At 40.0% G+C, this 57,671-nt stretch carries 61 protein-coding genes and 2 other RNA genes (2 of these 63 only partly in view); 39 read left to right on the forward strand and 24 right to left on the reverse strand.

The genetic code is table 11. The features are described from left to right. On the forward strand, positions 1-1,290 hold the 3' portion of the coding sequence (locus KG708_RS10605) for an acyl-CoA dehydrogenase (RefSeq protein ID WP_213609639.1). The gene continues 966 nt to the left of window position 1, outside the view; the window shows 1,290 of its 2,256 coding nt (coding positions 967-2,256); its start codon lies beyond the left edge, outside the window; the stop codon is at positions 1,288-1,290. A gap of 176 nt (positions 1,291-1,466) precedes the next feature. Here the strand turns inward: KG708_RS10605 and KG708_RS10610 are convergent, their stop codons facing one another. Beyond that, positions 1,467-2,435: an integron integrase gene (locus KG708_RS10610; protein WP_213609641.1), complete on the reverse strand. Its 969-nt coding sequence runs from the start codon at positions 2,433-2,435 to the stop codon at positions 1,467-1,469. Positions 2,436-2,711: 276 nt separating this feature from the next. Here KG708_RS10610 and KG708_RS10615 point away from each other — a divergent pair. From KG708_RS10615 to KG708_RS10635, 5 genes are all read left to right on the forward strand, one after another. Beyond that, positions 2,712-2,772, forward strand: an RNA gene (locus KG708_RS10615) — hammerhead ribozyme type II. Between the two features lie 419 nt (positions 2,773-3,191). Continuing rightward, positions 3,192-4,367, forward strand: a complete 1,176-nt coding sequence (locus tag KG708_RS10620) for a hypothetical protein (protein ID WP_213609643.1) — start codon at positions 3,192-3,194, stop codon at positions 4,365-4,367. A 145-nt stretch (positions 4,368-4,512) separates the two neighbouring features. Further along, positions 4,513-4,573: hammerhead ribozyme type II (locus tag KG708_RS10625), an RNA gene on the forward strand. Between the two features lie 437 nt (positions 4,574-5,010). Further along, positions 5,011-5,433, forward strand: coding sequence for a VOC family protein (locus tag KG708_RS10630; RefSeq protein WP_186464033.1), 423 nt, complete (start codon positions 5,011-5,013; stop codon positions 5,431-5,433). Between the two features lie 147 nt (positions 5,434-5,580). Next, a complete protein-coding gene (locus tag KG708_RS10635) occupies positions 5,581-6,150 on the forward strand; it encodes a hypothetical protein (RefSeq protein ID WP_057556396.1) in 570 nt (189 codons plus the stop codon). A 110-nt stretch (positions 6,151-6,260) separates the two neighbouring features. Here the strand turns inward: KG708_RS10635 and KG708_RS10640 are convergent. Next, positions 6,261-7,441 (reverse strand): IS3 family transposase gene (locus KG708_RS10640; protein WP_213608108.1). Its coding sequence is split into 2 segments (ribosomal slippage): positions 6,261-7,183 and positions 7,183-7,441, totalling 1,182 coding nucleotides; the frame shifts between segments, so codons are not numbered across the junction. A gap of 192 nt (positions 7,442-7,633) precedes the next feature. Between KG708_RS10640 and KG708_RS10645 the strand changes: the two genes are divergently transcribed. Continuing rightward, the gene (locus tag KG708_RS10645; protein WP_213609645.1) at positions 7,634-8,029 is read left to right on the forward strand and encodes a hypothetical protein; all 396 of its coding nucleotides are present in this window, start codon (positions 7,634-7,636) and stop codon (positions 8,027-8,029) included. Between the two features lie 123 nt (positions 8,030-8,152). Next, positions 8,153-8,467 (forward strand): hypothetical protein, encoded by a 315-nt coding sequence (locus tag KG708_RS10650; RefSeq protein WP_213609647.1) that lies wholly within the window; start codon positions 8,153-8,155, stop codon positions 8,465-8,467. Positions 8,468-9,051: 584 nt separating this feature from the next. On the opposite strand, the gene KG708_RS17630 is transcribed toward KG708_RS10650, so the two are convergent. The 3 genes from KG708_RS17630 to KG708_RS17640 form a co-directional block, all read right to left on the reverse strand. Then, a complete protein-coding gene (locus KG708_RS17630; protein WP_301003380.1) occupies positions 9,052-9,381 on the reverse strand; it encodes a transposase in 330 nt (109 codons plus the stop codon). 47 nt (positions 9,382-9,428) lie between these two features. Further along, positions 9,429-9,887 (reverse strand): hypothetical protein, encoded by a 459-nt coding sequence (locus KG708_RS17635; protein ID WP_301003381.1) that lies wholly within the window; start codon positions 9,885-9,887, stop codon positions 9,429-9,431. 74 nt (positions 9,888-9,961) lie between these two features. Then, positions 9,962-10,087: a hypothetical protein gene (locus KG708_RS17640; protein ID WP_301003382.1), complete on the reverse strand. Its 126-nt coding sequence runs from the start codon at positions 10,085-10,087 to the stop codon at positions 9,962-9,964. Positions 10,088-10,502: 415 nt separating this feature from the next. Between KG708_RS17640 and KG708_RS10660 the strand changes: the two genes are divergently transcribed. The 19 genes from KG708_RS10660 (at position 10,503) to KG708_RS10750 (ending at position 27,140) form a co-directional block, all read left to right on the forward strand. After that, positions 10,503-10,724: a hypothetical protein gene (locus tag KG708_RS10660; RefSeq protein ID WP_213609649.1), complete on the forward strand. Its 222-nt coding sequence runs from the start codon at positions 10,503-10,505 to the stop codon at positions 10,722-10,724. Positions 10,725-11,051: 327 nt separating this feature from the next. Continuing rightward, positions 11,052-12,407 carry a hypothetical protein gene (locus KG708_RS10665; protein WP_213609651.1) on the forward strand — a complete coding sequence of 452 codons (1,356 nt, stop codon included), beginning with the start codon at positions 11,052-11,054 and terminating at the stop codon, positions 12,405-12,407. Between the two features lie 146 nt (positions 12,408-12,553). Beyond that, on the forward strand, positions 12,554-12,847 hold the full coding sequence (locus KG708_RS10670) for a MazG nucleotide pyrophosphohydrolase domain-containing protein (protein ID WP_213609653.1): 294 nt from the start codon (positions 12,554-12,556) through the stop codon (positions 12,845-12,847). Between the two features lie 317 nt (positions 12,848-13,164). Next, positions 13,165-13,668: a transposase gene (locus KG708_RS10675; protein WP_301003383.1), complete on the forward strand. Its 504-nt coding sequence runs from the start codon at positions 13,165-13,167 to the stop codon at positions 13,666-13,668. A gap of 204 nt (positions 13,669-13,872) precedes the next feature. Then, positions 13,873-14,703, forward strand: a complete 831-nt coding sequence (locus tag KG708_RS10680; RefSeq protein WP_213609655.1) for a transposase — start codon at positions 13,873-13,875, stop codon at positions 14,701-14,703. A 220-nt stretch (positions 14,704-14,923) separates the two neighbouring features. After that, positions 14,924-15,391, forward strand: a complete 468-nt coding sequence (locus tag KG708_RS10685) for a hypothetical protein (RefSeq protein WP_213609657.1) — start codon at positions 14,924-14,926, stop codon at positions 15,389-15,391. 24 nt (positions 15,392-15,415) lie between these two features. Then, positions 15,416-15,697 carry a hypothetical protein gene (locus tag KG708_RS10690; protein ID WP_213609659.1) on the forward strand — a complete coding sequence of 94 codons (282 nt, stop codon included), beginning with the start codon at positions 15,416-15,418 and terminating at the stop codon, positions 15,695-15,697. Positions 15,698-15,792: 95 nt separating this feature from the next. After that, complete coding sequence (locus KG708_RS10695; RefSeq protein WP_008983325.1) at positions 15,793-16,197, forward strand: hypothetical protein; 405 nt, start codon at positions 15,793-15,795, stop codon at positions 16,195-16,197. A gap of 105 nt (positions 16,198-16,302) precedes the next feature. After that, a complete protein-coding gene (locus tag KG708_RS10700) occupies positions 16,303-16,746 on the forward strand; it encodes a hypothetical protein (protein ID WP_213609661.1) in 444 nt (147 codons plus the stop codon). Between the two features lie 148 nt (positions 16,747-16,894). After that, a complete protein-coding gene (locus tag KG708_RS10705; protein ID WP_213609663.1) occupies positions 16,895-17,227 on the forward strand; it encodes a type II toxin-antitoxin system RelE/ParE family toxin in 333 nt (110 codons plus the stop codon). After that, a complete protein-coding gene (locus tag KG708_RS10710; RefSeq protein WP_213609665.1) occupies positions 17,214-17,528 on the forward strand; it encodes a DNA-binding transcriptional regulator in 315 nt (104 codons plus the stop codon). Before KG708_RS10705 ends, KG708_RS10710 begins: the two co-directional genes overlap by 14 nt. Positions 17,529-18,089: 561 nt before the next feature. Next, positions 18,090-18,416: a hypothetical protein gene (locus KG708_RS10715; RefSeq protein WP_213609667.1), complete on the forward strand. Its 327-nt coding sequence runs from the start codon at positions 18,090-18,092 to the stop codon at positions 18,414-18,416. 96 nt (positions 18,417-18,512) lie between these two features. After that, positions 18,513-18,761, forward strand: coding sequence for a hypothetical protein (locus tag KG708_RS10720; protein WP_033017643.1), 249 nt, complete (start codon positions 18,513-18,515; stop codon positions 18,759-18,761). A 516-nt stretch (positions 18,762-19,277) separates the two neighbouring features. Then, a complete protein-coding gene (locus KG708_RS10725) occupies positions 19,278-20,225 on the forward strand; it encodes an oxidoreductase family protein (RefSeq protein ID WP_213610206.1) in 948 nt (315 codons plus the stop codon). 133 nt (positions 20,226-20,358) lie between these two features. Continuing rightward, positions 20,359-20,991 carry a uracil phosphoribosyltransferase gene (upp, locus tag KG708_RS10730; protein ID WP_008115315.1) on the forward strand — a complete coding sequence of 211 codons (633 nt, stop codon included), beginning with the start codon at positions 20,359-20,361 and terminating at the stop codon, positions 20,989-20,991. Positions 20,992-21,000: 9 nt separating this feature from the next. Next, entirely contained in the window at positions 21,001-22,239 is a 1,239-nt protein-coding gene (locus KG708_RS10735; RefSeq protein WP_213609669.1) for a solute carrier family 23 protein, read from the forward strand. A gap of 146 nt (positions 22,240-22,385) precedes the next feature. Then, positions 22,386-24,128 carry an HAD-IIB family hydrolase gene (locus KG708_RS10740; protein ID WP_213610208.1) on the forward strand — a complete coding sequence of 581 codons (1,743 nt, stop codon included), beginning with the start codon at positions 22,386-22,388 and terminating at the stop codon, positions 24,126-24,128. Continuing rightward, entirely contained in the window at positions 24,121-25,341 is a 1,221-nt protein-coding gene (locus KG708_RS10745; RefSeq protein WP_213609671.1) for a glycosyl transferase, read from the forward strand. Before KG708_RS10740 ends, KG708_RS10745 begins: the two co-directional genes overlap by 8 nt. 20 nt (positions 25,342-25,361) lie before the next feature. Continuing rightward, a complete protein-coding gene (locus KG708_RS10750; RefSeq protein WP_213609673.1) occupies positions 25,362-27,140 on the forward strand; it encodes an alpha-amylase family glycosyl hydrolase in 1,779 nt (592 codons plus the stop codon). Positions 27,141-27,192: 52 nt separating this feature from the next. On the opposite strand, the gene KG708_RS10755 is transcribed toward KG708_RS10750, so the two are convergent. Further along, positions 27,193-28,266, reverse strand: a complete 1,074-nt coding sequence (locus tag KG708_RS10755; protein ID WP_213609675.1) for an ABC transporter substrate-binding protein — start codon at positions 28,264-28,266, stop codon at positions 27,193-27,195. Between the two features lie 137 nt (positions 28,267-28,403). Between KG708_RS10755 and KG708_RS10760 the strand changes: the two genes are divergently transcribed. Both KG708_RS10760 and KG708_RS10765 read left to right on the forward strand, forming a co-directional pair. Next, positions 28,404-28,793 (forward strand): cytochrome b562, encoded by a 390-nt coding sequence (locus KG708_RS10760; RefSeq protein ID WP_213609677.1) that lies wholly within the window; start codon positions 28,404-28,406, stop codon positions 28,791-28,793. A gap of 9 nt (positions 28,794-28,802) precedes the next feature. Further along, the gene (locus KG708_RS10765; protein ID WP_016899710.1) at positions 28,803-29,189 is read left to right on the forward strand and encodes an OsmC family protein; all 387 of its coding nucleotides are present in this window, start codon (positions 28,803-28,805) and stop codon (positions 29,187-29,189) included. 70 nt (positions 29,190-29,259) lie between these two features. Here KG708_RS10765 and ykgO read toward each other — a convergent pair whose 3' ends face one another. Together ykgO and KG708_RS10775 are read right to left on the reverse strand one after the other, a co-directional pair. Further along, entirely contained in the window at positions 29,260-29,394 is a 135-nt protein-coding gene (gene ykgO / locus KG708_RS10770) for a type B 50S ribosomal protein L36 (RefSeq protein ID WP_004586489.1), read from the reverse strand. Further along, positions 29,391-29,657 carry a type B 50S ribosomal protein L31 gene (locus KG708_RS10775; RefSeq protein WP_213609679.1) on the reverse strand — a complete coding sequence of 89 codons (267 nt, stop codon included), beginning with the start codon at positions 29,655-29,657 and terminating at the stop codon, positions 29,391-29,393. The genes ykgO and KG708_RS10775 overlap by 4 nt, the downstream gene beginning before the upstream one ends. A gap of 252 nt (positions 29,658-29,909) precedes the next feature. Between KG708_RS10775 and KG708_RS10780 the strand changes: the two genes are divergently transcribed. The 3 genes from KG708_RS10780 to KG708_RS10790 all read left to right on the forward strand — a co-directional run bounded on the left by KG708_RS10780 (position 29,910) and on the right by KG708_RS10790 (position 32,186). Then, positions 29,910-30,179, forward strand: coding sequence for a hypothetical protein (locus KG708_RS10780; protein ID WP_213609680.1), 270 nt, complete (start codon positions 29,910-29,912; stop codon positions 30,177-30,179). A gap of 280 nt (positions 30,180-30,459) precedes the next feature. Beyond that, positions 30,460-31,266: an alpha/beta fold hydrolase gene (locus KG708_RS10785; protein ID WP_213609682.1), complete on the forward strand. Its 807-nt coding sequence runs from the start codon at positions 30,460-30,462 to the stop codon at positions 31,264-31,266. 5 nt (positions 31,267-31,271) lie between these two features. Further along, positions 31,272-32,186 (forward strand): GGDEF domain-containing protein, encoded by a 915-nt coding sequence (locus tag KG708_RS10790; RefSeq protein WP_213609684.1) that lies wholly within the window; start codon positions 31,272-31,274, stop codon positions 32,184-32,186. Positions 32,187-32,257: 71 nt separating this feature from the next. On the opposite strand, the gene KG708_RS10795 is transcribed toward KG708_RS10790, so the two are convergent. Further along, entirely contained in the window at positions 32,258-33,295 is a 1,038-nt protein-coding gene (locus KG708_RS10795; protein ID WP_213609686.1) for a metal-dependent hydrolase, read from the reverse strand. Between the two features lie 377 nt (positions 33,296-33,672). On the opposite strand from KG708_RS10795, the gene dkgB reads away from it, so the two are divergent. Beyond that, the gene (dkgB, locus tag KG708_RS10800) at positions 33,673-34,488 is read left to right on the forward strand and encodes a 2,5-didehydrogluconate reductase DkgB (protein ID WP_213609688.1); all 816 of its coding nucleotides are present in this window, start codon (positions 33,673-33,675) and stop codon (positions 34,486-34,488) included. 66 nt (positions 34,489-34,554) lie between these two features. Continuing rightward, positions 34,555-34,842: a putative quinol monooxygenase gene (locus KG708_RS10805; protein ID WP_213609690.1), complete on the forward strand. Its 288-nt coding sequence runs from the start codon at positions 34,555-34,557 to the stop codon at positions 34,840-34,842. 37 nt (positions 34,843-34,879) lie between these two features. On the opposite strand, the gene KG708_RS10810 is transcribed toward KG708_RS10805, so the two are convergent. Beyond that, a complete protein-coding gene (locus tag KG708_RS10810; protein WP_213609692.1) occupies positions 34,880-35,533 on the reverse strand; it encodes a DUF6058 family natural product biosynthesis protein in 654 nt (217 codons plus the stop codon). 172 nt (positions 35,534-35,705) lie between these two features. Here KG708_RS10810 and dapA point away from each other — a divergent pair, with 172 nt between their 5' ends. Then, the gene (dapA, locus tag KG708_RS10815) at positions 35,706-36,623 is read left to right on the forward strand and encodes a 4-hydroxy-tetrahydrodipicolinate synthase (protein ID WP_213609693.1); all 918 of its coding nucleotides are present in this window, start codon (positions 35,706-35,708) and stop codon (positions 36,621-36,623) included. 68 nt (positions 36,624-36,691) lie between these two features. Here the strand turns inward: dapA and KG708_RS10820 are convergent, their stop codons facing one another. Together KG708_RS10820 and KG708_RS10825 are read right to left on the reverse strand one after the other, a co-directional pair. Next, positions 36,692-38,509 carry a DUF4105 domain-containing protein gene (locus tag KG708_RS10820; protein ID WP_213609695.1) on the reverse strand — a complete coding sequence of 606 codons (1,818 nt, stop codon included), beginning with the start codon at positions 38,507-38,509 and terminating at the stop codon, positions 36,692-36,694. Between the two features lie 38 nt (positions 38,510-38,547). Continuing rightward, positions 38,548-39,015, reverse strand: a complete 468-nt coding sequence (locus KG708_RS10825) for a DUF3015 family protein (protein WP_213609697.1) — start codon at positions 39,013-39,015, stop codon at positions 38,548-38,550. A 307-nt stretch (positions 39,016-39,322) separates the two neighbouring features. Between KG708_RS10825 and KG708_RS10830 the strand changes: the two genes are divergently transcribed. Continuing rightward, a complete protein-coding gene (locus KG708_RS10830; RefSeq protein ID WP_213609699.1) occupies positions 39,323-40,624 on the forward strand; it encodes a DEAD/DEAH box helicase in 1,302 nt (433 codons plus the stop codon). 30 nt (positions 40,625-40,654) lie between these two features. On the opposite strand, the gene KG708_RS10835 is transcribed toward KG708_RS10830, so the two are convergent. Both KG708_RS10835 and KG708_RS10840 read right to left on the reverse strand, forming a co-directional pair. Next, positions 40,655-42,160, reverse strand: coding sequence for an amidase family protein (locus KG708_RS10835; protein WP_213609701.1), 1,506 nt, complete (start codon positions 42,158-42,160; stop codon positions 40,655-40,657). Between the two features lie 92 nt (positions 42,161-42,252). Next, positions 42,253-43,860, reverse strand: coding sequence for an NAD(P)/FAD-dependent oxidoreductase (locus KG708_RS10840; RefSeq protein WP_213609703.1), 1,608 nt, complete (start codon positions 43,858-43,860; stop codon positions 42,253-42,255). A gap of 189 nt (positions 43,861-44,049) precedes the next feature. Here KG708_RS10840 and fdxA point away from each other — a divergent pair, with 189 nt between their 5' ends. Together fdxA and KG708_RS10850 are read left to right on the forward strand one after the other, a co-directional pair. Beyond that, positions 44,050-44,373 carry a ferredoxin FdxA gene (gene fdxA / locus KG708_RS10845; RefSeq protein WP_213609705.1) on the forward strand — a complete coding sequence of 108 codons (324 nt, stop codon included), beginning with the start codon at positions 44,050-44,052 and terminating at the stop codon, positions 44,371-44,373. Between the two features lie 142 nt (positions 44,374-44,515). Continuing rightward, positions 44,516-46,762, forward strand: coding sequence for a DUF5916 domain-containing protein (locus KG708_RS10850; protein ID WP_213609707.1), 2,247 nt, complete (start codon positions 44,516-44,518; stop codon positions 46,760-46,762). Between the two features lie 97 nt (positions 46,763-46,859). On the opposite strand, the gene KG708_RS10855 is transcribed toward KG708_RS10850, so the two are convergent. The 7 genes from KG708_RS10855 to KG708_RS10885 form a co-directional block, all read right to left on the reverse strand. After that, complete coding sequence (locus tag KG708_RS10855) at positions 46,860-47,564, reverse strand: TorF family putative porin (protein ID WP_213609709.1); 705 nt, start codon at positions 47,562-47,564, stop codon at positions 46,860-46,862. A gap of 8 nt (positions 47,565-47,572) precedes the next feature. Continuing rightward, positions 47,573-48,790 carry a BCCT family transporter gene (locus KG708_RS10860; RefSeq protein ID WP_213609711.1) on the reverse strand — a complete coding sequence of 406 codons (1,218 nt, stop codon included), beginning with the start codon at positions 48,788-48,790 and terminating at the stop codon, positions 47,573-47,575. A gap of 169 nt (positions 48,791-48,959) precedes the next feature. After that, positions 48,960-50,627 (reverse strand): choline dehydrogenase, encoded by a 1,668-nt coding sequence (gene betA, locus KG708_RS10865; protein ID WP_213609713.1) that lies wholly within the window; start codon positions 50,625-50,627, stop codon positions 48,960-48,962. 9 nt (positions 50,628-50,636) lie between these two features. After that, complete coding sequence (betB, locus tag KG708_RS10870; RefSeq protein ID WP_213609715.1) at positions 50,637-52,100, reverse strand: betaine-aldehyde dehydrogenase; 1,464 nt, start codon at positions 52,098-52,100, stop codon at positions 50,637-50,639. 1 nt (position 52,101) lies between these two features. Further along, positions 52,102-52,677 carry a transcriptional regulator BetI gene (betI, locus tag KG708_RS10875; RefSeq protein ID WP_008111458.1) on the reverse strand — a complete coding sequence of 192 codons (576 nt, stop codon included), beginning with the start codon at positions 52,675-52,677 and terminating at the stop codon, positions 52,102-52,104. Between the two features lie 438 nt (positions 52,678-53,115). Further along, positions 53,116-53,418, reverse strand: a complete 303-nt coding sequence (locus KG708_RS10880) for a hypothetical protein (protein ID WP_213609717.1) — start codon at positions 53,416-53,418, stop codon at positions 53,116-53,118. Then, positions 53,418-53,675, reverse strand: coding sequence for a DUF3081 domain-containing protein (locus KG708_RS10885; RefSeq protein WP_013463225.1), 258 nt, complete (start codon positions 53,673-53,675; stop codon positions 53,418-53,420). The genes KG708_RS10880 and KG708_RS10885 overlap by 1 nt, the downstream gene beginning before the upstream one ends. Positions 53,676-53,821: 146 nt before the next feature. Here KG708_RS10885 and KG708_RS10890 point away from each other — a divergent pair, with 146 nt between their 5' ends. Beyond that, entirely contained in the window at positions 53,822-55,102 is a 1,281-nt protein-coding gene (locus KG708_RS10890; RefSeq protein WP_064663025.1) for a flavohemoglobin expression-modulating QEGLA motif protein, read from the forward strand. A gap of 216 nt (positions 55,103-55,318) precedes the next feature. On the opposite strand, the gene KG708_RS10895 is transcribed toward KG708_RS10890, so the two are convergent. The 3 genes in view from KG708_RS10895 to astA are tightly spaced (at most 27 nt apart) and all read right to left on the reverse strand, a layout consistent with a single transcriptional unit that may run on beyond the window. Then, the gene (locus tag KG708_RS10895) at positions 55,319-56,122 is read right to left on the reverse strand and encodes a DUF1338 domain-containing protein (RefSeq protein ID WP_213609719.1); all 804 of its coding nucleotides are present in this window, start codon (positions 56,120-56,122) and stop codon (positions 55,319-55,321) included. 27 nt (positions 56,123-56,149) lie between these two features. Further along, positions 56,150-57,616, reverse strand: coding sequence for a succinylglutamate-semialdehyde dehydrogenase (gene astD / locus KG708_RS10900; protein ID WP_213609721.1), 1,467 nt, complete (start codon positions 57,614-57,616; stop codon positions 56,150-56,152). 8 nt (positions 57,617-57,624) lie between these two features. After that, positions 57,625-57,671: the final stretch of an arginine N-succinyltransferase gene (gene astA, locus KG708_RS10905; RefSeq protein WP_213609723.1), read on the reverse strand. 988 nt of this gene lie beyond the right edge of the window; 47 of the gene's 1,035 nt are visible here — the last part of the coding sequence; the start codon falls outside the window, past its right edge — the gene reads right to left on this strand; it ends in the stop codon at positions 57,625-57,627.

Consider the following 57,671-nt stretch of genomic DNA (forward strand, 5'->3'; position numbering starts at 1 on the left):
GCTTCTGAGTACGCAGCAGTGCGTGAACAGTTTGGTTTAGCAATTGGTCAATTTGAAGGTATTCAAGAAAAGCTAGCTGACATTGCAGGTAAAACATACCTACAAGAAGCGATGCGAGTACTTACAACTGAAGGTTTAGGCATGGGCTTAAAACCATCGGTAGTTACTGCAATTGCAAAATACCATATGACTGAGCTTGGTCGTGATGTGCTTGATTCAGCAATGGATATCCAAGCAGGTAAAGCGATTCAGAATGGTCCGCAAAATACATTAGCAAGTGGTTATGTAGCGCAGCCAATTGCGATTACGGTAGAAGGTGCAAACATTCTGACTCGTAACCTGATGATATTTGGCCAAGGTGTTATGCGTTGTCACCCATACTTACAATCTATGGTTGAGTCTATCCACAGCGATGACAAAAACGCAGATGCAGAATTTAATGGTATTTTACGTAAAACGATTGGCTACAGCACAGCAAATAGCTTACGTGCATTCCGTTTAGGTGTACTACCGTTTACTGCTGGTGCAAACTCAGCACTACCAGAAGTACGTGACTACGAAAAAGCAGTACATAAACTATCAGCTAAATTAGCTGTGTATGCTGACTTTTCGTTACTAGTACTTGGCGGTAAATTAAAGCAAGCTGAAATGCTTTCAGCACGCTTAGGCGATGTAATGAGCTTCTTGTATGCAGCTATGGCATCAATTAAATACTACGAGCAAAAAGTAGCAAGCAGCGAGCGTGAGCAAGCGGCTCCTTACTTCCATTATGCGACTCGTTTTGCACTACAAAGTGCAGAAGAAGCATTGCACAAGTTCTTAGATAACTTCCCTGCAAGTGGTACACGTAAGTTCATTCGTTTCATTACTATGAACTACTCAACTAAAATGCCAAAAATCAGCGATGATTTAATTCGTGAATTAGCGAAACAAGCACAGCTTGATACGGCATTTAAAGCGCAAATTACCCATTTAGTTAAGCCAATTGAAGGTGATGGTCATCACATTAACGAGCAAGCTTACAAAGCTAAAATGGCATCACTAGAGCTATTAGCAAAAGTGAAAAAAGCGCTACGTGCTAAAACGTTTAAGCCGGGTACACGTTTTTCAATCACACTTGAAAATGCACTTGCTGCAAAAGTAATTAACGACGCTGAATTTGTTCAGTTAAGTGATTACAACAAAAAGCGTGAAAAAGCGATTCGTGTTGATGAGTTCGATTTCGATATGAACATCCTAGACGACAACGCACAGCCAGTTAATCCGCTTAAAAGCGTGGTTAACCAGTAAAATTCAATAATGCAAAGCGCCTGCAGTTTAGGCGCTTTTATTGAATAAATACATTAGCGTGGAGCCCCGCTTGAGTGATATCAAGCGGGGCTTTTTTATGGGTTTTCAAAGTAGAAATAGATAGCGGTATTGGTCTTAAAGCGAATATGTATGCGTAGAGGATTAAAAAGAGACGCTTATAATCTTGAAAAAGGGCTAACAACCCCGTTGGCACCTTGTTGCAGTACATGGGTATATATTTGTGTGGTTTTAATATCAGAATGGCCAAGCTGAGCTTGAACAGTTCTTATATCGGCGCCATTTTGCAGTAGATGAGTAGCAAAAGAGTGTCTTAATGTATGAGGTGTTATTATTTTTGTTAATCCTGATTTTTGGACGGCTTTTTTCACCTCTTTTCTAATACAAGAGTGATGAAAATGATGTCGTCTTATTTCACCACTTTGAGGATCTGAACTTAATATATGAGAAGGAAATAAATACTGCCACGCAAGCGATTTTGCGGCACTTGGATATTTTTTTGTTAAAGCATATGGCATCCATACGCCAGAATATTCCGTATTATTTAAATCAAGTTTTAAATAGTCATCAACGTTCAAAATTTGATTTCTCAGCATAGGTATTAGCTCTGTGGCCAGCGTAACAATGCGGTGTTTATTACCTTTTCCATTCCATACTTGAATGCATTTATAATCAAAATCAATATCTTTCACCCTTAACTGCACCGCTTCCATTACTCTTAAGCCACTTCCATACATAAGCGCTACAATTAAATAATAGCGCTTATTTAAATGAGCCATCAACATTTTAACTTCCTCTGGGGTCATCACGACAGGGAGCTTTGCTTGTTTTTTACTGCGGGCAAAATTTAAGTTTAACGATAGTTCATTTTTTATTATGTGCTTGTATAAAAATGACAATGAATTAAGTGCTGTGGCTTGCGTTCGTGGTGCAACGTTTTGTTTTAACACTAAGTGTTCTAAATAGCGTTCGACCTCGTTGTCTCCCATTGAGGCAGGGTGGCGCTTATTATGAAAATGAATATAAGATGCAATCCATCTTAGGTAGGTATCTACGGTACGTAATGAATACTGACGCACTAACATATATTCAGCGATATAATTTAAAAATGGGGAACGCGTTTTCATATTTTCACCAATAAGAACACTGTATTTATATACAGCTTAGTTGTTTTGCTCCCATATTCAAGAAAATGCGCGCCGAGCGCACTTTCTTCTTTCTTATTATATTTAGTACCAAGAAAAAATTATAGCTGGTAATGAGTTAAGTTATTTGTTAAAAAGTAATTAATAAATATATTAGCGTAACGTTGGTAGAAATATACGCGACGAGCGCACTATAAAATTGTTATATTTTTTTTAGTTCAGTACGTTATAATGTTAAAACTCAAGTCGAAAGTCGAAAGCCGAAACGTGAATACGTCTCTCAGTGGTGGTCTCCTGAGACTGATGATGGCAGCCTCGATTTACTTTGCGTCAAATCCACCTGTTTTTGTGGTGCAGTTTCTCTTAGCGGAAATTGTGGGGTTTTTAACTAGTCAGACTAAGGAGGGAGAGCTTATGGGTATGAAAATTATCAACAAAATTAGTAGTCAATTTAAGCAACTTTCAAAATGTGTTGCCATGTTTTGGGAGAACCACCGCTCTTTTAAGTTTAACTTACTGATGATCTGGTGTAACTCCAGTGAAAAGAGCAAATTAGTAGGTGCGCATAGCCCAAATTACCTATAGCGCACTGAAATATAACAAGCAATTTAAGAGGGATTCACAACGCTCGGCATTTTTGCTTCTACTTCAAATTTAGTGTTTATGGCACAATGCTTTAGGTTTGGGTGGAGGCGTTGTTCACCCCTTAATTGGGCGTTAGATTTTCGGGGAGACAAGGTGCCTAGATCAGAGACAGTTCTACAAGTATTTGTTGCATCGCCGGGTGATGTCACCGAAGAACGAGAGGTGTTCGAATCCGTCGTGGACGAACTCAATCGCACTTGGTCAAAATCGCTAGGTGTACGTCTTGAGTTGTTGCGATGGGAGACTACTACGCGCCCCGGCATTGGCCGCGAGCCTCAAGCTGTCATCAATTCGCAAATTGGAGACGAGTACGACGTATTCATCGGGATCTTGTGGGGGCGAATTGGTACTCCAACTTCTAAAGCTGAATCAGGCACCTTAGAAGAGTTTGAAAGGGCGCGTGCTCGATGGAAAGCTGATCCTAGTTCCGTTGAAATCATGATTTATTTCAAAGACAAGGCAATTAAGCCCTCAGAAATCGATGGAGATCAAAATAATCGTGTTCAACGTTTCAAAAGCTCATTGGGAGACGAAGGTGTTCTTCATCGCACATTTGAGGGAATTGAGAATTTTGAATCATTAATACGAGCACATCTGAGTGCCGTTGCTCAAAAATGGAGCAAAGGGCAGTCTTCTTCCGTACATAGCTCGTCGACTCCACCCGTCGTGCCGTCAGGCACAGATGCAGTTAATTCTGTCGACTCGGAAGGTGACGATGACTTCGGCTTTTTAGATCATCTTGATCGCTACGAAATGTCTATGGAGCAGATGAATGCTGGCTTTCATGCAATTGCAGATGCAACTGTTTCGATAGGAGAACAAATGAACCGCCGAGCGGCGGAGATTCAAGAAATTGGCGAAATAAATGACCCTCAGCGAATGAAGGATGCTCGAAGGACAGTCAAGGCTTCGGCTGAAGATATGAACAGATATGCGGATATCTTGGATGGCCAGCTGCCTCTCCTAACTCGGTCGCGAAGAGAAGCCTTTGAGGCCATAAGTAAGGCACTGTCTCTGTACGATGATTTTGATAGTGAAGATACGTCACAAATTGATCAGCTTGGGCAGTCTCTTCGGTCAATGGTCGAAGCTGCTAGCGGCTCACTAGATAGCATGCGCGGGTTCAAGTCCACGGTCGGTGGTTTGCCCCGGTTGACGACGGATTTGAATAGGGCCAAGCGTCGCGTTGTGAAGTCTCTGGACGAGGTTGTCGCTGAGATTGAGGCGACCATAAATACTGCGGATAGCCTAGTGGGTTCGCTGCCTTGAGCGCCGTGCGCCGAAAATCTAACAATCGGCTGCACAAGGACGCCAAACTCTCCGCTTCGCTCCGAGTTTGCCGCCTGTGAGCAGTGGCGTTATATTTTTTTTAGTTCAGTACGTTATAATGTTAAAACTCAAGTCGAAAGTCGAAAGCCGAAACGTGAATACGTCTCTCAGTGGTGGTCTCCTGAGACTGATGATGGCAGCCTCGATTTACTTTGCGTCAAATCCACCTGTTTTTGTGGTGCAGTTTCTCTTAGCGGAAATTGTGGGGTTTTTAACTAGTCAGACTAAGGAGGGAGAGCTTATGGGTATGAAAATTATCAACAAAATTAGTAGTCAATTTAAGCAACTTTCAAAATGTGTTGCCATGTTTTGGGAGAACCACCGCTCTTTTAAGTTTAACTTACTGATGATCTGGTGTAACTCCAGTGAAAAGAGCAAATTAGTAGGTGCGCATAGCCCAAATTACCTATAGCGCACTGAAATATAACAAGCAATTTAAGAGGGATTCACAACGCTCGGCATTTTTGCTTCTACTTCAAATTTAGTGTTTATGGCACAATGCTTTAGGTTTGGGTGGAGGCGTTGTTCACCCCTTAATTGGGCGTTATAACGCATTTGAGTTCATCGTATATCAAGGAATGAAATGGACGAATATTGGAATCCGATGGTACCTGAATTGTCGGTATCAAACTTCACTACATCACTGAGATTTTATTGTGAAATTCTCGGTTTTAAGATTAGAAATCAACGAGATAATCCCGATTTTGCTTACTTGGAACTTGAAAAAGTCCAGATCATGTTGGAGCAAATTCATGATGAAGCTTGGGTCACGGATAGCTTAGTCGCGCCATTTGGTAGAGGCGTTAACTTTCAAATTGAGCTGTCAGATATATCTTCGATTTATGAGCGCATTCAAGCGGCAGACATCAAGTTGTTTAAAGAACTCAAAGAAACATGGTATGACATCGGCGAAATACTATCGGGTCAGAAAGAGTTTCTGATACAAGATCCGGATGGTTATCTTTTGCGCTTTACCGAGTATTTAGGTGAAAAATCCAAGTCATAGAATTGCGTTATAACAAACAATTCAAGCAGACCCTCAACGCGTGGCATTTTCGTTTTGCGTTGAGTTTGGTGATTACGGTGTTATGCGGGAAGTTGGTAGTCGCGTTTCGGGCTACTTAATTGGGCGTTATGAGTTTCTGGAGTTCATATGTTCAAAATTGCAGATATAGAAATTGATAAGCAAGACCAAGTTTCTACTTTTATAGCAGCAGAACTAGAAGATTTAGCTTTTGAAGTTACCGTCAAAGACACTAATAGTCGCCAGTTAGACTCAAATATTGATCACGTAGTGGAGCGGAAATTATCAGAAAGTGCAGTAAAGGTCTTCTCAAAAAAAGATCGTGTAATAAAGACGAACTCGGAAAAAGTGGGGGAACTCGATATTGCCTTTGAAGCTAGAAATGGTCAAACGTACTTCATTGAAATTGAAAAGAGCAATAAGAAAACAATATGGTTTGATTACGTTAAGCTATTAACTCTTATCCAAGAGAACGAAGGTTCATGTGGCATTATAATTTGTCCGAAGAACTACGCGCATAAAGTTGGTACTTGGAACCTTTTCAAGGAAGCTGTCGCATACAAATCACATTTGGCGAGGGTATTTCAATCGTCATCATTAGAGCGTGTGTATGTCATAGGGTACACGCAATACGCATATCTTGATGATAGCTGGGTGAAGTTTACCCCAGAAACAGTCTTGCGAATAAAAAACTCATAACAAACGCCTCAAGAGGGACTGCCAACGCGTGGCGTTTCCAGTCCCATTGAGCCGCGGTGGTTATGGTTATTGTGTTTGAGTTCAGTGGTAATGCGTTGTCAGTGTAGTGGTCAACTAATTTTGGCCACAATTTTAGAATCTTGGTATCTAACCTCAGATTCATTTGGCGCTAAACCAGCATTATAATGATGTGGTCTAACGTTGTTGTAATATCCGTTGATATAATTACTCACACTATATTTAGCATTTTTAAAGTTTTCGTATCCAACCTTTGGCATCCACTCCGTTTTAAAGCTTCTAAAAAATCGCTCCATTGGCGCATTATCCCAACAATTTCCGCGTCGACTCATACTTTGTGTAATTTTATAGCGCCATAAACGTTGGCGGTACTTCAAGCTCGTATAATGGCTCCCTTGATCTGAGTGAAACATCAACCCACTTGGCTTACCTCTACTTTCATACGCGAGTTCAAGCGCCTTTAATGTTAAATTAGTATCTGGCGACAACGACATTGCCCAACCAACCACTTTACGCGCAAATAAATCAATAACGACCGCTAAATAAGCCCAGCGATTGCCTGTCCAAATATACGTTACATCACCGCACCACACAGTATTCGGTTCAATAACATCAAACTGCCTATCAAGCAGGTTTGGAATTTCAAGGTGTTCATTACCACCGCGCTTATATGAATGTTGAGGAACTTGGCAACTTTCAAGCTTTAACTTAACCATTAGCTTAGCGGCGCGATAACGGCTCAATTCAAAATCATTGTTTGTCGCTATTGTAGCAATTGTCCTTGCACCTGCTGAGCCTCCACTCATTCTATGTATTGCTTTAACTTCAGCCTCTAACCTTACTTGCTCAGGTGTCGGCGTTGTATCGCGTATAGCCCAATATTTATAGCTGCTGCGATGCACATCGAATACGCTACACAGCACGCTAATTGGATAATGCTCTCGTTGATTTAACTTCTCGATTAACGAGAATTGTTCAGGGAGTCGGACATCAAGAGAGCGGTAGCCTTTTTTAATATGTCCTTTTCTAATTCAATGCGTTGGATTTGCTTTTTAAGTTCACGAATTTCAATTTGTTCGGGCGTCATTGGTGAAGCCGATGGTGACTGACCATTACGCTCTTGCTTTAATTGAGTAACCCACTTACTTACGGTTGATTTACCAACACCCATAGCCTTGGCTGCATCTTCTTGCGTATAACCTTGGTCGACTACAAGCTGAGCTGTTTCTAATTTGATTGCCGCAGAATACGTTGCGCGTTTTAATTTCGTCATTTTTTCACCCAAATTTGTATGCTTATTAGCATAACATTTCTTTCTTAATGGGTGGCCAAAATCACTGTACCACTACAATTACACTGGAAAGAGGATACAGACGGAATTACTACTGGCGATTATTATGATATCTATAATAGGTTGTTTGGCACGAATTACCCTACTAACGATGTAACATCTTTCAAGGAATTATTGTTCAACAAAGCAAATGAGATTAAAAATAGGCCTAACCATGAGGGGCTTAATTTAGAAGATAAAGTGGTTTTATCAATAGCTATTCGAATGAAATCTGAAATTTTCCTTATCGAAGAAATGAGGAAAATAAAATCTGATGATAATTATTGGTGTCAATCAATGAATCAGTTTGGTGCTTTAATAAAGTCATACACAAAAGAATTGCCTTATAGTCAAGCTATCAAAACCCTTGAGAAGGTAAGTATTACCGTTAGCTCTAATATTCACCTTAACTCTTTCATGTATGAACCAATATTAGATTTGACTATCGAACACTTAATTACATTGTATTCAGAGATTTTAGGGTTGGAGTCTGCTGTGCCAGTTCCTCAAAAAAGCGAACTAGCCCTATAACAAGGCCATTAAATTCGCTCCCTACGGTCGCCCGACGCTCGCAAGCTCGCGCGGTTTATGGCGGCGTTGAGGCTGTAGAATTACTCATTTGGTCAAATTTTTAGGTGGTTTAAGGGGTCTCAAATGCATTGCTTAGTACGAGATAATCGCTTAGAAAGCGATACAGGAGGTCTAAAAAATGGCCAAATTTATAAAAATAGAAATTCTACAGGCTCGTTATGTTTAATCACGCAAAATCAGTTGGTTGCATCTTTTCTTTGCTCCATCGGCTTGTTGGTTTTGTGCTTGTCGGCAAGTTGGCTTCGTTTGGCGCTGTTTTCCGGACATTTATTCTTTGGCGCTGGAAATTCAGAGTGTTGCCTCAGTCAATTTTTGAGTAAGCGCGAGGTAGGTGCGGCTGGCTCAATCAGTATTTTGACCACAAGTTTTTGGGTTTGAGTTGCCAAAATTCGAAGTCTGTTTTTCAAATCTATGAGTCATTTCAGTTTTTTAGGTCTTGGCTTTTGTTTGCGAGTCAACGCCGAGTTAATCTTGGTTTTGGTAAAACGTAAGCCCTTGAAGCTTAAACAAAACTACAGGGGTCACCCATTAGAAAGTTCCGGTCAAGCAGGCAGCTGTGTTTTCTTGATCTTTTTATTCAAAAAACCAAGTGTTGTTACTTTTTAAACTCACTTTAAATATGACTACGCACCCAGTAATGACGTCGATTGGTGTGAATATGCACCAGTCACCCATGTGAATTTAGGCAGTTTAATTAAGCATCATGGATGATTAATTAAGGCCCTTGGCTTTCGCCTCAGTCATCGTTTAGTACCAATGTCAGTCCAGTTTCTGGCTGTGTTTACACACTGCGCTGTAACAATTCTGTGGTTTATGTTTGAACATAACCACCCCTTTTGGCTCAAACATTGGGCATATCCAGTATTTAAAATATGAGCGGTTAACGTGCAGGCTCAATCAAATCTAATGGTTTTACCAACCCCATTATTAGCTCAACACGTTAACCTAATTTTTTATAGTCGCTAAGTAAACGCCTTGTGTTCATCAAATGGGACATTATCTTTAAGCACGTGATAACAGGCTCTTGCGAGCTTATGCGTAACCGTTTTAATTGCGATAACGTGGTTCGTTTTAGCCAGTTTTCGTTGATAATATTTTTTAATTGTTGGGTTATACCGAATGGCAAAGTTAGCGGCCTCAGTAAACGCCCACGCTAAGTAACGATTACCATTCTTTTGATTAGTAGCGCCTTTCTTCTTCCCATTGCTGTATTTTGCACCTTTAACGCAGCGACAATATGAGGAGAAATTACCTGGACTATCAAAACGTTTAATAGTGCCTGTCTCTAACATAATGGTCAGTGCTAACGTATTCCCAATCCCATCGATACTAGTTAGGTTTATAAACTCAGGGAGAGCGATGTTTGTTGTAAAATAGCGCTCTCTATTGCATTAATTTGCTGTTGGGCACAACGTATTAATGAGAGGTTAGAAATGACCGACAGTGCTGTATTCATTGAGCTAAAGTCTGCGTGTACCTGCTCAGTATCAACCCCTTTTCTGATAGCGGCCATTTGTTTTATTTTGTTGCTACTGAGTTTGTAGCCAAGGTGTCGCATGTAACAGCTTTGCACTGATAATAGGTTTTTAGTGGATTGTTGAACAATGTCCATTCGTTTACGCATTAAGTCGCGAACAGCTCTGAGTTCACGAGGATAAATGTAGCCCTCAGGCAGGATGTCTAGACGTAACATTTCAGCCAACCAGCGTGCATCACTGTGGTCGTCTGCATATTTTAAGCCTGAATATTGTTGAATTGCAGCGGGGTTCGCTAAGTGAAGTTTAAATTCTGCATCCATTAAAGCGTCGACTAACCAGTACCAATTAAATGTTGATTCGACAACAAGCCCTTTTAAGTTGTCTTTATAAGGACTTAAAAAGATAAAATGACAGACATGTCATTATTTAAACGCTTAACGGTAAGTGTTTCACCCTGTTCATTAATGATAGCAATAACACAATTATTTGAATGCAAGTCAATTCCACCATATAGTTTCATACTAAGCTCCTCGAGATACAGTTTATGTTTTGGTTAACACAACTGTATCGAAAAACTCGAGGAGCTTTCTATATGATTATCAAATCTTGACTTCAGACATCAAAGGTCTAGATCTATAATTTACTAATCATTAAGTGAAGAACGTTGTTTAGGCCACTGCGAATAAAATATTAGAGTGCGTCCTATCATGTACTGAATCGTGGAACAGGGCGTGAGAATAACCTTTTTCTATTTAGGACTTTCGATGAGCCGACCTTTACGACTTCAGTTTGCGGGTGCCATTGTTCAAATTATGCACGTTACGTTCTGATCCTGTTACTTTCTTTTGTAATTAGAGCAAAAAATAGGACAGGCACATTTTTTTGTTGCCCAAAGGGTTTATGCGCATTCGCCACTATGGATTTTTAGCCAATGCATGTCGCAAGCGAAAGTTAGGGTTAATAAAGGCTCAAGCACCAGCAACCTCATTCAAAGCGGTGAAGCCGAAGGTAGAGCAGGAACGATTAATACCCCATTGGCCTTGCCAGTCATGCAAGGCGGGCACCTTACGGTTTATCGGAGTGATAACCTCAGATATTGCGACGAAAGAAATAGTTTGAACGAGTTAGCAGCCTTACTTACTGCATTAAATCAATGAGTTAATCTGCTTAACTGCTCAGGCTAATAGCGGCTGTGCGTGAGAAAAAGATCCTTGCTTAACGGTTAAACATTAGGTTTAATAGGCACATAATAAGCGCTTAGTACCGTAGGGATAGCTTAGATACGATAGGCACGCCAATTAAATTGGCTAGATATCGCTTAGGCCATAAAAAGCAAATATCCATAGCATAAAGGACACCAACTCTGACACACCGAGCAGGTAGCGCCTCAGTCCAACAAGCGATTATGCAGCACAAACTCCGTGTTGCATAAATACTAAAATGTTAGCTATTACGGTCAAGTTGAGACTTAGAGTAGGAAATATATGCAACAAGTTATTGATGTCGCTGTGCGTCAAATTATTGAAATAATTGACTCAAAAGAGAATAGTAAGGATGTTGCATGGCAATTCATCCTTGAAGAGCTTGATGCTGCTCAGCATGGAAACGATTTTGTGGTTGATCGGATACAAAGGTTCTATATTAATAAGTCCGAATATGTAGGTGCTCTTGAAAACAGCTGGGAAGATGTAGATGGACCTTTAGGTCCCCAACAATACTTACTCGGTGTAACCGCTTTAATTGCTGAAAAGACAGACAGCGACACAGCTGCAATGGTGAGAATTACGATTGTTGAGTATGTTTTGAAGCACTATCAATTCGGTCGTTACTATCTAAGCTCGGATTATAAAATAGCTAAAAAACCTTTGGCACTGTTTGATATCGTCGCTAAACGTGAAGTTTTAAACCTTAACTTTAAGCATATACTTGCGGATGAATATGCTCCGGTTAGAGAGGTAATTAATCGTTGGGCGAGTGGTTTTGAAGATCGAGATAACAAGTTCAATCATCAATTTCAAGAAACCTTTAATTCTTCCTTTTGGGAATTATACCTATTTCAATGCTTCAAAGATTTAAGAATGGAGGTCGATTTTACGCAAGCAAGCCCTGACTTCACGTTGAATACCGCTCATGGCAATTTGATCAATGTAGAAGCCGTTACTGCTAATCATGCTCAAAATTCGTCTCCGGAATGGGATAATAATGGAAAAAATTTGCTGGAGGATAAGGAGTTCCTAAATTTCTCGTGTGTACGGTTATTGAATGCAATTGAGAGTAAAAGTAAAAAATACTACAAGACCTATGAGAAGTACGATCATGTTAGGAACAATCCCTATGTAATTGCGGTAGCACCATATGAACAACCCATGTTTTTTATCCAAAACAATGAAACTATTTTGCGTGTACTGTATGCGCAAGGCGTAGATAAGAGCGATGGGTTCTCTGATGTTGAAGTAGTTGAAGCGATCAAAAATAGTAAAATTCCACTGGAATTAGGGCTTTTTACCACGGATAAATTTAAGCATATCAGTGCTGTTATTTTTTCGACCACAGCAACTATAGGGAAAGCAATCACGCAGAGTGGTCTCAAGCGCGACATTCGTTCAAGCTGGTATCACCCTTTTAAAGGACTAGTGATGGAAGTAAAAGATAACGAGTTTCATTTTGAAACACACTTAGATGGACTTCAAATACATCATAACCCTTTTGCTGATAAGCCATTGCCATTAGATGAATTCAAGAACTATGAAATATCTCACTATTTCTATGACCCCCAAACCAAATTGATTGATAATCAGCAAAAACCTTATACTTTAATTTCACGAAACGTATTTGGCTAAAACAGCTAACAAACAATTTAAGAGTGATTCAGCACGCTTGGCATTTTTGGTTTGGGTTGAGTTCAGTGTTTACGGCGGTCAAATTTAGTGTCGTGGCCGCGTGCTTCACACCTTAATTGGGAGTTATGTGTTTTGAGGGAAGTTAAATGCAACATCTTGATAAATTGCTTGAAGTAGCCAAACGAAAATCTGAATTCGACAAGAATAATTCTTGGTATTTAGGCTCATCTACTTATCTGGCTGAGATTAAAAAAGAAGTCGATGAAGTTATCGAAGAAATCCCTAAGAATCGACTCTGTTACCTCGAAGATGAATTAGGAGATGTGCTGTGGGACTACCTAAATGCGATCCTGTCTCTCGAAAAAGAGGCAGGAGTTAAGATGGAGTCTGTAGTCCAAAGAGCATGTCGGAAATATGAAGAACGTGTATCTGCAATCTAAAATGGTATTTCTTGGGATGAGGTCAAACTCAAGCAGAAAAAAGAGCTAGAACAAGAGCAATCATCAGCACACACATAACAAACGCCTCAAGAGGGACTGTCAACGCGTGGCGTTTCCAGTCCCATTGAGCCGCTGTGGTTACGATTGTTGTGTTTGAGTTTAGTGTTATGCGTTGTCAGCCCCTTAGGCGGGCGTTGAGGCTGTAGAATTACTCTTTTTAGGAACTGATTCTACGCATTTGGCTTGATTGTTTTTTAACCTTGAATCCATTTGGTTACTGTGATCTAATAGATATTATTCACCCACGGTAAATTGTTATGGCCAACTACAAGCCTGATTTATCCTGCCAAAATAAATTCATTCCTATCAATTTCGCTGAGCAAATTCTGCCAGGTACCTTTGAGTATGCGCTTTGTTATATTGTCGAAAATAAACTCGACTTGTCGGGCTTTGACGCGTGGTATAACAACGATAAAACGGGTGCAGCGGCGTATCCGCCCACGGTGATGTTAAAGATTATTTTACTCGGTTATGCGCATGGGTTAATAAGTAGCCGCCGAATAGCCAAGGCCTGTGAGAACAATATTTTATTTATGAGTGTGTCGGGCGATATTCAGCCGCATTACACATCAATAGCGGGTTTCGTGGCCAAAATGCATGAACAGATTGAGCCACTATTTACGCAAGTATTGATGATATGCGACGAAGAAGGGTTGATAGGCCGTAACATGTTTGCCATTGATGGGTGCAAATTAAAGTCCAACGCAAGTAAAGAATGGAGCGGCACATTCGATGAGCTAGGGCGTAAAAAGCAAAACTAGAACGCGCGAGTAAACGTATTATCGAACGTCACCAATCACAAGATAGCCTGAGCGAAGAGCTGATAACTCAGGACTTAAAACAAAAAGAAAAGCTCGATAAAAGTGCAGATAAAATCACCGCGTTCTTAGCAACCCACGAAGAGAAAAACAGGCAGTAAAGGCAAGCCTGTTAAAAGTAATATTACCGACCCCGATAGCGCGAAAATGACCACGTCAAAAGGCACAATCCAAGGCTACAATGGGATAGCGATAAATGACGATAAACATCAAATTATACTGCAAGCACAGGCATGGGGCTCGGTGGGTGAGCAACAAACCTTGCAGCCAGCAGTTAAGCAATTAAAGCAGCAGCTTGATAAATTGAATACCGACAAATCAACAGACGAACAAACGATTAAGTTCACCGCAGACAGTGGGTTTAATAGCGAAGCGAATCTTGAATACATGGCGAAAAGTGGCTTTGATACTTACATTGCGGATAACCAATTTAGAAAACGAAACCCGTTATTTAAAGACAGCGAAACCTACGAAACAGAGCAAGAAAAACGCCGATTAAAACGCAGTAAAGGCAAGCCTCGCTTATTTACTTCAGAGGACTTCCATTATGATGAAACGACACAAACCTGCCGCTGTCCCGCAGGCAATGACATGTGGCGAAGTGGTATCAATGTAAAAAGCCACAACCAAAAATACACGCGATTCTGCGGTTACTTAAAAGATTGCAAGGTATGCCCACTGCAACAGCAATGTATGCGAAAGCCACCGATAAAAACAGGGCGGCAAGTACAGTTTAAAAATGATGAATCGCGTAAACAGCTAAGCTATATCGACAAAATGAAGGCCAAAATAGACAGCCCGATGGGGCGACGGCAGTACAGCAAACGACTTGGCTGTATAGAGCCGGTGTTCGGCAATATTACGGTAAACAAAGGCATGAACAAACTGACCTTACGAGGACAAACGAAAGTGAATGCGCAATGGCAACTGTACTGCCTTGTTCATAACATAGAAAAGCTGCAAAACAGGCTGCATTAAAAAAGGGGAGCCCTTTTAAGCCGAAATATAGCGACTTAAGCACCTGTAATTCCCTCTAAAACAGCCATTAAAACAATCGTACATTCTCTTTTTCTATTTTAAGTAAACTAGCGATAACTGATTGAACCAAAATAGGAACTCGGCTATGGTTAATGCATCAATAAAAATAAATTAAAAACGAGTTATTCTACAGCCTCGTTAGCCATACATAAGGATCTGCATGAGCGTTGTAGCAAAGGTTAAAAAATCAGTCTGGAATCTTGGCGCTATTCTATTTTTTATATGGTTTGGATTTAAGGCCATAGGGTATGGAATGGATATTCTAGGAGTTGGAGGCCCATCATTCTGCTCATATACCGACGTAGCAGAATTTGCTTCCCCTAATGGTAAAAAAATTGCGAAGCTTGGTTATTCGGATTGTGGAGCAACAACTAACTGGCAAACTGGAGTAAGCATCGTGGATGTGAAATCAGGCAAAGAGTATAACGGATTCTTTGGGTTGGACGGCAAGCCTGAAAATTTAAAAGTGCTATGGACGTCAGATATAGAATTAACTTTTAGTGACTTTCCTGTAGATAAGTTACTTTGGTTCAACCAAGATTATATGTCGGGTGTAAAAGTAAAAGTCGAGGCCAGTATGGCTAACAATCAAATTCATCCGACGCCAAAAAACGGCGCGGCTGATTAGAGCGTTAAGTTGTATGGAGTCACTTTGCAAGAATTGCTGATTTTGCTAGTTATCATTTTAGTCAGTGCGCTTTTTTCATACAAAAGCAGCAAGCTGAAAGTAGCAGTCGTAGCGATTCTGACTAATTACTTGATGTTATTGGTATATTGGGCAGTAGGAATTTACCTAAATGACGAGTATGAACCTGAAATGGTGATTGGCTGGTTTATTTTCGCTAGCTTAACTAGTTTCTTCGTTGTTCCAGCATCAATCACTTTTGCATGGGCAATTCGTAAATTGAACTATAGGTTTAACAATGCAACTTAACAAACGCAGTCACAATCGGCCACTGCGTGGCCTGGACCTCAACCGCTGCGCGGGTTTCGGCCTGTGCTGCGGGCGTTATATAGCCTAAGAAACTTATGAGAAATCTACTAATTGGGTTAACAACTGTCCTTGCCTGGGTGCCATCAACTTTACTGGTTGTACTCGCATGCTTCGCTTTAATTGGCGCGGTAGGTAGCATTTTTGATTTACCTATTACATTTAGCCTTAAATGGATTTTGACTTCACTATTTGGGATTGCTGGCTATATTGCTTTAACTTCGGTAAGTTGGGGTTTAAAGCTTAATCATAAAACACGGTTGGTATTTCTTATTTTAGGCTTCTTGGCTCTGGGATTTACCTATTGGTCAGGTGTTAAATTCGACGGTGAAATGTTTAAACTTGGTAGTGGCTGGTTTGAGGTTTATTTGTTTTTATGCCCAGCTTTATTTTTACTAATTCATATAGTTTTGCACCTGCTTTGGTTACGCAAGGCTATATAACAAATTGCTTAATTTCGTTCCGGCCACAAAAAAACGTGCCCTCCACTGGACTGCCTACGCTACGCTGCGGCAGCCAATTAGCAAAGCGTTATGCGCTAGGAATGTATGAGCAATCCAAATAGTAAAGTGTTTGATTTTGTTGCCCACGAAATCAAAATAGACGGGCTTATAAAGCAATCGTTTGCTTCATCTTATATGTCTAATGCCAAATGGCGTAAATGCCTTCAAATGCTCAACGAGGTGGCGCCTGATATACAGGTTATTTGGAAGTTTGTCGGCAGCCAAAACGATGGTGTAAGGCACTCTTTACCAACTAACGAAGCCTTAGAAGAAAAATACCTTTCCAGTCGTTTTTGGTTTGGTCCGGCGTATTACAAAGAAATTGAGTGGTTGGAGTTCCCGAAAATTGGTAAGCCCTATGGAAAAGAGAAGATTCCCGGTGCTTTTTTTGATCAAGATTTAACTTCAGTCGTAGAATCATTAAACAAGGTTGGGCATTGGTATATAGTCAAAACAGATTTAGGGTTCAGGTTGTATGGGCACCAATAAATCGCATAACACGCAAAAAAGCCGCCATCAAAAATTTGCTCGGTGAGCTGGACGTTATAGTTCTGGTCAGATGCACACTTCAAAATTTAATTACTACGCTATTCACGTATAGCTTGCTATCCATACGTTACTTGCGTACACTTTGCTTATGAAAAGTGTATTTGTTGAATCAACCATATTTGAAAAGTACCGAAATGGTTACCTCAGTGACGAGGAGTTTCGATTGTTCCAAGCTGAACTTATGTCAAACCCGAAGCAAGGTGACGTAATTAAAGGTACTGGTGGTTTGCGGAAGATTCGAGTAGCAAGTAAAGGTAAGGGAAAGCATGGTGGTTCACGTGTTATCTATTACTTCCTCGATGAAAAGCGTCGCTTCTATTTGCTGACTATTTACGGTAAAAATGAAATGGCAGATTTAACCGCAGATCAAAAGAAACAGTTAAAAGCTTTTATGGAGGCGTGGCGCAATGAGCAATCGTGATCTATTTGCAGAGTTAAATTCTGCACTTGTTGAAGCTAAGGAGCATTCAGAGGGCAAAGTGACTCTGAAAACTCATCAAGTTAATGACATCAGTGAGCTAGATATCTCACCTGATGAAATTGTTAGTATTCGTGAGCAGTTTAATATGTCTCGTAGTGTATTTGCTCGTTTACTGCATACATCATCGCGTACATTGGAAAACTGGGAGCAGGGGCGGAGCGCACCAAATGGGCAAGCTGTTACTCTTCTAAAGCTGGTACAGCGCCACCCAGAAACTCTGTCGCACATCGCAGAGCTATAACAAAGCATTTAGAGTGGTTCGCAACGCTTGGCAGTTTCGCTTCGCTCAAGTATAGCCAAGCGCTGATCACACCTTAATGCGGCGTTGAGGCTGCAAAAATACGTGCTTCGATTATCCATATTTTGTGTAGCGCTATTAATGTGTTCTCGTAGTACTTTTAAAAATGAAGAGTACGTAAAATTTGAACCAATGTATATTTCTATAAACGGAACTAGACTATGGTTTCAAGATGAAGGAACTCCAAAAATGATTCTTTGTTCAGAGCATACTTGCTTCAGTACGGGGCAAGCTTATTGCGATGATAATGAATATTATTGTATTGATGACATGCTACTGAGAATGCGAATTCCAAAGAACCTTCAAGATATTCTGCCGGATAAAGTGACTGAAGATTATCGAACTGAAAATGTATGGAAAAAAGACGGGTATATATGAGGTAAATCCATTTGGCGGTGAAAGAATAATTCCAACTTATTCTGAGTATGAAACCGAAATGAGTATTTTTGGAACGAAGCGTACCGTTTACCAAATAACGTCGTATTTAGAAGTATTGGAGTCAAATTGAAGGTTTTTATCATATTACTCGGGTTGCTGGCTACGATTTCAAATGCGATGGAAGTAAAAGCTTCTGAAGGTGAAAATGTTGGCTACTCTTGCTTCAAAGAACCATCATGGCCAAAAGATGAAAGTAGTAGTTATTTGTGCGTATTCGAATTAAATACCGTTAGCCCATTTTATGATGAAGATAAACGAGCTAATACTATAAAAGGCTTTGTGAAATCACTGAGCTCAGAATGTGAAGTGTCTGACGCAATCGAAATGACAGATCCAAAGGCCACTATTGATCATGCAATGTTTTTAGTGGTTTATCATGTTAGGTGTAGTTAAGCTAGGCTCTAACAAGCCAAGTCAGCGGGAATTTTACTCGCTGCAAAACACTCATAAAATCCCCTGCTAGGGGCGTTATGTTTACAAGGAGGTTTTATGGAAGCACCATGGAACGGAGAAAAAGTTAATTTGTTTATTCGCTCTTTAGCAATAATATTTATCATTTGTGCACTTATTGCGTTTAGTAGTTTGCTATTTGCGTTATTTGAGAGTGGTGAAATCACTCTCAATATCCTAGATTTTAGGTCTGTATTCGGTATGCTGGCAGCTCCTTATTGCTTCCTATTGTTTTTAAAAGTAGCGGTAACAGGTCATGCGCCAAAGTCATGGATTCCATGGAAGTAGTGCAAACATAACAACACGCCCTGAGGTGGACGACTAGTAAAATTTAGCTATTAATTGCAAATTTTAAAAGTGGTGAGCCTCTGAGTTTTAAGGCCGCTAAATACGTCGATTCATCGTAGGGTGTATTCGTTTTCCAACACTTAAATACAATCCTTGTCCATTTAAATGCCAGTGATCTAATTATGCTGTTATGCGGCTTACCCTTGGCTTTTTGTTGCTCATAATACGCTTTAGCCTAAAACGAATAACGAATAGAAAAGCCTGCCCATTCCACAAATGTTTGCAAGTTATGCAGACACCCATCTTAAATTTTGTACTTTCAATGCTTTCAAACCATGCTTTAAGTAATATAAATAACAAGCAGGGTGTGCCATAGCAATTGCAAAAAAACGGCGGGTTAGTTTTGCTATTAACACTGTATTTCATGTTGTGCGCGAAGGGTGTTTTTATTAAGACCTTTTATCAAAACCCCCGTCTAATGTTAAACTAACTAAAATTTAGCAAACTAATATGGCTATGTCTTTTTATCTTCCTTTAATTACCCCGCATTTTCAACGTATAGCCATTGGCGAAACCCTAACCTCACTTTGGAGCGGCTGCGGCCATATTGTGAAGTGTCAGCTTGATGAGCAGGCCTGTGTGATTAAAGCGATTAAAGTACCCGATCACATTAATCATTCTAAAATTAAACAAAGTGCGTTTGCGCTTAACAGGAAACGTGACTCTTACCACGTTGAATATACCTTTTATCAGCAATTTAGTCATAAACTTCCCAAGCAAGCACAAAGCATTGATTGTATTAAAGCAATCAATAAGGTGGATGAGTATGCCTTGGTGTTTAAAGATTTTTCAAAACAGGAATACACCCAAGCAACCGCTAATAATATAAAGGCGATATTAAAGTGGTTGGCATATTTTCATGCCTTTCATTTAAATGCACAGTTTGATGGTTTATGGGCGCAAGGAAGCTATTGGCATTTAGCTACGCGGCCAGATGAGTTTAATAACTTGCCTGAAAAGTCCGATATTAAACAGACTGCATCATTGTTAAACAGTGCGTTAAAGCAATGTGACTACCAAACGTTAATTCATGGTGATGCCAAGCTTGCTAATTTTGCAGCAAATAGCCAAGGGCATATACGCGGTTATGACTTTCAATATGTGGGTGCGGGTGTTGGGGTGGTAGATGTTATGTATTTTATGACCAGTTGTTTGGATGATTCTGAGCTTCACAAACACGCACAAACTTACCTCGACTATTATTTTAGTCAGTTTAAAAACGCACTTAGTCATTACCAACCAGCAGTGAATGCGGATGACGTTATTGCACAATGGGCTCATTTATGGCCGGTGGCGTGGGCAGACTTTTATCGGTTCTTACTTGGGTGGAGCCCCGAGCACAAAAAAATTAACGGCTACATGCAAGCCCAGGTAAATAATTGGTTAGCCAGTAACAACTCATAAACACAAAAAGTTGAACAGTTATGGCTAAATTAAATATTTTGGCACGAACTATGAAATCAGGGCTAAAATTAACAGTCAAACGGCCTGTTTTAATATAAAATACGTCAAATTTTTTATCACTAGGTTTATTACTATGGCTATTCACGTTATTTCTCATCCCCTTGTTCAACATAAGTTAGGTTTAATGCGCGCGCATGGAATTAGCACGAAAAGTTTTCGCGAGTTGTGTTCAGAAGTTGGCACATTATTAACTTACGAAGCCACTAAAAACCTAGAATTAGAAGATAACGAAATTACAGGTTGGGACGGTAATAAACTTAAAGTTGAGCATATTAAGGGTAAAAAAATTACCGTGGTGCCAATTTTACGTGCGGGCCTTGGGATGATGGACGGCGTAATGCAATTACTCCCAGCGGCTAAAGTGAGTGTAGTGGGTTTAGAGCGTAACGAGGAAACTCTTGAGCCAGTGCCTTATTTTGAAAAGCTAGTAGGTAATATTGATGAGCGTTTAAGCTTAGTTATTGACCCAATGCTGGCTACTGGTGGTTCTATGATCGCCACCATCGATATGCTGAAAAAAGCGGGCTGTAAAGAAATTAAAGTTATTGTACTGGTTGCTGCGCCTGAAGGCGTTGAAAAAACATTAGCCGCTCACCCTGATGTAGAGATTTTTACGGCCTCAGTTGATAGCCACCTTAATGAAAAAGGCTACATTATCCCAGGATTAGGGGATGCAGGTGATAAAATTTTCGGTACGGTTTACTAGGGTTTAGCAGTGCAAAATAATTCTACGTTTTCAATAAAAACCATTTTAACCGGTGCCCAAATGCTATTTGTAGCGTTTGGTGCGCTGGTATTAGTGCCTATTTTAACCGGCCTCGATCCGAGTGTTGCCTTGTTTACCGCAGGTTTAGGTACTTTGTTGTTTCAATTTGTCACTAAAGGCCAAGTGCCCATTTTTTTAGCCTCGTCATTTGCGTTTATTGCACCTATTATTGCCTCAGTGCAAATGTGGGGCATACCCGCCACTATGGGCGGCTTAATGGCGGCCGGCTTTACTTATATGCTGTTAAGTTTATTAGTGAAGTTTAAAGGCACTACAACCTTACATAAAATTTTGCCGCCAATTGTGGTAGGCCCAGTGATTATGGTGATTGGCCTAGCGCTAGCGCCTGTGGCAGTGAATATGGCGATGGGTAAAAGTGGCGATGGCGGCACACAAATTATTGCCTACGACAGTGCCATTATTATTTCTATGCTCTCATTACTAGTCACTTTAGTGTTTGCCGTGTGGGGTAAGGGGGTATTTAAACTGATCCCTATTTTAGCCGGTGTTGTTGCCGGTTACACGCTATCGTTATTTATGGGCGTAGTACAGTTTGAAACAGTCAGTAATGCACAGTGGTTGGCAGTGCCTAACTTTGTACTGCCAGAGTTTAAATGGCAGGCTATTTTATTTATGGTGCCGGTGGCAATTGCGCCTGCTATTGAACACATTGGCGACATGATGGCAATTAGCCAAGTTACAAAAAAAGACTATTTGAAAAAACCAGGACTACATCGCACCTTATTTGGTGATGGTTTAGCCACGTCTGCTGCATCCTTATTTGGCGGCCCACCTAACACCACTTACTCAGAGGTAACTGGTGCGGTAATGCTTACTAAAAACTTTAACCCCAAAGTAATGATGTGGACTGCCATTATTGCGATATGTTTAGCCTTTGTAGCTAAAATGGGCGCGGGCTTGCAAACCATTCCGGTCCCTGTGATGGGCGGCATAATGATTTTATTATTTGGCTCTATTGCCGTTATTGGCTTAAATACATTGGTTAAATCGGGCGATGACTTAAGCGAACCTCGCAATTTAAGTATTGTGGCGCTTATTTTAATTTGCGGTATTGGTGGTATGCACATTGGTAGTAGCCAGTTTAGCCTTGAAGGTGTGAGCTTATGCGCTATTTTAGGCATAGTATTAAACTTAGTATTACCCAAAGCACAGAGCAACCAGAGTTAAATTTGCACTGTGGCTAAAAATATTGCACCAAAAAAGCGCATTTTAAATGCGCTTTTTTTTTAACCTACTAAAAAGTAACAATAAATAATATTGGTCTAGTAACTGCATTTCCTTAGTCATACCCTATAGTTGATTAAGGGATTGTTATATTGGAGGCCAATAGTGTGGATATAAATGCTTTTTTAGTAAAACATCAATTGCCGTTGAAATATCAATATATTAGTGAGCAGTATTTTTCTGTGATTGCTCAGGATATGTTAACCAGCAAAAAAAATGCGCCTTTACTTGTCGCGATTAATGGCTGCCAAGGTTCAGGAAAAACCACGCTTGGTGACTATTTAGTGACTTGGTTTGAGCAAAACACCCACCTAAATTGTGTCGCACTCTCTATTGATGACTTTTATTTATCAACCCAAAAGCGTCAGCAGTTAGCGCAAGATATACATTGTTTATTTGCCACCCGTGGAGTTCCAGGCACACATGATGTTGCCCTTATGGATAACACCATTAGTCGTTTATTAAATGCAGAAGTAAATGTACCGCTGCCGCGTTTTGACAAGCAACAAGATGAACCCGTAGCAAAAAATAAATGGTTAACTAATAGCCAGCCAGTCGATATTGTTATTTTAGAAGGGTGGTGTGTAGCCAGTGAACCACAGCAGCCTTTTACCTTAATTGAGCCTATTAATGAGCTAGAAAAATCATACGATCAGCAAGGTGCGTGGCGTCGCTGTATTAATAGCTGTTTAGCCAATGAGTATAAAGCTGTATTTAATAAAATTGACTATACAATAATGCTCAAAGCCCCGAGTTTTGATGATGTGTTTGCATGGCGACAAGAGCAAGAGCACAAGTTAATTGCTAAACACGGCCAAGGTGCGGGTACCATGACTGACGAGCAGCTACTGTGGTTTATTTCTCACTTTGAACGTATTACCCGAGAAAATTTAAATACCCTCAGTGCTAAAGCGAATGCATTAATAGAGCTTGATAGTCACCGTGATGTAGTCGCAATGCAGCTTACTAGCGACAATATTAGTCAACCCATTATTTTTACCGATTTAGATGGTACGTTATTAAATCATAACGACTACAGCACCGAAGCGGTCGACACTTTATTACAAGAGCTGCAATACAGCGGTGTGCCGGTGATATTTAACACCAGTAAAACGTTTAGTGAAGTGGTAGCACTGCAACAAGCACTCAATATTAAACAGCCTTTTATTGTTGAAAATGGCTCGGCTGTCTATATCCCTGAAAATTACTTTACCCTCAGACCCATTGGCTGCAGCGAATACCAAGGCTATTGGTGTTATTCATTTGCGGCACCCATTAGCAATTTATGGGCTGATTTAACACACCTAAAAAAAGATTACAGCGATCAATATAGTTTATTCAGTGAGTTATCGTGTGAGCAGGTAATGCACATCACTGGGTTAAACGCGATACAGGCGGCGCAAGCACAAAATCGTCAATATTCAGATCCGCTCTGCTGGCATGGCGAAGAGCACAAACTCAACGAATTTATAAACGCAATAACAGTGTACGGCTACGACGTTAAAGTAGGCGGGCGCTTTATTCATATTGGTAAAAATACCGATAAAAGCATGGCGCAACAATGGCTAGTGAAACAGTTTACTGCGCAGTTTACTAAGCCGCTAAGCATTATTGCGCTTGGGGATAGTGATAACGATAAGCAAATGCTCGAAGAGGCAGATATTGCCATTATTATTGCCAATCCAGAGAGTAAAAAGCCGGTTAAATTAACCCATAACAAAGCGCGTTATTCTCAGTTGCCAGCGCCGTTAGGCTGGGTAGAAGAAATCACTGCATTACCTTGTATTAACAGCATTTTACCCAATTTTGAGGAGTATAGTTTATATGGCTGATTTTTATCAAAATGGCATCATTACAACGTTACATAATATTGCCAACAGACCCGTAGACGATTTAGAAAAAGAGTTACTTGGTTTTAGTAAACAGCGACCCATGGGGCTTATATTGCCTTCATTATTCAGCGAGTTAGAAGGCCCCGCGCTACAAAATATTGTTAAAGAGCTGCAAAAAGTACCGTATTTATCGCAAATTACTATAGGGCTAGACAGAGCCGACGAAAGCCAATACCGTTATGCACTTAACTTTTTTAAAGCGCTTGATCAAAACCACAAAGTACTTTGGAACGACGGGCCACGCTTACAAGCGCTCGATAAAGAGCTTCAAGCCTTAGGTGTGGCGCCACGTGAGCTTGGTAAAGGGCGTAATGTGTGGTATTGCATGGGGTATAAACTAGCTACTGCGGAGGTTGAGTCAATAGCACTACATGATTGCGATATTTTAACTTATGACCGAGGCTTATTAGCGCGGTTAATATACCCTGTGGCACACCCTCGATTTAACTATGAGTTTTGTAAAGGCTTTTACCCGCGTACTGCTAATGGAAAAATAAATGGTCGAGTATCGCGGTTATTGGTTACTCCGTTATTACGTTCGTTTAAAACCATTTTAGGCAGCCGTGATTACCTTGAGTACATGGATTCGTTTCGCTACCCATTAGCCGGTGAGTTTTCATTTAGACGTGATGTATTAAACGATATTCGTATTCCTAGTGACTGGGGGTTAGAAATTGGCGTATTAAGTGAAATGTACCGTAATTATTCTCATAACCGATTATGCCAAGTCGATATTGCGGATAACTACGATCATAAACATCAGGCGTTATCGCTCGACGACCAAACTGCTGGCCTTTCTAAAATGTCGATTGATATCACCAAAGCACTATTTAGAAAGTTAGCAACGCAAGGGGTTACCTTTACCAGCGAAACCATTCGCTCATTAAAAGCCACATATTATCGCATTGGCTTAGACTTTATTGAAACCTATCATAATGATGCGTTAATGAACGGTTTAACCCTTGATATTCACCAAGAAGAAAAAGCCGTTGAAATGTTTGCGCAAAATATCATGAATGCCGGTCAGCACTTTTTAGAAAACCCAATGGAAGCCCCCTTTGTGCCGAGTTGGAACCGTGTAGCCTCGGCAATGCCTGACGTACTAGAGCGTTTAAAAGAAGCCGTAGAGCTAGATAACGAGCAATACAGTTAACATCATTAAACGAGGCGCCTGTGAATATAGTTAAAGAACAGTTTTTTCAACGAGTTGAACAACATTTACAAGCTATTTATCAAGGGGTTGAATTACCGATAGCAGTAAGCGAATTGACTGAAGAATTGATCACCTTAATTTTAGGTGATAACCCACTTCGCGATCCCACGCCACACACCAATCGCTGGGATGAGCAAGATGTTGTGTTAATTGCCTATGGCGATTCGATTATAAACCATGAAGACAGTGATTTAGCCGTAGGCACCCCTTTGGAGGCGCCTTTAAAAACCTTGCATCGCTTTATAAAAGAGCAGTGCGATCATCAGCTTAATGCACTGCACATTTTACCCTTTTATCCGTATAGCTCAGATGAAGGGTTTGCGGTAATGAACTATGCGCAAGTCAATGAAGCGCTGGGCGACTGGCAAGACATCAACGCGATTGCAAAAGATGTAAAACTGATGGCTGATTTAGTCATTAATCATTGCTCTAGTCGAAGTATTTGGTTTGAAAACTTTTTAACCGACACACACCCCGGAAAAGATTACTTTAAAACAGCCAGTTTAACTGACGATTTAAGCCAAGTCGTGCGCCCACGAACCTCGCCATTATTACATACGGTAGCCACAGCAAGCGGTGATAAGCATGTATGGTGTACATTTAGTCACGATCAAGTGGATTTTAATTTTGAAAACCCCGAAGTATTAAAAGAGTTTGTCGGCATTATTCGTCATTATTTAGACAACGGTATTTGCTTATTTCGCCTTGATGCTGTGGCCTTTTTATGGAAACAACTTAATACCAGTTGTATAAACTTACCGCAAACCCACGAAGTAGTGCGTTTATTACGAACGCTGATTGAGCATGCCGAGCCAAGTGTGGTGATCATCACCGAGACTAATATTCCCAATCAGGAGAACTTGTCTTACTTTGGTAATGCCAACGAAGCCCATGCAATTTACAACTTTGCCTTGCCGCCGCTGTTATTGCATACCTTACTCAGTGGTGATAGTACGGCGCTTAAGCATTGGATGATGAGTATGCCGCCTGCACAAAACGGCACTGCGTATTTTAATTTTATTGCTTCTCACGATGGCATTGGTTTAAGGTCAATTGAAGGCTTGCTGCAACCCAGTGAGGTTGCTTCTTTAGTCAGTACCACCATGCAATTTGGGGGACGCGTTTCAATGCGTACTAGTCACGATGGCACACATACCCCGTATGAGCTAAATATTGCCTTGTTTGATGCCTTACAAGGAACGCATAATGGCGCGGATAAATTTGGCCTTGAGCGCTTTTTATGTGCTCACGCCATTATGTTTGCAATGGAGGGGATCCCAGGGCTGTATATACATAGTTTACTTGGCACCACTAATGACTATGAACGCTTTGATAATTCGCAGCACAATCGCGCCATTAACCGTCATCGCTGGCAAGAGTCAAAATTATTAGCGGCAATTGCAGAAAAATATAGTCATCATCATCAAGTATTCAATGGAATAAAACAGTTATTAGCAGTGCGTAAAAGGCAAGCGGCATTTCATCCTAATGCAACACAGTTTACTTTGCATTTAGGAGAGGGGTTATTTGGTTTTTGGCGACAAAGCATTGACCGCCAGCAAAGTATTTTTTGTATTTATAATATCAGCAGTCAGCCACAAAGCTTAACTTTGGCCGATTTGAACTTAATAAATACACAGCAATGGCATGAGCTGCTCTCTAAAACAGTGCTGGATGAAGAGCTTAAAATTATGCAATTAGCACCGTATCAAACACTCTGGTTATCTAATAGATCATAAATAACGACGTTTAAAGTAATCAATGTAACTGTAAAGGGGCTTTACAGTTACATTACTCAAGCGCGAGTATTAAGTTCTCTATAGTAAATTCAACTTTGTCTGGGCGGGTTTTACTAAACTGCGAAAAGTCTATTTTTGCTAAGTTATTTGCACTAATTGCATTATATAAAGGTTTATTTGTATCGTTGAGTGGCTGAAAAATATTAACCCTAGTATGTTCAAGGGGCCAATGATTAGCATTTTTATGGTTGTCAAATAGGTTAACAATTGCATAAGCACCTAAAAATACATGGCCACCAATCGTTATATCAAGCGCTGAAATATTTTTAGGCTCAGAATCCCAGTTAATCCCTCCCACAATAACCTGCGATTGTTTGTTAAGTTGTGTTAATGCTCTTTTAGCACCAAACGCAATGGCATCATTTGCGCACCAAATAATGTTAATTTCAGGGGCTTTTTGCATATAGGCCATGGTTTTTGTGAAGCCTTCTTGCTCTGACCAATTTGCAACCTCTTCAGCGATTAACGTTACTTGCGGTGTTTGCGCTAAAAAATCCATTAAACCTTGGGTGCGCATAACAGCCGCAGGGGTTGTGTAATCACCTAATAATGCGAGAGTATGCGCTTGTGTCTTTTCGCTAACCCTATTGTAAAGTTCTTGCATTAATAGTTTGCCTGCAACACGATTATTGGGAATTATACTGCCGATCACATTGGTGCCATTTGTACGTAGCTTCTCGAGTGATGCTAAAGAAGGGCGATTTAATAAAAAATAAATAGGGACATTTTTACTGTCTATTTTAGATAGGTAATGACTGGTGACATTTTTTTCGTTTACTAATATCAAATAATCAGGCTTGTCGTTAATGGCCTGCTGAATCAGCTCTTTCATTAAAATATGATTTCGGTTGGCGTACTTTATATTTAATGTCACATCTAAATCAGTGGCAGCATTTTGCATAATTTTAGAAACATGAAACCAAAAATCACCGGTTTTATTGCTCTCAGCTTCAATGGAATTTGAAAAGCCAGGATTGATGAATATGATCTCTAAGGCATTAATACTGCAACTACTTAATAGCAGGCAGGTATAAGTTATCAGGCGGTACAATTTAAACAATGGCATATGTTTCTCTATAGATTTTATAAAGCTCGATTTTTTACCTTACTAACTAGCTCCTTGGTGACATCTAAGCGTTATGCTATATAATACCCCAGTAAGTTTAGCATGTATGCAGCAATTAATTTTTTTAGGATTTATGAATGAAAGCAGTTTTATTGTTAATAGTATTGCTCTTTAGTCAAACAGTTGCCGCTAATGACGTAAGTGATTTAGAAAAGACCATGAAAAGTATTGGGCTGGCTTATAAACAAAGTGTTGAAGCAACCCAGCTAGCAGAATTTAATAGTGCTATCGATCGATTTATTGAATTGATAGCGCAAGGTAAGCAAGCCAAATTTTATAAAGAAGCTGAGAAGTCGGTGCAAGGGCTCGATAAGGTCCTTGCTCAAGCCCAGTTGGCAAAAAAAGTAGCGAATGAGCAAGGACTCGAAGCTGCAAAACAACCACTTAAAGCGATTGATAATTTACGCAAAAAATATCACAAATTACATGAGCCTCCTGGCTTTTTTGAATTACTGTTTGGAAAATAAGGATTAGCAATGGAAATTTCAGTTTCAATGTTAGACGGTCAAAAGTTGAGTGCTAAGTTTGGTGAGCATGAAGTGATAAGCGATCAAAGCATCAATGCAGGTGGTGGGGCAGAGCACCCAGAACCGTTTGACTACTTTTTGGTAAGCATGGTTTTGTGCGCTGGTTTTTACGCTCGTAAGTTTTGTCAGCAAAGAGAGATCTCAACCGACGGCATGACGCTGACACAAAATAACGAGAATGTGGATGAAAACGGTAAAAAACGTTTTTCTATTGAAATTGGGTTGCCTGAAGGTTTCCCCGATAAATATAAAAAAGCACTTATTGCTGCTGTAAATACATGCACCGTGAAAAAGGTTATTCAGGCAGTGCCTGAGTTTTCTGTTGAAGTTAAATAAACAACTAAACAACTAAACACTCTTTAACAAAAATGCCGAGTAATAAACTCGGCATTATTATTTTATTCCACTATTTTTTCTTCATACCCTGTACGGCCTTAAATCTAGGGTTATCTTTACATATCACAAACACGCGCCCTTTACGCTTTACAATTTGACAACCTGGTCGTTGCTTTGCGCTTTTTAATGAACTTAATACTTTCATTTGCTTTCCTTTTTAGCAGTAGACAGATTTTTAAAACGACGATTAAATTGCGCAACGCGGCCATCAGATGCCAGCGTTTTTTGTTTGCCTGTATAAAATGGGTGTGAGTCAGATGAAACATCAATAGGTACATAGGGATATGTATTACCGTCAATTTCGATAGTGCGGTCGGTTTTGATGGTTGAACCTATAATGAAATATGAATCGGCTGCAGTATCATGAAAAGCAACCATATGGTAATCAGGGTGAATATTTGGTTTCATTAAATGTCTCCAATGTTATGTGATAATGTATCATTTAATTTATCGCATTTATTTTTCCTTTGCAAATCATTTTAAATAGCCTGACCTTTGGCTAAATAGTCTTTAACGCACCGTAATTGCAGCGTATTTGCACAATCTAGTCAAAAAATAAGCACTTAGATCAAAAGTACTGGCTATTAGTATTTAGGCTGCTATAAATAGATTCAACCAACATAATAATAAAAAGCTAATAACGAAAAATAGAGGTAGCTCATGAGTGACACTCAGCCACATCAAGACCAAATTGATCAACAAGTAATGGACACGCTCAGAGAACGCGATCATAGTGTATTGGCAAAACAAGTTGACTCACTCGCATGTTCTCATAACGATATCATTGAATTGCTTGCCCATTATTTAGCGTTGAGTGAACAAGATGATGATGAGTTATTTGATGACTGGTTTGATAATCTTTCAAAAGAACAGCATACGGTACTGAAAGTGTTTGAAGTTTATCGTGGACAGTATGAACATCAAAACTAACTTTTTGTATTAGGGTCTGTTCATTAGCTATTATGCTAACAATGGCTATACGATTGTAATTTGATGTTAAAAAGACAATGTTTTTATAGATAAGCGAAATAATTAATTACACTTATTCAATACAATAGTATGTACTTTGCCCCTTGATTATTTTTAAACTAACTAGTTGATGTTTATAGCTTTATAATAAGTTAAACTATATTTAGTGTTAAAGTAGTAGTTACGGCTCGTAGTTGAACTACCATTAATAAGTTGAAATAAGAAAGGGGTAAAACGTTACGTGCTAAATTCAAAAAAAATACTTAAACGAAATAACGTTAAAATAATTGGCAAGGGTGATAAAACCTTGGTGTTGGCTCACGGGTTTGGTTGTGACCAAAATATGTGGCGATTTATTATTCCAGCACTTGAACAACATTACACTATTATTTTATTTGATTACGTTGGCTCTGGTAGTTCAAATATTTCTCATTATAATAAAAAGCAGTATTCAACTCTTGAAGGGTATTCGCAAGACATTATTCAGGTATGCGATGCATTGCAACTTAGCGAGGTTGTATTTATAGGCCATTCGGTTAGCGGTACCATTGGTGCAATTGCAGCAATACAAAAGCCAGCGTTATTTTCTAAGCTGATTATGGTGTGCCCTTCACCATGTTTTTTAAATTTACCCCCTGATTATTTTGGCGGGTTTGATAAGGAAGATTTGCAAGAGCTATTAAGTCTTATGGATAAGAATTACATAGGTTGGGCCAATTATTTGGCCCCACTAGTCATAGGGACGGCTAATTCTGACGAACTTGTTGGTGAGCTTTCTGGAAGTTTTTGTTCCACCGATCCCATTATTGCAAAGAACTTTGCAGAGGCAACTTTTTTGTCGGATTACCGTGATCTGTTAAAGCAAATTAAACAGCCTTGTTTAATCCTACAAAGCGAAAATGATGAATTAGCCGCTGTTTCTGTGGGGGAGTTTATGGCAAATGAAATTACATTAAGTACGCTTAATATTATTAACGCGCAAGGACATTGTTTACATATGACACACCCTGAAATAGTCGGCAAATCAGTTATAGATTATGTGAATTGAGCGAAATGAAGCCTATTCAATTTAATGCTAAAAATGGCTGTGAATATTCAGCTGATTTCTTTCCATGTGGTGCATTAATAACTGATTCTTTAAATATAATAGTGTTTACTAATGCTTATTTAACAAACGAGCTGCGGTTTTTAAAAAGTGAACTTGTCGGTAAAAATATAGATAAGATTATAACTAAATCCTCAAGAATATTTTTCCAAACTTATATGCTTCCCATACTTTTACATGAAAAAAAATGTGAAGAGATGCAGTTAATTATGCTCAATGCCCAAGGCGAGCGTATGGCGGTTACCGTTAATGCCCAACGTGATGAAAAGGGCTATATATACTGGAGCTTTTTTAACGCGACTCAGCGAGATAAGCTTTACGACGAGCTGATTAAAACACGGGAAAAGTTAGAAGCGCAAACTGAACGCTTACAATCTTTAGCGTCTACCGATGAGTTAACCAATTTATTAAATAGAAGAGAGATGAATTGCCGCAGCGTGCTGTTACTCGAACAGGCTATGCGATCAAAGCAGTCGGTTGCATTATTAATTATCGATATTGATAATTTTAAAGTCGTTAATGATACCTTTGGGCATTTAGAAGGGGATCGAGTTTTAAAAGAGTTGGGGCAACGTCTTAAACATTTTGGTCGACAAACCGACCTTATTTCTCGTTACGGCGGTGAAGAGTTTTTAATTATGGTGCCAGATACAAATAAAGCAGATACTTTGTCATTTTGCCAAAGGCTGCATTTATTAATTGCTGAAATTAAAGTAGGTAATCGCCCAGTAACCGCCAGTATTGGGGCAAGTTTGAGTACTGCGAAAACGACGTTTACTGATTTATTTGCCCAAGCCGATAATGCGGTATATGAAGCCAAAGAGCGCGGAAAAAACAGAACCCAGCTATACGATGAACCCTAACTAAATAGAGGTAAACTCAACAAGGTATTGAGTTGAGTTTACTCAAAAGATGACAGCTACAGTTGGTATTATTACTCTACACAATTGTTTTTTGCTAATGGTGATGCCAATACGGTATCGGGGTGCCAAATTCTATCCCATATTTTAGATAGGTTGTTTAAGTTGGGTCTTTGACTTATTTTTTCAAAATTACCGACACTGATTGCTGAGCCATCTTTCTGACCGACAACAAAATTAAACACATAGGCACACTCCATGCCCATGCGTAAATCAGAGAGAATAGCTTTGTCTTGCTGCTCGCGAACGGAATAAAACCCTTTTGTAAACCACTGCAAGCGTTTAACACCCCATTCATTTTTAATCTCGTTTAGTAAAGAAGGGGTTGTTTGGTATGCATTTAAGGTAACCTCGTTGGGTGTATCAAACACCGATGCATAGCCTTCATAATACTTCCCATCCGACATAACAACCACCCGCCAAAGTAAAGTAGTAAACGGTGCTGGTGTGCTAATGTATTCATTGACTGTGATATCTCTGCTTTGAAGTGCAGTATTCACTTTATCGTCAATAACAACTTTAAGAATAAGCGAACAACATAAATAGAGCGTACTTACTGTGAGCGTAATTGCGTTAATTTTGTAGGCGGTTGGGGCGGTTATTTTTGGTATTAAAGTGCTTATAACCCCTACTAATAGTGGTAACGTGTAGAGGGGATCAATAATAAACATATTTGAAATTGCAAACGGATGCTCTGTAAGTGGCCACATTAATTGCGTACCGTACACAGTGAGTGCATCCAATAATGCATGGGTTGATAAACATAAAAACACTAACCAAAACCAGCGGGTTTTATATGCTTGCATACCAGTGTGTATTTTTAAAATTAGCCAAACAATCAAAGGGCTAATTAACAAGTGCACAAAAAAAGAATGACTAAAGCCACGGTGATAAGTAAATGCTTCAACACTGCCGCCATAGGGTAAAAATACATCTAAATCGGGCAAAGTGCCTAAAATAGCGCCCCACAACACCGCCTTACGGCCCACTTTGTTACCTAATACTGCGTAGCCTACTGCGCTACCTAGTGCAACTTGTGTTAAAGAATCCATATCTGCCTATACCTTACTATTTCTGTACCTTACTATTTCTCTAAAGTCTTTATACTGCTTTTTTATGTAAAACCTTCAAAAGTATCAGCTATTTTATGGAAAATGTAGCAATGCGGATACAAACCGTAGTTATTTTAACAGCGTATGCATTGGCACTCATAGCCAGCTGCTGCGTTAATTATTAAGTATTCTTCAGATTCAGCCTAAATAAAGCCGGACTCATATAGGTTAGTTAAGTCTTGAAATAAAAATGAATGGCCTCAGTGTTTATATGAGGTCAAAATTTTAAATCAAAAAAGTAATCGGTGTATTTAGTAAACGCGACTAGTAAACGCGACGTTTGAATTTTAAACCAATTATTTAATAAGGATAAAGCTATGACACAACGTGTAATTGAAATGCCAGACTTAGGTATAGGTACTTTTCGTTTAGAAGGTAAAACGGCTTATGAATCCGTAAAAATGGCGTTAGAAGTCGGATTTCGTCATATTGATACCGCGCAAATTTATGGTAACGAAGAGCAAGTTGGCCGAGCTATTAAAGACAGTAATATCCCCAAAGATGAGTTATTTATTACTACCAAAGTATGGAACAATAAACTCAATAAAAACGACTTTATCGCAAGTGTAGAAAAGTCATTAGAAAAGTTACAAGTTGACTCGGTTGATTTATTGCTAGTTCACTGGCCTGCACCATCAAACAATGAGCCTATGAGCGAATACCTGACTGAGCTACTAAAAGCTAAAAAGTTAGGGTTAACTAAACATATAGGTGTATCAAACTTCACTATTGCGAACTTAAAAGAAGCGATGCAAACGTTAGACTCGCGTGAAATATTTACTAACCAAGTAGAAGTGCATCCCTATTTAACCAATACTAAACTTCGCGCTTTTTGTGCTCAACATGACATACATGTAACAGCCTATATGCCGTTTGTGGTTGGTAAAGTGTTAAACGATCAAACTATTATAGATATTGCCAATAAACACGATGCAACGCCAGCGCAAGTGGTTATTGCATGGGAAAATGCGAACGGCATGACCACAATTCCATCATCGACCAAGCGTAAAAACTTAGAAGATAACTTTAACGACAAAGTTAAACTTGATGATGAAGATATAGCGCGAATTGATGGCCTTGATTGCAACGACCGCCAAGCAACGCCTGACTTTGCACCACAGTGGGATCAATAACCAAAAAGCCAAAACCAAAACAGGTGCAGTTGAGCTGCACCTTTATTTTTGAAACAAGGAACACCCATGTTAACGGTAATTGCTACACTATCGAGTGAAAATAGGGATGCAGAGCGTCTATTAACCGAGCTCGAAAACTTACAACAGTCCTCGCGCCAAGAAGTAGGCTGCCTGCGTTACGAGCTATCAGTTAAAAGTGAGGCTGAGCAAACCACCTATTTAGTGAGTGAACAATGGGCGTCTAATGAGCATTTTGAAGCCCATAAAAACGCACCACACTTTAAAGCTTTTGGTGATGCAGTAGGTGCATTTATTAATTCTATTAATATTGATGTGTATAAAACCATTGGTTAAATGACACCCAGTTAATAGCAAAACAGGAGCTGTAACTTTATTTAATCGACAAATCGTATTTTAAAATAAGAGCATCAATATAGCGGCTACGTAATGTGAGTTGCTTTTCGTGATCGGCGCCATGGCTGAGGGCTTTATTTAGAAGCTTCATGGCAGGGTGAATACGGGTGCGTTCATCTTTATCTAAGCTGGCTTTGCTGCGCAGTTCGGTTATGTCGTCTACTAATAATCTGCCAATATCCACAGCCACAATTTCATCAATTAGGCCATTTTGGGTAAGCACCCCATATTTGCTGCATAAAAATTGTTGCCAAACTTGCTGTAAATGCTCTTCTATTTCACAGCCAAACAGTTCTTCGTTAAATATAAAGCCGTGCTGTGCAAGCTTAGCCAAGCATTGGGTATAGTACTGGGCAAACAGATTAAAAGCTTGGTTAGATGACTCAATTTTTTGTTTAACTAATCCTTGCCCCCAATTTACACAACCTCGGGGATAATAATCGTCGTATTCTTCACATTCATATAACCCTGAATAAGAGCTGCAGCTCATCTGATTTTTAATGCAATAACTTGGCTTAGGGAAAATGCTCTGTGCTTGCCAATTTTCAAGAGTTTCAGTGTCTATGTTGAGTGCTTGGCATAACTCATCAGTGTGATAAAAGTGAGTGCTTAAATAGTCAGATAAACGCATAGTGGCTCGCTTAATAGTAAAAAACAAAATACTGTTCATTTATACAGTTATTTATTTTGTATCATCAAACTCAATAACACAAGCCATTTTATAATTAAATACTGGCTATCACTGCAAATAGCGCGGTAAATATGGTACAAATAGGCCAAGTATTAATAACAATGATTTTTTTATGCGCACCCTAGAACAAATTAAACAAGCAAGCCTTATTACTGCAATTAAAACACCTTACTTAGCCAATGGTGAGATCGATCTTGCAAAGTATGATGAACTCGTTGAAATACAAATTGCAGCGGGTGTTGACGGTATAGTCGTTGGTGGCACAACCGGTGAAGGCCAGTTAATGAACTGGGAAGAGCATTTAATGCTAATCGCGCACAGTGCCAACAAATTTGGCGATAAATTACTGATTATAGGTAACACCGGTAGTAACAATACGCGCGAAGCCATTAAAGCAACAAAATATGGCTTTGCCAGCGGCATGCATGCCTCATTGCAAATTAACCCTTACTACGGGCGCACCTCTATTGCAGGTGTTAAAGAGCACTTTAAACGTGTGCTTGATATTGGTCCGGCGTTTATTTACAACGTAGCAGGGCGCACAGGCCAAGACCTCACCCCTGATATTATTGAACCACTGGCCCAGCATGAGCATTTTATTGGTGTTAAAGAATGTGGTGGCAATGAGCGTATAGCGCACTATGAACAACAAGGTATTGCGTGTTGGTCTGGTAATGATGACGAAGCACACGATGCACGTCATATCCATAATGCACATGGGGTTATTTCAGTTACGTCTAACCTGATCCCGGGTTTGTTCCGTCAATTAATGGATAGCAAAAATGATGCGCTTAATAATTCATTACAACCATTAATGAACTGGCTGTTTTGCGAGCCAAACCCAATTGCCATTAACACCGCGATGATCATGACAGGCGCGGTTAACCCAGTGTTTAGAATGCCTTATGTGCCGCTTAGCGATGAGCAACAGCAACAAGGTGAAACGCTAATTAATCAGCTTAATGAGCAAGATTTTGTCGGTAGTCGAGCGCAGTGTGTTGATATTAGTAAAGTTTTGATTTTATCTTAAATCCTTAAATCCTTTATTAGACACGTTTTTAAAGCAGCCTACTGTAAACTCAGAGGCTGCTTTTTATATCACTGCCAATAGTAGTTGAGTTTAAGCTGCCACATAGCTGAATTGGCATGTGTTACCGCTAATCTAATATCAATATCTTGGCTTATAGGCACTGCCAGTTCTAGTTTGGTTTGCGCTGGGTTTTTAGCATTTAAGAATGACTTTTCATAGGATGCTCTTAATTTTATACCTGAGCCAGTGCCGGTAATGATCCCCACCTCTACCGACGAATCATAAAAGTGGCTATTTTTAGCTAAATCACCCAAGTAACCATTAACTAAGCTATAGGCTAAGGTGTTGTTGCTAAATTGCCAAGCTTGTCCGGCTCCCCCCATAACATAACTACGTTTACAGGTTCTGCACAGTGCTGGTTGTCTGTCGAATCCCACATTGATTTTCCATGACCACTTAGATTCATTAGCCCAAGAGAATTGGTTTGGATTGAATGACTCCAAATCTAATAAATGAATTTTATTTATGTAAGTTTGGCCATCTGTAAACATCAGTTCGGTATCCAACATTTCTAAATTAGAAAATGGGATGCGGGCAATATCAGAGGCAAGGGAATCAAAATAACTCAACCTAAAACCCATAGTGTACTGTGTTTGCTCAGCCGTATGTATCGTAGAAACTGAGCTATTAGAGGGCTTTTGTCCTTTATGCGGTGGCTGTTGAGTAAATTGAAATTTAACTTTGTTTTCGCCTATCGGCAGCTTTAAGCGTGCTTTAATAAGTGCATTTTTTAACTCACTTATTTTTATCGGGGTTTGCTTTTGAATTTGTTTCACTTGTACAAGTTCGAATAAAGCGCCAATGATGGCTTTTTGAGACTGTATAGGCAAAGCTAAAAACGCTTCGCTTTTGAGTACTGCTGATTCGGCAAAGATTTGTTTAGCAAAGCTGAGCTCTTTTTCACTTAAAGATTGAACATGCTTGGCAAATAAAGTGTCGCGCGAGGGTGTAAAGGTGATCTTTTTAACCGCCGATTGGCCTTGGTAAGTCGCCGTGTTTAACCTTGAAAAAATAGTGGCTGGCATTACCCAAGGTGGGCTTGATTTGGTTAACTGATCGCCAATAATCAGCTCAATAATTTGTGCAAGATGAAATGCACAGTTTTCATCGGCAAAGTAATAATCAAATTCAGTGCCTAAAATTTCCCATAAATGATTAGCAATAAAAGCCACGTCGCGCTCGTTTAAGTTGAGGGTATATTCCCATAAATCTCTTAATTCTATTTCGCCATAGTTGTGCTGGTGGCGATAAAACAATTGATCTGAAAAACCGGCTTTATAGCCACCAAATAAGCCCTTGAGAATATACATCAAGCCGTTTTCATTGTTTGGAACATGTGCGCCATAGTTAATACTGTAATCTAACAGCTTGTTTTTTAATTCGGTTGAGCGGTTAAGCTTAAGTAATAAATGACCATATAACGATGCGGGGTTACTCATATAACCAGAAGCAAATACTAAACTAACAGAGTGAATTGCTTGCTGCTCTCGCCATTGCTGTAATTTTGGGCACTCTGCAGCCGGCATTAAAAAGGTTAAACCTTGCTCTTTGAGCCATTGGTAACGAGCAGGGTAGCGACATGGCATTGAGGGCTCGGTATTAAAAGCGTGGATTGTTGCTTTTAATTCGGCAACTGGATCAGCATGTCCGTTATCTGCAATAAAAAATGATGCGTTAGTAATATAACTGATGGTGGTTGATTGGTTTTTGTAGTGCCCTAATTTCAACCATATAGGGTGCTTAGCTAAAACAGAGACAGATTGCGTGGCAGAACTTGAAAAAGAGATGAATAAAAAAGTGCTAATTAAATAAAATAGAGGTTTCATTGTTTAACCAAAAAAAGGGCTGCTAAGCCCTTTAATTATTAGATTGCAGCACATTGAGATGAAAAGTTAGTCGTAATTTTACCTTCAACTAATTCATAAAATGATTGGGCATTATCTATTGGTGCGTTTGCATAATCGTTACGTACCGAAGTAATAATTTGCTGATGAGAAGTTACATCACAACCACGCACGTTAAGCATTGCAGAAATATACTCGCCTTCACCTTGTGCTATTTCTTGTTCTAACACAGGGAAAGTTTGTTGAATAAATTGCGCGGTTTTTACGTTAGCACCTTTACAGCTTTCTACTGAAGAAATGTTAGACGACACCGCAGTTGTTCCTAAATCCCAAATAATATTTGAAATTGCTGCCGCAACACCATTATCTGGGAAAACCATTGCGCCAAGACCACATTGTTGCCATGGATTGATACCACTATTTGCTTGTGACGGCATTGAAACAAACGCGCTTGCTAATACCGCAGCAGTTAAACATCTTTTTATCATTATTAATTTCCTTTAATTTACATAATACCCCACAAAATGGGCGCGCAATAATACCTGCTTTTTTTATTTAAATGCAAACAGTTATGTAACACAATGTAAACCAATGGTGTAAAGTGTATAAAACTGTAATAAACAGGTGAGCGATGGCGATTAAGCATTGGAATTAAAGCTAGTAAATATTACTAAAGCGCTACCTACCAATCCTGCATTTATAAATTAGCGGTTTTTGGTGTTTAAAACTAACTGTTTTAGCGATTTTACTGTATAATTTGCGACCCTTGATAATGTGGCCGCAGGTTATACAGCAATGAATTTTAAATCTTTTAGTTTTGCCCCTGAACTGATTCAGGCGTTAGACGAACTTAATTACCACACCCTTACGCCCATTCAGCGCGCAGCTATTCCGGCTGTTCGTAAAGGTAAAGACGTTTTAGCAAGTGCACAAACTGGTACAGGTAAAACTGCTGCCTTTGCATTACCCATTATTCAAAAATTATTTGAGTCAGACTGCAGTACTAACAATGCGCCAAGCGCTTTAGTTCTTGCGCCTACGCGTGAGCTTGCAGAGCAAATAGCGAATAACTTTAAAGACTTCGCTAAGTACACTTCGCTAAAAGTAGTGAGTTTATTTGGTGGTGTTAATACCGCAGGACAAGAAATTGCACTTAAAGAAGGTGTGGATGTTGTAGTAGCAACACCAGGGCGTTTACTTGATCATATTCGCTTAGGTAACTTAAGCCTTGCTCAAGTAAAACACTTAGTGCTTGATGAAGCTGACCGTATGCTCGATATGGGCTTTATTAATGATATGCAAAGCGTGATAAAAAGCTGTGCTGATGAGCGTCAAATCTTATTGTTTTCAGCAACTTTCCCAGCAGCAATTAAACAATTTGCCTCTAAAGTGTTAAAGCAACCTGAAATTGTCCGTGTTGATCAAACTAACAGCACCGCAAGCACTGTACAGCACGTGGTTTACCCGGTAGAAGAGCGCCGTAAGCAAGAGTTACTTTCTGAGCTAATTGGTAAGAAAAACTGGCAGCAAGTGCTGGTGTTTGTAAACATGAAAGAAACCGCAGATGAGCTAGTCACTGAGCTTAACCTTGACGGTATCCCAGCGGCAGTGTGTCATGGTGATAAATCGCAGGGTAACCGTCGTCGTGCGTTGCGTGAATTTAAAGAAGGCAAAGTACGCGTTCTAGTTGCAACAGAAGTTGCAGCACGTGGTATTGATATTGACGGTTTACCGCGCGTTATTAATATTGATTTACCTTGGCTTGCTGAAGATTACGTACACCGTATTGGCCGTACAGGTCGTGCTGGTAACCAAGGGCAAGCAATTTCGTTTGTTAGCCGCGAAGAAGAAAACATGTTGTTTGAAATTGAAACCTTAATTGGTCAAAAAATTAAACGTGTTTACTTAGAAGGTTACGAAGTAAGTAATCGTGAAATGCTGATTGATAAAATTGGTAAAAAGCCAGCGCATTTACGCCGTACCCGTGCTAATAAGCCATCAGGCCAAGCTACCGGTGAAGCGAGAGCGAAAAACCGTTCGCGTATTTCTAATGTACGTAAAAGCTTAAAAGGCGAAAAGCTGTCACTTAAAAAGTAAGACAGCTAAGCCATTAAAAAAAGCCTGAGTTTACTCAGGTTTTTTTATGCCTAATACATTATCGATAATAGCAGCGTACGCATAAGCAGCCGCTTCAGCATTTTGATTAGCAATAACCGACAACCCAACCGGTAAGTGGCTTACTTTACCTACTGGCAAAGTGATGTGGGTTGTTCCTGCAATGGCAGGCAATGAACTACTACTGCCTTTAAAGTTATCACCGTTAATTAAATCGGTTTTCCACGCGGGCGAAACGGTGGGGGCAATCACAATATCTAGCTGATTATTGCGGTATAAATTGCTAATAGCGCGGTTTGCTAGTGCGCGATAACGCGCCTTGGTTTTTTGATATTGTTGTTTTTTACTCAAATCGACCGCGTTAGCTTGTTGTAAAATATCTTGCTCAAAGTAGAGCATTTCTTGCTGTTTATTTGCGGTATTAAATGCGATTAAATCGTCTAAACTTTTTACGGTTACCTGTGCTGGTGTTTGGCTTAAATAGTGATTAATTTCGGCTTTAAAGTCGTAAAGTAGGATGGCGTATTCATCAACGTAAAGTGTGCTTAAGTCATCTTTTACTTCAACATTGACAACGGTATGACCTGCCTCTTTTAATGTTTGTAACTGCTTAGCGTAAAGCTTTTGTGTTGCCACAGTAAACTTATTGGCTCGAAGCGCGCCTATCCTCAGTGACGATTTAACCGCTATGCTATCAAGCGTTCTATTTACGCTGAGTGTCGATACATCGTCTGAGTCTTCACCTTGAATGACTGATAATACCGCGAGTGCATCTTTTAAAGAATGTGCCATTGGGCCTACCGAATCTTGGCTACTAGAAAGTGGCACCACGCCTGCGCGCGAAACTTGTCCCATACTGGGTTTAATGGCGTACACCCCATTAACAGAAGCTGGGCAGGTAATTGAACCATCGGTTTCAGTGCCAAGCGCAATAGGCGCAAAATTTAAAGCAACCGCTACTGCAGAGCCCGAGCTTGAACCACACGGATTACGAGTTACATCATGGGCGTTATGGGTTTGCCCACCTATTGCACTCCAGCCAGATGACGAATATGATGAGCGAAAATTTGCCCATTCACTTAAGTTCGCTTTGCCTAAAATAATAGCGCCTGCTTGGCGTAATTGTTTAACCACAAAGGCATCGTTATTAGTAATGTTATTTTTAAGTGCTAATGAGCCCGCCGTGGTAGGTAATGTACCTGTTGTTTCAATGTTATCTTTTAGTAATACCGCTATACCATGTAAAGGGCCTGCCCATTTTCCGGCTTTAAACAGAGCATCGAGTTGTTTGGCTTGTTCAATTGCAGTGGGCTCAATACTAATTACCGCATTATATTTAGGATTGAGCGCGTTTATTCTGTCGATATAAGTGCGGGTAAGCTGTTCAGCCGTGGTGGTGTTATTTTTATAGGCATTGTGAATGTCACTTATAGTTTTAAGCTCTGTAATGTTATCCGCTGCGTGTAAGTTAGTTATTGTACAAACACATAATGTTAAAAGTAGCCGTTTTATACTCATTGTTATTATCTATTTTATGGAAACACAGGTTATTTTTAGCACAAAAAAACCTCACATTGTGAGGTTTTTCGATAAAGGTCGATTAAATCGAGTTAGGCGTTTTCTAGCATCGATAACGCAACCGCCTCTGCGGCTTTAATACCATCAATACCCGCTGATAAAATACCACCCGCATAACCCGCGCCTTCACCTGCAGGGTAAAGCCCTTTAGTATTAATACTTTGGAAGGTTTTATCGCGCTTGATACTTATTGGTGATGAAGTACGCGTTTCTACCCCAGTGAGTAAGCCATCATTAGTTGAAAAACCACGAATTTGCTTGTTAAAGGCTGGAATTGCTTCACGCAAGGCTTCAATCGCAAAAGGAGGTAATACGTTGCTCAAATCAGTCAGTTTTATGCCCGGCGTATACGAAGGCTGTACATCGCCTAAATTAGCCGATGATTTACCTTTTAAAAAGTCGCCAATAAGCTGTGCAGGGGCATCGTAGTTTTTACCACCAAGTTCATAGGCTTGCTCTTCTAGTTTACGCTGTAAATCAATGCCGGCTAGGGGATGCCCAGGGAAGTCTTTTTCTGGCGAAATACCCACTACAATGGCGCTGTTAGCATTACGTTCACTACGTGAATATTGGCTCATACCATTGGTGACCACGCGGCCTTCTTCAGAAGTAGCAGCAACCACCGTGCCGCCAGGGCACATACAAAAGCTATATACAGTACGGCCGTTATTACAATGGTGTACTAATTTGTAATCTGCAGAGCCTAAAATAGGGTTACCCGCATTATCGCCAAAGCGGCATTCATCAATCATTGATTGCTTATGTTCTATTCTAAAGCCCACTGAAAAGGGTTTAGCTTCAACATAAATGCCTTTATCGTGGATCATTTTAAACGTATCGCGGGCACTGTGGCCAACCGCTAATATCACATGGCGAGTTTCAAGCTGTTCACCATTAGAAAGCGTAAGCCCAGTCACTTGGCCGTTGTCTAAATGGATATCGTCAACGCGGGTGCTAAAACGAATTTCTCCACCAAGTTCAATAATACGTGCACGCATTTTTTCAATCATGGTTACCAGTTTAAAGGTACCAATATGCGGCTTACTCACGTATAAAATTTCTTCAGGAGCGCCGGCCTCTACAAATTCAGTGATCACTTTACGACCATAATGTTTAGGGTCTTTTACTTGGCTGTAGAGCTTACCGTCTGAGAACGTGCCTGCGCCACCTTCACCAAACTGTACGTTTGATTCTGTATTGAGGGCTTTTTTACGCCAAAAGCCAAAGGTGTCTTTGGTGCGTTCACGTACTTCTTTGCCACGCTCTAAAATAATAGGGTTAAAGCCCATTTGTGCCAGCACTAAACCGGCAAATAAGCCACAAGGGCCAAAGCCAATTACCACAGGGCGCTCTTTAATGCTGCTATTAGCGTGTGCTACAAATTTGTAGTTGGTGTCAGGGGAGACTTTAACGTGTTGGTCTTTTTCAAACGAGGTTAACAGTTGTGCTTCGTTATCTACCTCAATATCAAGCGTATAAATCAGTAAAATGGCGCTTTTTTTACGTGCATCGTAACCGCGTTTAAACACATTGTAGCTGTGTAGCTGCTCTGGGCTTATATTTAATTTATTGATGATGGCTTGGCCAATGGCATTTTCGTCATGGTCAAGTGGCAGCTTTATTTCGGTTAAACGTATCATTAATATCTCTTTAGGTGTCATAGCGGGAATTAAATTCCGCTCACAATAAGGGGGAGTGCACAAAGCGCTAATTTGTAAGCGCAGTATATTACGTTAAATTGTCTACTTTTGGCACTTATTTATTGTGTTTTAGTAAGGGTTGGGTATGATCCGCGGCTGTTATTGTAAATCATTAGGTATTAAACCATTATGGCGTTCGTAGTCACCGAAAATTGTATAAAATGTAAGTACACTGATTGCGTATCAGTATGCCCTGCAGATGCATTTTTTGAAGGTCCTAATTTTTTGGCTATTAGCCCTATTGACTGTATTGACTGTGGTTTATGCGTACCTGAGTGTGCCGCTGATGCTATTTTTCAAGAAGATGAATTACCTGAATCGCAAAAAGAGTTTACCCAGTTAAATGCGGAACTAGCAGAAATTTGGCCACGTATAACGCAAGTCAAGCCCGCACCAGCAGATGCCGATAGCTGGAATGGCGTTTCTAATAAATTAAAACTTCTCGATACATAATCATTCCCCCTTTGCTGTGTTTTAGTTTTTTGTTAATTTTATTATAAATAATATCGCGCAACTATTAACAAATGTGATTGTATAATTTACACTCCTGAGCAAAGTTTACTTTTAACTAGTAAATAAACCTAAATGGATGTTTATGCAGTACTTTATACCTATAAAAATAACAACATTGCTGTTTTTTATCAGCTTCAGTCTCGGTTTAACTCTCAGCCCTAATGCACTCGCCGATAAGCTTAATTATCAACTCGCGCACATTAATAAAAATATTGATGTAGATGGCGTGCTTAACGAGCCACATTGGCAACAAGCAACACATGTTGCGGTAAATTACCAAGATGAGCCGAATGAAAAAGGCACACCGCCAGTAAAAACCGATGCCTACCTTTATGACGATGGTCATAATTTATATGTTGCGTTTGTCGCTTACGACCCCGATCCGAGTAAAATTCGCGCGGCGCTTCGTGACAGAGATACGCTTTGGCAAGACGATACTGTCGGCTTGGTCATCGATACCTTTAACGATGAGCGCACAGGCTATGAATTTTATGTAAACCCACTGGGTGCCCAAGGTGATACCCGTATGACAGATACCGATGAGTGGGTGTCAGACTTATCGTGGGATGCAATTTGGGATAGTGCCGGTACCATAAACGAGCAAGGTTATGTAGTTGAAATGCGTATTCCATTTAAAGCGCTTCGTTTTGCACACAGTGAATCAGAATCTACGTGGGGTTTTTCTGTAATGAGAAATTATCAGCGTGATGTGTTGTATCAATTATCAAGCACAGGGTTTGACCGTGATGTTAAATGTAGTTTGTGTCAGTTTGACAAAATAACCGGATTTAATAATTTAGTACCGAGTAAAAACCTGCAATTAACGCCAACATTAACCGCACTGAGAAACGATCAAAAAACACACGTACCTGGTGCGTGGGATAATGGCGATGTAGATACTGAGATAGGGCTTGATCTGCGTTGGGGTGTAACTAAAGATACCGTAATTAATGCCACAATAAACCCAGACTTTTCTCAGGTGGAAACCGATTCATTAGAACTTGATGTGAATACCACATACTCTATTTATTACGCTGAAAAGCGCCCATTTTTTTTAGATGGGGCGTCGTACTTTAAAAGTAACTTATTTGAACTCCTTTACACCCGCACCATCGCTGAGCCGAATATTGGCGCAAAGCTTACCGGTAAAACCGACAGCCATAGCTACGCAGTGTTGTTTGCTGATGATGATAACAGTAATATTTTATTACCAAGTAACCAAGGCTCAGGCTTTGCAAACTTAAATGATAAAACCAAAGCGGCGGTGGCGCGTTATCAATACGATATAGGCCAGCAAGGCACTATAGGTGTTACCACAACCCATCGAGAAAGTAGCGATTATCATAACACTGTATTGTCGGTTGATGGCAGTTATTGGTTTAATCAGTCAGATACACTTAATTACCAAATAGCGAATGCTGATACCAATAACTCGCCGTTTTTAATTGATAACTATAACTTGACAGAGTCTCAATCGGATATGGCGTATGCATTAAAGCTGACACGCGATAAGCGCGATTATAAGCTTTACGCTACCTATGATGATATTGGTGAGGATTACCGGACCGATTTAGGTTATCAAGAAAAAGTAGACTACGAAAAAGTAGGCTTTGGTGGCGGTCAAAATTGGTATGGTGATGAGCATGATATGTTAACAACCTGGTCCTACACCGCTGCGTGGGATAAAACTTGGGCTCAAGATGGCGAGCTACTTGAAGAAGAATACCAAGGCTATATGACGTTTCAAGGTCAAAAGCAGTCTATTTTTGAAGTGGGTTTGTTAAATCGCTATGAAAATTATAACGGCAATTTTTACAACCAAAATATTGGCTATATTTACACTGGGTTTAGACCTACTAAAGACTTAAGACTGTCGTTATACGCAGAATACGCAAGTCGCATTGATTACACCAATGAGCAACTAGGTGATGTGCTTACAACCCAATCACAGGCTGTTTGGGATATTAATAATCATTGGCAGGTCGATGTTAGACATAATTATAGTCATTTAGATGATTACCAAGGGCGACGTGTTTTTACCGCAAACCTTATTGATTTTAGGCTTTATTATAAGTTTAGTATGCGCGCTATGCTTAAACTGATTTTACAGTTTGAAGATATAGACAGAAATGAAGATGCTTATTTTTATCAGGTTAGCGAAATCAACAAAGATTATGGTAGTCAGCTGGTTTACTCATACAAAATTAACGCACAAACGCTATTTTATTTAGGTTATTCAGATAAAGGTTATCAGGATGACTCGCTAAAAAGCATTGAGCGAGACCAACGTACTTTCTTTACTAAAGTCAGTTATGCGTGGCAGTTATAACGCTATAAACACTGTAAAAGTAGTATAAGAGTTTACTAGGCAATAAAAAACACGCTAACCGTAGCGTGTTTTTTTTGTGTTTATTAAAAATTGTTTATTACAAATCAAAAGTACGTGAGATGGCCAATACAATTCGCTCATCTGCATAATCGTAATCTAGGCTGGTATTCTCAGCTGCCACTTCAATACCAAACCCTGCATAGCTCGTTTGGTATGCTAAGCGGTAGTGATGATACGATTTGTCGCCCTTAGCTTCATCCCACTTAAATTTGTTACCATCGAGTGAATTTGAAATATCAAAGCTGGCACGAATCGCATGATTTGGCGCAAGCTCGTAAGTGTGCGCAATCATAGAAATCACATGGCCAGTATCGTAGCCAAAGTAATCCCAGCTGTACCAAAAGTTAAGCTCTGTTTGGCCGTAGTCACTGGCGTAACCAAATTTAGTATACGCTTCTGCGTAGTTACCATCGCTGTTATTACCTTGGTAGGTGTAATAAGCAATACCGTAATCAAGGCTTACTTGTTCGTTTAACTGAATGTATCGACCTACGTAAGCATCTAGTTCAAAGTCGGTGTCATCACCAAAATCTACGTTTGATGCCCATACACCGGCATAAACACCGTTATCATACGCGTAGTCAAGGCTTGCTTGCAGTGCCGGATCGTTATCTGTTTGTGTAACACCATTAAAGGTGTAATCAGATGCAGCCGTAATCGTTGTTGACCAGTTAGCCGCTGCCGTTGTTGATAAAACGGTGAACGGTAAAGCGATAAAAAGTTGTTTTAATTTATTGTTCATGTGTTTTCCTAGCTGATAGTTTCTATTTTTGTGTAATCAATTTTATTCGCTTTAGGCGATCCTTCGATATTGCTGACCGTTTTAAGTTTGCTGTAGGCAATAAAACCAAGGCAAATAAAGAATAACCCTATAACTAAAGCACCAACCCATTGAATTTGCAAAAACTCAAGCTTAAATAGCAATGTTAGTAGCGACAAAGCGACAACGTTCATGGCAATATATTTAAATTTACCAAAGCGTTTTACGGTTAGGTTTAAATTATCTGTGTATAAACGGATCAGTGAATCAAGGGAGTTAATAACAAACACGATACCTACAAACACCATAGCAAAGTTTTTAATTCCCTCGGTTGGAATACCGGCTTCATGGTAGTGATATAACACACTAAACCAGATAGCGATTGGAATCGATGGGAAAATCAGCATAGCACCAAGGACTTGATAGGTTTTTAAACCGCCCACAAAACGCGATGTAAATTGACCAATCATAATGCTCCACGCAAACCACCAAAACAGGTAAAATTCATGGTAATCATTCAGTGGTAACACAAACTCATTGATATTAGAAAAGTAATTACCAATTAATCCGATGTTTTTAGTAAACGCAGTGAGTTCACTATCACCAAATAAGAAGGCATCAGCCCACATATAGCCAATTAGGGCGATAAACAGCCAAGTTGTGGCAATACTTAAAAAGCGCACATATTTAATATCGGTACTTGAATACACCGCAAAACAAATTGCAGCAAGCACGATTAAGTAAAACGCTGGAATAACATCTGAGCCATCACCAAGCTCAGGTAAATACCAAGTAAGGTTGCTCAGTAGTAAGTAAGCGGTAAACGCGCAAGTACCAATAATGACCACATTGTTTAAAAATTTAACCCATGGAATTTCAAAAAACTTCACTTTGGGTTCTATTACACAGAAATAAAAGCACGTAAGAAAATAAAATCCCCAAATTAAAAATCCCCAATAACCAAACTCAATTGAGAGAGGATTGGCAAATGCATATTCTGGGCTTGCTTTTATGTCTGCATAACCGGCAAATTCGGTTAAAGGGAACATAATAAGGCCAACGTCTAGGCCTGAGGTAAACAGGATTGCTATAAAAGTGAATGTTCTCACTGGTGTGACGCCTACTACGCGTACATTGCCCCATTTTATTAAAATAGTAACAATGGCAAGTAAGGTGAAAATAATGCCTGCATTAAGCCAAATAGTCATTATCGCCCTCCCAGAATGAATAAAAATAACACATATATACTCCGTTTTTTATTGTGCTTGCATTATCACAGGCATAACCTATTTACGCTTGTGAGCCACTGCAAGGCGCATAAAGGCACTCTTTGAAGCGACTATGCGCTTAAAAGAGCAGCCTTTATGACAGGCTAAATTAAAGGGTTTTATTGCGTTGTGTAGTTTGCCAATCAGTGGCATTCACAACATCAACTCCTGTATGAGTTAAGGGATTATTCCCTAAAATAATGTCAGCGGCTTTTTCGGCCACCATAATTGTAGGGGCATTTAAATTACCATTGGGTATGGTTGGAAAAATCGACGAGTCAACCACACGTAAGCTTTGCATGCCATGCACTTGAGTGTTTGAGTTAACTACAGCCATATCGTCTTCACCCATTTTACAAGAGCAAGAAGGGTGGTAAGCACTTTCCACTGCTTGGCGCACAAAGGCATCAATTTGTTCATCAGTTTGAATTTGTTGTCCTGGTTGAATCTCTTCACCACGGAAATCGTCAAAGGCAGGTTGTTCAATAATTTCACGCGTTAAGCGTACACACGCTCTAAAGCCTTCAATGTCGTCTTGATGCTCAAGGTAATTAAACACAATCTTTGGTGGCTGCGTCGGATCGGGCGATGCAATAGTGACACTGCCACGGCTTTTAGGTTTGTTATGACCTACATGCACTTGAAAGCCATGCCCTGCAAAAGCACTGCGTCCATCATAACGCATCGCTGCCGGTAAAAAGTGATACTGAATATCAGGCCACTCTACGCCGGGTTTTGAACGAATAAAGGCACACGATTCAAAGTGATTAGTTGAGCCTAAACCTTTACGGGTAAGCAGCCATTTTGCACCAATCAAGCCTTTAGAAAACAAGCCTAATTTACCGTTTAAGGTAATGGGTTGTTTACACTTATATTGAAAGTAAAACTCTAAATGGTCTTGCAAGTTTTGACCGACACCCGGTAAATGATGCTTTACTTCAACACCTGCTTTTTCAAGTGTTTGTGTATCACCAATACCTGAAAGTTGTAACAGGTGAGGTGAACCGATAGAGCCCGCACTTAAAATAACCTCTTTACTTGCTTGCGCTGTTTTAACCTCGCCATTGACCTTGTATTCAACGCCGGTTGCTTTTTTGCCGTCTAAAATAACGCGCTGAGCAAGTGCACCGGTTACAATTGTTAGGTTACTGCGATGTTTTATCGGATCTAAATACTCACGAGAGGCTGAGCTGCGCACACCGTTTTTAACGGTCATGTGCATAGGGCCAAAGCCTTCTTGTTGGGCACTATTATAATCATCTGTAGTGGCATAACCCGCTTGAGCACCTGCATCAATAAAGGCGCTATACAAAGGGTTTTCCATGTTATTACCGTTATTAACACCAAGGGGACCTTTTCCACCACGATGGCTGTTTTCACCTAGGTAAAAGCTTTCTGCTTTTTTAAAGTACGGTAAACAGGCTTGATAATCCCAGCCATTGGCGCCATGTTGTTGCCATTCATCAAAATCTTTAGCATGGCCGCGTACATACACCATGCCATTAATTGATGATGAGCCGCCAAGCACTTTACCGCGTGGGCAGTGCATTTCACGGTTATCTAAGTACGGCTCTGGCTGCGTATGAAATTGCCACGCAAACTTATCGGTATTCATTGGAATCGACAGAGCAGTGGGCATTTTTATAAAGATGCTTTTATCGCTGCCGCCGGTTTCCAGTAATAATACCTTATTGCTTGAATCTTCAGACAAGCGATTTGCCAGCACACAGCCTGCTGAGCCTGCGCCTACAATAATATAATCAAAAGAGTGGTTCATAATGATTCCTTAAAATGGGCTTTCTATGTCGGCCATACCAACATAAACAGACTTAGTTTGCGTGTAATGATCAAGCGTTTGTATGCCGTTTTCGCGGCCGATACCTGATTGCTTATAGCCACCTACAGGCATTTCTGCCGGCGAGTTACCGTAAGCATTGATCCAACAAATCCCCGCTTGTAGCTGATGAATAACGCGATGAGCACGTTTAATATCGCTGGTGAATACACCCGCGGCTAAACCTAAGTGAGTGCCGTTAGCGCGGTCAATCACATCATCTTCGTCATCAAATACTAAAACGCTCATTACTGGGCCAAAAATTTCTTCTTTGACTATGGTCATTTCATCGTTGCAATCAACAAATACGGTTGGCGCTACAAAATAACCATTTGGCGCAGATGCTGGTGAAAGCGTTGAGCCACCGGTTAATAGCGTTGCCCCTTCTTCAAGGCCTTTGTTGATGTAGCTCATCACTAACTCTTGGTGCTTTTTAGAAATAAGCGCGCCAAAGTTAGTGTTTAAATCTTGTGGATCGCCGGCAATAATATTGTTTTCGGTGCGAGTTTTAAGCTCATCAATAAACTGCTGGTACACATTTTTGTGAACATAGATACGAGTGCAATTAGTACAAATTTCACCTTGGGTATAAAAGTTTCCTAACATTGCCGCGCTTACTGCTTGCTCTATATTGGCATCGTCAAAGACAAGTAACGGCGATTTACCACCTAGTTCCATAGTCACATCTTTTAATGTACCTGCAGCACTGGCGACGACTTTCTTACCGGTACCTACTTCACCAGTAAACGATACTTTTTCAATATCTTGGTGTGCAGTAAGCCATTGGCCTACTTCACCCGCGCCTTGAACTACATTGAATACGCCAGCGGGTACACCTGCTTCAATAAACACCTCGGCTAATTTAATTGCGCCAAGCGGGGTTTCTTCTGAAGGTTTAAAAATAAACGCATTACCCGCTGCAAGGGCAGGGCCTGACTTCCAACATGCAATTTGTAATGGGTAGTTCCATGCACCAATACCAGCACAAATACCTAAAGGCTCTTTGCGTGTGTAGTAAAAGTCATCGCCAACCATTTGTTGTTGACCTACTTGCGCAGGGGCAAGGCCTGCAAAATATTCAATTACATCTGCGCCTGTTTCAATGTCTACGCAGTTAGCTTCTTGCATTGGTTTACCGGTATCGAGCACTTCAACCAGTGCAAGCTCATCATTGCGCTTGCGTAAAGTAGCAACGGCGTTTAATAAAATACGGCTGCGCTCAATAGGGGTCATGGCTGACCAAACTTTAAAGCCTTGTTTTGCACTTTCAATTGCTGCGTTTTGAACGTATTCATCGGCAACTTCAACGGCATAAATTACTTGGCCGGTTGCAGGATTTACTACATCAAATGTTTCGCCGCTTTTGTTTGCAAGGAATTGACCGTTGATAAAGTTTTGATAGATAGGTGTAGTCACGTTAGGCTCCATATTGCTTGATAAGTGAATGCACGTAGTTTTTAGCCAGTGATTCACTGTGTTTAAACTGATTTTCGTCTGATTGGCTTAATACGGCTCGTAGCCATAAACCATCGATCATTGCTGCAGTTAACTCTGCCGCGAGATTTGCTTGCGCTAAAGGCATTAATTGCTTAAATGAAACGGTTAAATTGCTTTGCAAGCGTTTGCTGTTTACATTTTGTAAACGATGAAGTTCCTTGTCGTGCATTGATTGCGCCCAAAAACTTAACCACGTCCGAGTGGTGTCTTTTCGTTGTTGTACTAGCGCAAAGTTTGATTCAACAATAAACATTAACCTTTGAGTTGGCGTGGTCTTTTCATCTACTTTGCTGATCAAATCATCTTTCAAGTTAGACAGTAAGTAACGCACAGTCGCTTCAATTAGCCCCTGTTTCCCACCAAAATAATGGCTAATTATGCCAGAGGACATCCCCGCATTTTTGCTAATACTATTAATTGTGGTTGCCTGTAACCCTTTTTGAGCAACTGACTCTATTGTTGCGTCAATTAGCTGCTGACGCCTTACAGGTTCCATTCCAACTTTAGGCATAATTTTTATTAATTGATCGTTCAATAAAGATAAGCTTAAGGTAATAGCTCTAATAATTCAAGGTTAGTGCAAAGGGTGAGTGTCTGAAATGTGGATAAATAATTAATAAAATAAGTCTAAAATGAAGTTATATTAACAAGCTGGATTTTTATAAAATATCATTTAATAACAATTTGTTACGTATGTTTTTTTGATTGCTTTTTGCGGTGTAATTATTTGTTTACATAATTGGTGTAACTTTTAGTGATTTATTTATTAGTGTGATAACTATTAGAGTACTAATTGTATTTTTTGTGGGCAGGTTACTTTAAAAAGCGGTAAGGCGAGTTTGTGGGAAAATCCAAGAAAAAAGATTTAGGAAGTGTAATATGAGATTAATTTACAGAAATGTTAACTTAGTGAAGAGATAAATAAAGACGCTGTTTAGGTTTCAACAACGCCTTTAAAGAGCAAAGGATAACGTCTTAAACGGTTGCCAATATAATCGTCAGCCATAATTTGGTCGCAAATTTCATCAATGTTATCGGTCGCTTCAAATACCCAATCAAAGCGTTCTATTGCAAGTAAAAAACCGCGCTTTAAATGCGTTTGCGCCCGGTAATAAGCAAGGTTGTTTTTGATGAGTTGCAGCTTTTCAGGTTCTGCTTTTAATTGCGCAATAACTTGGTTAATAAACTGCAAATTGCGCGAACTGGTTGGTCTGTTTCGTCGGTGTGTTGATCGCATCACTCTTCATTAGCTATGTTATAAAGTTTTTTCAAAAAGTCGTCTTTGTGTTTGTCATGTTCATAATCAAGGTGATAAGTATTATGAAACCCAAAGCGAAGTAAAACACCACTGCCTTGTAAATAGACGGTGTAGCCATCTATATCAGAATATGCAGTGATCCCTTGATAAAATTTACCTTCTTCTGTGACTTCTCCGCGTTGTTGAATGCGTTCGTAAACCGCTAGAATTTGTTTATTGTCGATTTCATTTTTCATTGTTTGTCCCTTTTATTTAATCACTCATACGCTATAGAAGTGAGGGTCGATCATCATAAAAACAATAGTCTAAAAAGTATGATATTGCTTTGTTATTTTTCATTTATAAATTATGCTCAAAGTTCACTTTTTGTTGAGCTTTTACCATGATAGACAAAGCGTTACTTTTGAAAACTCGTGAATTATCCGACCAACTCATTGCATTGCAAACACCCATTAGAATACTCGATGCAATAAATTGGGATAAACAAATTAAAGAGGAATTTTTTAGACAAAAATGTCAAAAAAATCCACTTATTGATCGTGCTTATTATCAACAGCGCGATTTAGGGTTTGTTCCTAGCGAGTTGCGCCAAGCATTTTCAACACTGCACCGCAATATTATTAACCAGTTGGGGCAATTAAACCCAATTGCACAATATATGGGTAAAATGTGTACCGAATATAAAACGGTTCTGAGCATGCTTGAATACCGCGGTACGCCAGAGTTTCATGACTTATCAGTGGAGCTATTTGGTCATCCTAAAGATTTGTTTCATGCCGGTGAGCCATCGCTATCAGAACTGGCTAATATGCTTGAACAGCCTTTAAAAAATTTACTTGCAGCGGATATTTTGCCTGAAGATCCTAAAAATATTGATGCCAGCGACGCGGTGCGAATTTTATCTGAACAGGTCAATGCCAGCATGCCGGGAATAAACGTAGAGGTAATGCTAAGTGATGGTATTGTCAGCGATGCGGCAGCAGGTGCTAATAATATTAAGCTAAATCAAGATGTTAAGTTTTCTCAGCGCGAATTAGATATTTTAGAGGTGCACGAGGGCTGGATCCATGTAGGCACCACTCAAAATGGCTTAGCGCAACCTTATTTAACTTGCTTGAGTAAAGGCACACCAAGCTCTACGGTGACCCAAGAGGGGCTTGCAGTACTGACGGAAATTATTACTCTTAAGTCAACACCACGTCGCTTATCAAAATTAGTAAACCGTATTCAAGCGGTGACGAAAGTAATTGATGGCGCTGAGTTTATCGATATTTACCGAGATTACGTTGCTCAAGGTTTATCAAAAGACGACAGCTATACCCTTGCACAGCGTGTTTTTAGAGGCAGTACCGCAACCGGCTTACCCTTTACCAAAGATATTGCTTACATAAAAGGCTTTGTTTTAGTTTACAACTTAATTAGGGTGGCGATACAGCTTGGTCGAATTGATCAGTTGCCATTATTGCTGGTGGGTAAAATATCAATTGATGACTTTAGATTAATATCGCAATTGCATGACTTAGGTGTCATTGAAAATCCGCAATTTGTGCCGCCTCATTTTAAAGATTTAAGAGGCCTTGCTACGTGGCTCAGCTTTGGTCGATTTATTGGCGATTTGTCATTTGAACAATTAGAAAACGATTATAAGCCGTTGTTTTTATAATTTTAAAAAGGAAGCGCAGGTTCCTTTTTTAGCAAAAAACGCAGTTGAAATGAGTAACTGCGTTTAATTTTACATACATAAGCCTGCATGCCCATAAGGGGGCAATTGATTATTCTCATTTTTTATTGTTTTATCGATACATAAAATTGTTTTAAACCATTCATTAGGCACAAAAAAAAGCCCAAAAGTGGGCTTTTTAAATTCAACACACTTTGGTTATCGTGCGTTGGTGCTTTCAAATATTTTGTCTGCAGAGGCAGCGACAAAACCGGTGTAAATTTCACCATCAGGTTTTGGATAACGAATAGCAAACTCGTAAAAACAGCTAGGAATGCGCATATCGCCATCGCTAAAGGTTACGGCGTACTCATCAGCTAATGTTGATGATTGCTCTAATAGCACCTCTGGTGAGCCTTTTACTTCGCCTCCTGAGGTATTAAGCGCAAAGCCAGCATCTTTAAGAGCTTGGTTTACATCATGGATGTTATCAAACTTAGCCAAAGTATTAATGTTCACGGTGAAGTGATTGGCACGATAACCCCACGCAGACATCCACGCTGCATATTCGCTCTCTGCTAATAGCTTTTTGTAAGTATCAGTGCTTACTTGCCAATGTGTACCTGAATATAAAAAGTTATCTGCTGTCACCGCACTTTCGTCAATTTGTGCAACCATATCAGTGACAATTGCTTGAAGCTCAGGCGAGCATTTTTCAACTAATAACTCAGAAATAAACACTTTAGGTTGGCTTGGATCGCTGTGCTCGTAATGCTTAGCGTAGAGTTTTTTTGCTTCAAAATGATACTCACCACATTCTTTGTAGCCAATGGCTAAAAAGTGTGCAGCTAGTTTTTCAAGGCCTACTTTTTCAATATTAAAAGTACGCAGCGCAATATGGTCGTTGATTATGTCGTCTTTTTGCGTTGAGCCTAATAGGTCATGAATTTTGTCAGCCGATGGCGTTACGCTTAGGTAGTTTTGCCACAGGTTATCAAATAATGTGTTTACATCAGTATGCATGGTAAATCCTTAAATCTATTTAAATTGTTATTCAATTATTAAGCCCGGCGCGAGGGTTTGCGGTAAGTTAACTTTTTCTGACTCTACAGAGGCCACTGGGTATGCGCAATAATCTGCAGCGTAGTATGCACTGGCTCTGTGGTTGCCACTGGCACCTATACCACCAAATGGCGCTGCGCTTGATGCACCTGTAATAGGGCGGTTCCAGTTAACAATGCCGGCACGAATACGTTTTAAAAAGTGACTGTAGTCATCTTCGCTATCAGCAAGTAAACCAGCAGATAAACCAAAGCTGGTGTTGTTTGCTTCTGTTATAGCGCTATCAAAATCAGTGTAACGATATACTTTTATAAGCGGGCCAAAGTGTTCTTCATCGGCAATTTCGCTAATGTTAGTGACATCAATAATACCTGGGCTTACAAACCCAGTGCCTGATTTTAACTGTTTAAGCTCAACAAGAATCTCAGCACCTTGTTTAACTAGCTCAGCTTGCGCTGCAACCATGCCTAATGCGGCTTTTTCACTGATCATAGCACCCATAAAAGGTTGATCGTCCGCAAAGCTATCGTCTACTAGGATATTTTTGGTGGCGCTGATCAGCTTTTCTAAAATAGCATCGCCATTGGGCGACTTTTCAATAAATAAACGGCGTGCACAAGTACAGCGTTGGCCAGAGGTGATAAAACCCGATTGAATAATATCGTGCACGGCGGCGCTTACGTCCGCAACATCTTTAACCACTAGCGGGTTATTACCGCCCATTTCAAGGGCTAAAATTTTACCTGGATGGCCTGCAAATTGTTTATGTAATAAATGCCCTGTGTTTGAGCTACCAGTAAAAAACAGGCCATCTATATCTTGATGTGAGGCCAGTGCTTTACCTGTTTCTAACTCACCTTGAACAAGGTTTATAACCCCTGCAGGTAAGCCTGCTTTTATCCATAATTCTAGGGTAAACTGCGCTACATGAGGTGTTAATTCTGATGGTTTAAACACCACCGTATTACCAGCTAAAATTGCCGGTACAATATGGCCGTTTGGCAAATGGCCCGGGAAGTTATACGGGCCAAAAATAGCCACCACGCCATGAGGTTTGTGGCGAATAAAGGCTTTCGCGCCAGGCATTGGATTTTCGGTTGTGCCCGTACGCTCATTGTACGCTCGAATTGAGATCGCAACTTTGCCTGTCATTGCACCTACTTCTGTGCGTGTTTCCCATAATGGTTTACCTGTTTCACGGGCAATAATACTGGCAAATTCTTCACTATGTTCTTTTAGTTGGGCTACGAAGTTTTCTAAAATGGTAATTCGTTGCTCAATTGGCATATCTGCCCATTGAACTTGCGCAGCTCGTGCCGCTTTTATGGCACTGTCAACTTGTTCTACACTGGCGCCATTTCCTTGCCAAACAACGTCACCATTGCTTGGGTTAACTGATGTAAAAGCAGGGCCTTGGCCTGCGTGCCATTGATTATTAATTAGTTGTGTGTTCATAAATAATGTTACAGGCGGAAAAATCGCGCTGCATCTCCTTGTTTTAAATGAAGAG

It is taken from the genome of Pseudoalteromonas sp. (assembly GCF_018402495.1).
In the GTDB taxonomy this organism is placed as follows: Bacteria; Pseudomonadota; Gammaproteobacteria; order Enterobacterales; family Alteromonadaceae; genus Pseudoalteromonas.

Coding starts and splice junctions, on each gene's coding strand:
- KG708_RS10610 (WP_213609641.1), bottom strand. CDS start 2,435: ATGAAAACGCGTTCCCCATTTTTAAATTATATCGCTGAATATATGTTA.
- KG708_RS10630 (WP_186464033.1), top strand. CDS start 5,011: ATGGACGAATATTGGAATCCGATGGTACCTGAATTGTCGGTATCAAAC.
- KG708_RS10635 (WP_057556396.1), top strand. CDS start 5,581: ATGTTCAAAATTGCAGATATAGAAATTGATAAGCAAGACCAAGTTTCT.
- KG708_RS10650 (WP_213609647.1), top strand. CDS start 8,153: ATGCATTGCTTAGTACGAGATAATCGCTTAGAAAGCGATACAGGAGGT.
- KG708_RS17630 (WP_301003380.1), bottom strand. CDS start 9,381: ATGTTAGAGACAGGCACTATTAAACGTTTTGATAGTCCAGGTAATTTC.
- KG708_RS17635 (WP_301003381.1), bottom strand. CDS start 9,887: ATGGATGCAGAATTTAAACTTCACTTAGCGAACCCCGCTGCAATTCAA.
- KG708_RS17640 (WP_301003382.1), bottom strand. CDS start 10,087: ATGAAACTATATGGTGGAATTGACTTGCATTCAAATAATTGTGTTATT.
- KG708_RS10660 (WP_213609649.1), top strand. CDS start 10,503: ATGTCGCAAGCGAAAGTTAGGGTTAATAAAGGCTCAAGCACCAGCAAC.
- KG708_RS10665 (WP_213609651.1), top strand. CDS start 11,052: ATGCAACAAGTTATTGATGTCGCTGTGCGTCAAATTATTGAAATAATT.
- KG708_RS10670 (WP_213609653.1), top strand. CDS start 12,554: ATGCAACATCTTGATAAATTGCTTGAAGTAGCCAAACGAAAATCTGAA.
- KG708_RS10675 (WP_301003383.1), top strand. CDS start 13,165: ATGGCCAACTACAAGCCTGATTTATCCTGCCAAAATAAATTCATTCCT.
- KG708_RS10680 (WP_213609655.1), top strand. CDS start 13,873: ATGACCACGTCAAAAGGCACAATCCAAGGCTACAATGGGATAGCGATA.
- KG708_RS10685 (WP_213609657.1), top strand. CDS start 14,924: ATGAGCGTTGTAGCAAAGGTTAAAAAATCAGTCTGGAATCTTGGCGCT.
- KG708_RS10695 (WP_008983325.1), top strand. CDS start 15,793: ATGAGAAATCTACTAATTGGGTTAACAACTGTCCTTGCCTGGGTGCCA.
- KG708_RS10700 (WP_213609661.1), top strand. CDS start 16,303: ATGAGCAATCCAAATAGTAAAGTGTTTGATTTTGTTGCCCACGAAATC.
- KG708_RS10705 (WP_213609663.1), top strand. CDS start 16,895: ATGAAAAGTGTATTTGTTGAATCAACCATATTTGAAAAGTACCGAAAT.
- KG708_RS10710 (WP_213609665.1), top strand. CDS start 17,214: ATGAGCAATCGTGATCTATTTGCAGAGTTAAATTCTGCACTTGTTGAA.
- KG708_RS10720 (WP_033017643.1), top strand. CDS start 18,513: ATGGAAGCACCATGGAACGGAGAAAAAGTTAATTTGTTTATTCGCTCT.
- KG708_RS10725 (WP_213610206.1), top strand. CDS start 19,278: ATGTCTTTTTATCTTCCTTTAATTACCCCGCATTTTCAACGTATAGCC.
- upp (WP_008115315.1), top strand. CDS start 20,359: ATGGCTATTCACGTTATTTCTCATCCCCTTGTTCAACATAAGTTAGGT.
- KG708_RS10745 (WP_213609671.1), top strand. CDS start 24,121: ATGGCTGATTTTTATCAAAATGGCATCATTACAACGTTACATAATATT.
- KG708_RS10755 (WP_213609675.1), bottom strand. CDS start 28,266: ATGCCATTGTTTAAATTGTACCGCCTGATAACTTATACCTGCCTGCTA.
- KG708_RS10760 (WP_213609677.1), top strand. CDS start 28,404: ATGAAAGCAGTTTTATTGTTAATAGTATTGCTCTTTAGTCAAACAGTT.
- KG708_RS10765 (WP_016899710.1), top strand. CDS start 28,803: ATGGAAATTTCAGTTTCAATGTTAGACGGTCAAAAGTTGAGTGCTAAG.
- ykgO (WP_004586489.1), bottom strand. CDS start 29,394: ATGAAAGTATTAAGTTCATTAAAAAGCGCAAAGCAACGACCAGGTTGT.
- KG708_RS10775 (WP_213609679.1), bottom strand. CDS start 29,657: ATGAAACCAAATATTCACCCTGATTACCATATGGTTGCTTTTCATGAT.
- KG708_RS10780 (WP_213609680.1), top strand. CDS start 29,910: ATGAGTGACACTCAGCCACATCAAGACCAAATTGATCAACAAGTAATG.
- KG708_RS10790 (WP_213609684.1), top strand. CDS start 31,272: ATGAAGCCTATTCAATTTAATGCTAAAAATGGCTGTGAATATTCAGCT.
- KG708_RS10795 (WP_213609686.1), bottom strand. CDS start 33,295: ATGGATTCTTTAACACAAGTTGCACTAGGTAGCGCAGTAGGCTACGCA.
- dkgB (WP_213609688.1), top strand. CDS start 33,673: ATGACACAACGTGTAATTGAAATGCCAGACTTAGGTATAGGTACTTTT.
- KG708_RS10805 (WP_213609690.1), top strand. CDS start 34,555: ATGTTAACGGTAATTGCTACACTATCGAGTGAAAATAGGGATGCAGAG.
- KG708_RS10810 (WP_213609692.1), bottom strand. CDS start 35,533: ATGCGTTTATCTGACTATTTAAGCACTCACTTTTATCACACTGATGAG.
- dapA (WP_213609693.1), top strand. CDS start 35,706: ATGCGCACCCTAGAACAAATTAAACAAGCAAGCCTTATTACTGCAATT.
- KG708_RS10820 (WP_213609695.1), bottom strand. CDS start 38,509: ATGAAACCTCTATTTTATTTAATTAGCACTTTTTTATTCATCTCTTTT.
- KG708_RS10825 (WP_213609697.1), bottom strand. CDS start 39,015: ATGATAAAAAGATGTTTAACTGCTGCGGTATTAGCAAGCGCGTTTGTT.
- KG708_RS10830 (WP_213609699.1), top strand. CDS start 39,323: ATGAATTTTAAATCTTTTAGTTTTGCCCCTGAACTGATTCAGGCGTTA.
- KG708_RS10835 (WP_213609701.1), bottom strand. CDS start 42,160: ATGAGTATAAAACGGCTACTTTTAACATTATGTGTTTGTACAATAACT.
- KG708_RS10840 (WP_213609703.1), bottom strand. CDS start 43,860: ATGATACGTTTAACCGAAATAAAGCTGCCACTTGACCATGACGAAAAT.
- fdxA (WP_213609705.1), top strand. CDS start 44,050: ATGGCGTTCGTAGTCACCGAAAATTGTATAAAATGTAAGTACACTGAT.
- KG708_RS10850 (WP_213609707.1), top strand. CDS start 44,516: ATGCAGTACTTTATACCTATAAAAATAACAACATTGCTGTTTTTTATC.
- KG708_RS10855 (WP_213609709.1), bottom strand. CDS start 47,564: ATGAACAATAAATTAAAACAACTTTTTATCGCTTTACCGTTCACCGTT.
- KG708_RS10860 (WP_213609711.1), bottom strand. CDS start 48,790: ATGACTATTTGGCTTAATGCAGGCATTATTTTCACCTTACTTGCCATT.
- betA (WP_213609713.1), bottom strand. CDS start 50,627: ATGAACCACTCTTTTGATTATATTATTGTAGGCGCAGGCTCAGCAGGC.
- betI (WP_008111458.1), bottom strand. CDS start 52,677: ATGGAACCTGTAAGGCGTCAGCAGCTAATTGACGCAACAATAGAGTCA.
- KG708_RS10880 (WP_213609717.1), bottom strand. CDS start 53,418: ATGCGATCAACACACCGACGAAACAGACCAACCAGTTCGCGCAATTTG.
- KG708_RS10885 (WP_013463225.1), bottom strand. CDS start 53,675: ATGAAAAATGAAATCGACAATAAACAAATTCTAGCGGTTTACGAACGC.
- KG708_RS10890 (WP_064663025.1), top strand. CDS start 53,822: ATGATAGACAAAGCGTTACTTTTGAAAACTCGTGAATTATCCGACCAA.
- KG708_RS10895 (WP_213609719.1), bottom strand. CDS start 56,122: ATGCATACTGATGTAAACACATTATTTGATAACCTGTGGCAAAACTAC.
- astD (WP_213609721.1), bottom strand. CDS start 57,616: ATGAACACACAACTAATTAATAATCAATGGCACGCAGGCCAAGGCCCT.